The following is a 57,043-nucleotide window of genomic DNA, read 5'->3' on the forward strand; positions in this document are numbered from 1 at the left end:
TGTCCAGGGACAGGCGCGGGTCGGCGAGGGCCTCGCGGACGTCGGCGTGGCGGGTGACGAGCCAGGCGGCGTTGCCGTCGGTGCCGGTGACGCGGCGCACGGGCGCGCTCTCGCGCAGCAGGGCGTACGTGGTGTACGGGTCGTCGATGAGGCCGTCGAGCGCTTCGGGTGTCGCGGGTGTCGCCATAGGGTTCACCCTAAGGAGTGCGACCCTGCGGGTGCGCGGCGGGCCGTCAGGCGTCGTACTCCTGGATGCGCCTGCCGTGGCCGCGGGCGACCAGCGCGGGCAGCCGCTCCGCCAACTCCCGGATCACCGCGGGCACGTCGACGGTCAGCAGCTCCCGGTCGCGCATGAGGACGCGCCCGTCGACGATCGTCGTACGGACGTCGCCGCTGCGGGCGCTGTGCACCAGGGTCGCGGCGAGGTCGTGCACGGGCTGGGTGTGCGGCCCGGTGAGGTCGACGAGGACGACGTCGGCCCGGCGCCCCGGGGCGAGGCTGCCGATCCGCTCGCCGAGGCCGACGGCCCGCGCGCTCTGCAGCGTGGCGTGGTGCAGGGCCTGACGGGAGGTCAGCCAGCGGGGGTCGCCGGTGGCGGACTTCTGGACGAGCGCGGTGAGCGCCATGGACTCCCACACGTCCAGGGAGTTGTTGGAGGCCGCGCCGTCGGTGGCGAGCCCCACCGGGATGCCGAGGTCCGCGAGCAGCCGTACGGGCGTGGTGTCCCAGGCGAACTTCAGATAGCCGCGCGGCGCGCTGGCGACGGCGACCCGGCCGGTGGCGGCGCGCAGGGCGGCGGCGTCGGACTCCAGGATGCCGGTGCCGTGGGCGATGAGGACGTCGACGTCGAGCAGGCCCGCGCGGCGCAGGACCCCGATGGGCGTGACGCCGTGCCGGGCGACGCTGTGCTCGGTCTGGGCGCGGCTCTCGGCGGCGTGCAGATGCACCGGGAGACCGTGCTCCCGCGCGAGTTCCGCGGTCGCGGCGAGGTCGGCGTCGTCGACGGTGTACGGGGCGTGCGGGGCGAGGCAGGTGGTGACGCGGCCGTCGGCGTCGCCCGCCCTGCGCAGCGCGAAGTCCAGGGACGCCGCCCGGCCCGCGGGCCCCTGCGAGGAGAAGTACGCCTGCCCGAGCAGGGCGCGCAGGCCGGTCTCGGCGACGACGTCGGCGACGGTGTCCATGGCGAAGTAGTGGTCGGCGAAGGTGGTGACGCCGCCGCGGATCAGCTCGGCGCAGGCGAGCCGCGCGCCCAGCTCCACGTCCCGCGCTTCGAGGTTGGACTCGATGGGCCACACGTGGTCGTTGAACCACTCCTTCACCGGCACGTCCTCGGCGATGCCGCGCAGGGCCACCATCGGGGCGTGCGTATGGCAGTTGATCAGGCCGGGCAGGGCGGCCTGGCCACGGGCGTCGAGGCGTTCGGCGGCGGGCAGGTCCCGGGCGGCGGCCGCGGTGGTCACCTCGGCGATCGCTCCGTCGCGTACGACGATCGCGGCGTCCTCGGCGAAGCCGACCTGCCCGGCGGCGTCGTGGACGAGGGCGGTGCAACCGCTGATGACGAGGTCGGCGGGGCCGGGTGCGGCAGGCGCTGTCATGCGTTCACGGTACGTTCGCCCACGCATCCGCGCGGGGGCTCTGCCGACGCGGGAATTCCGGGAGCACCCTGGCGTGAACCGAACGCTTGGCGTGAACTGATCGCTCGGTAACCGACCGCTCGGCGTGAACCGATCGCCGCCCGAACCGCGGAGGGAGCCCGGCATGCTCCTCGGCACCTGGAACCTGGAGAACCTCTACCGCCCCGGCACGCCGTTCGGTCCCAAGGACAAGGCGGCGTACGAGGCGAAGCTGTCCTCGCTGGCGGCGACGGTCCGCGCGCTCGACCCGAGCCTGCTCGGGGTGCAGGAGGTCGGCGACCCGGCGGCCCTTGAGGACCTGGCCGGGCTGCTCGACGGCACCTGGCACACGGCCGTGTCGCGGCACGCGGACGACCGGGGCATCCGGGTGGGGTTCCTCAGCCGCCTGGAGCCGGAGGTCCTCGCCGACGAGGAGGCGTTCCCGGCGCGGCTGCTGCCGGTGCAGAAGGACGACGCGGGGGCGCGGGTCGCGGCGGCGGGGCGCGGTCTGTTCGCGGTGCGGATCGTGAGCCGGGCCATGGCCGTGGACGCAGCCGTGTGCCACCTCAAGTCGAAGCTCCTCTCGTACCCGGGCGGGCGGTTCACCCCCCGGGACGAGGGCGAGCGGGCGCGCGTCGGCGCCTACGCGCTGTTCCGCCGCACGGCGGAGGCGACGACGCTGCGGGCGCTCGCCGACCGCCTCCTCGCGGGCGACGGCCGGAGCCGGGACGTCGTGGTGCTCGGCGACCTCAACGACGAGGTGGCCGCCGCGACGACCCAGCTCCTGCTCGGCCCGCCCGGCTCCGAACTGGGCACGCCGGGTCACGCGACGCCGGACCGGGGCGACGCGGCGCGGCTGTGGAACGTGGCGCCGCTGATCCCGCCCGAGCGCCGCTGCTCGCGCGTCACCTCCGGCCGCCGCGAGCTGATCGACCACGTGCTCCTGAGCCACCGCCTGCTGCGCCGCGTGACCGCCGGCGGCACCGCGGGCACGGGCCTGCCCGACGCGTCCGGCGCGCCGGAGCTGCCCTCGGTGGGGGCGGACCCCGGCGACCGGAAGGGCGCGGCGGGCTCGGACCACGCCCCGGTGTGGGTGCGGTTCCAGCCGTGACACGCGCCGCGGCGCCGCCGGACGGGCCCTAGCCGCGCGGCAGCACCGTCGACAGGACCTGCGGCAGCGGGTACCAGTCCGCCGATACGACGCTGGCGTGCCGCCCCGCGAGCAGCGCGGCCCGGTCGCGGGCCTGGGCCTCGGTGGGCCGGGTGCCGTCGATGGCGGGCGCCACCTTGTGGGCGTCGGTCATGACGAGCAGATAGCCGCGGTCGGCGTACCACTTGGTGTCGACGGAGCCGCCCGCGTAGACCGAGGCGTCGCCGTCGAAGAGCACGAACCACGGCCGGATCGAGGCGTCCGCGTACCGCGTGCGCGGGTCGCCGGGCGCGGCGCCGAGCACGGCGGGGAAGGCGGCGGCGTCGCCGATCCTGCCCGCGGCGGCCAGGTCGCGCAGGTGCGTCGCGTACTCGCGGTCGGTCCACAGGGTGTCGACGGGGTTGTTCTGCTCGACGGTGCCGGGGATCAGCTCGACGACGAACTTCCCGGCGAGCGCGGCCCTGGAGGGCCAGCCCTTCGCGCGGACGGCCTCGTCGAGCGTGGCCCCGCCGCTCGCGAGGTCACCGGGCCGGTACAGGGAGCTGCCGAGCTCGGCCGTGAGGAGGGCGTCGAGGTCGGCGGGGCCGCGTCCGGCGCGCGCCTGGAAGCCGTCCTTCAGCTCGACCTTGAGGAGCACGGGCCGGTGTCCGGGGTGGGCGTCGTGCCAGGCCTTCAGGTCGGCGAGGCAGCCGTCGAGGCGCTGGTCGCGCGCCTTGGTGCGCAGCTCCTGCGGGCGCTGGGCGTTCTCGCAGTTGTTGTCGTTGCCGATCGGGTTGCTGTGCGAGACGCGCCAGCCGCCGCCGAAGACGTTCGTCCACACGTCGAGTTCGAGCATGGCCGCGCCGGAGTCAAGCGCGTCGGCGAAGTAGGGGTACTTCGTCTTCTCGTACGCGTTGTGGACGCCGACGCCGGTGGTGGCGCCGTACGAGGCGTCGCTCCGGGTGGCCGCGGGCTCCGTGGCCGCCGCCGTCCCCGCGAGCGAGGCCGCGACGACGACGCTCCCCGTCACCATCCCGCGTATCGCCTTGCGCACCGCCACCACGCGCACCGCTGTCCCCTTCCACCGCACTGGTCAAGTCCGGTGAAACGTACGGGATTCATGTGACATCGCGGAAGACGGCGACTTACGGCCACACCTCGTGGCGCTGCCGCGCGTGGGCCTTCGGCCCCCTACTCTTGTCGACCGTCGAAGATCGGGCCCGACGGTCACGTCCGGCCCCGCCCTGCCACGAAAGGCACCCTCACATGGCGCTCACCCTCACGCTCACCGGCCCCCGCCTGGCCGTGGCCGCGGCGGCCGCGGTCCTCGCGATCGGCACGCCGACGGCGTACGCGGCCCTGGACGGCGACCCGGCGCAGAAGGCGGCCGCCCCGACGGCGGCGGAGCGCGGCAAGCCCTTCGTCGAGACCCGTCTGTTCTTCGGCACCGAACGCCCCGACGGCGGCCCGGACGTGACGGACAAGCAGTTCATGAAGTTCATCGACACCGAGGTGACGCCCGGCTTCCCCGACGGCCTGACCGTCCAGCAGGGCCGCGGCCAGTGGAAGGACAGCAACGGCAAGATCGAGCGCGAGCGCAGCTACGAGCTGATCCTGCTGTACCCGACGGCCGACGCGAAGAAGAACGACAAGCTGATCGAGGAGATCCGCTCCGACTACGAGAAGAAGTTCGCGCAGGACTCGGTGGGCCGCCTCGACGACCGGGCGCGGGTGGACTTCTGAGCGAGACCGACGTCCCCGGTGCCGGGGGCGCGGGCGGCCGGGTGCCGGGAGTCTCCTCCGGCACCTTCGTCGTGTCCGCGGCCGCTACCCGAGGTGCACGTCCCCCACGGTGTGGGCCTGGATGACGTTCCCGCGCTGCACGCCGCCGCTGATGGTGTTGTGCACGACGCCGCCGCGGTCGTCGCCGCCGCGGCCCAACTCGTCGAGGAGCAGGCGCAGCTCCGCCGCCGCCTGTGGGTCCGCGCGCAGGGCCCGGCGCATCCGGTTGCGCCACTCGGCCCGCGCGTCGGCCTCGGCCTCGGCGTCGCCCGCGGCCCGCGCGGCCAGCAGGTCGTCGCGGGTCTCGTCGAGCGCGCCGCCCGCCTGGTCCTCGTCCGCCCCGCGCCGCCGCCCGAGGAAGGCCACGACCCGCGCCCGCGCCGCGGCCCACCCGTCCCCCACCATCGCCTGCACGAGCGCGGTGGCCCCGGCCCCGGCGAGGGCGGCCAGCTCTGCGTCCATCGGGTCTCCTTCGTGACGGTCCGGAGGCGTGCCCCTTGGCTCGGGCGTCAACGGTAGCCCAGAGCGCGGGAGTTGGTCATCGCCAGGCCGTCGCCTTCAGTAGGAAAGTTTCCTAACAATTCCCTGTCCGGATATTGACGCGCACATGTCCACGTCGCCACCATTCCTGGCACGGCCCCTCCCACCCCCCCCCACCCCCCAGGAGACGGACATGCCGCAGACACCCCCTGCCGAAAACCGGAACGACAACAACCGGGACGCCAACCGCCGCACCGGACGAGCCCGTTGGCTCGTGCCCGCGGCCGCCACCACCGCCCTCGCCGCCACCGGCGGGCTGCTCCTGTGGTCGCCCGCCGGGGCGGCCGAGAACGACGGCATCGGGCGCGCCGCGTTCTCCGCCGTCGCCGTGGGCGACATCGCCGAGCAGTGCACCAAGAGCGACAGCAAGTGCGCGCACCCGAAGACCGCCGCCCTGGTGCAGCAGCTCGACCCGAGCTTCGTGATGACCATGGGCGACAACCAGTACGACGACGCCCGCCTGAAGGACTTCCAGAAGTACTACGCGACCACCTGGGGCGCCTTCAAGAACAAGACGAAGCCGGTGCCGGGCAACCACGAGACGTACGACCCGGCGGGCGCGCTCAAGGGCTACAAGTCCTACTTCGGATCCGTCGCCTACCCCGACGGCAAGAGCTACTACAGCTTCGACCAGGGCAACTGGCACTTCGTCGCCCTGGACTCCAACAGCTTCGACGACCGCGCGCAGATCGACTGGCTCAAGCGCGACCTGGCCGCCAACGGCAAGAAGTGCGTGGCGGCCTACTTCCACCACCCGCTGTTCTCCTCCGGCGAGCACGGCAACAACCCGGTCAGCAAGCCCGTCTGGAAGATCCTCCAGGGCGCGAAGACCGAGCTGGTGCTCGGCGGGCACGACCACCACTACGAGCGGTTCGCGCCGCAGAACGCGGACGGGGACGCCGACGCGTCGAACGGGATCGTCGAGGTCATCGCCGGGACCGGCGGCGCCAACCCGTACAAGATCGAGGAGGTGCAGCCGCACAGCCAGAAGCGGATCACCAACACCTACGGCGTGGTGAAGATCGACTTCGCCGACGACGGGTTCTCGTGGAAGCTCATCGGGACCGACGGGTCCACGAAGGACACCAGCCCCGCCTACTCCTGCCGCTGACGCCGGACCTGGTGCCACGCCCATGTATCTGGCCACCACCGACGCGGTCGCCACGGCCGCGGACGGCCGCCGCGCCCGCGGTCGCGTCACCGGTCCCGTGCTCGCGCTCGGTGCCGTCAGCCTCGTCACCGACATCTCGTCGGAGATGGTCGCGGCCGTGCTGCCCCTGTACTTCGTCCTGGGTCTGGGGCTCTCACCGCTCCAGTTCGGCTTCCTCGACGGGCTCTACAACGGCGTCACCGCCGTGGTCCGCCTCGTGGGCGGGTACGTCGCCGACCGGCGCGAGCGGCACAAGCTCGTCGCCGGCTCCGGCTACCTCCTGTCGGCCCTGTCCCGGCTCGGCCTGCTGCTCGCGGGCGGGGCCACCGCCGGGATCGGTGCCGCCATCGCGGCGGACCGGCTCGGCAAGGGCGTGCGCACCGCCCCGCGCGACGCGCTGATCTCCCTGCACAGCCCACCGGACCAGCTCGGCCGCGCCTTCGGCGTGCACCGGGCGATGGACACCACGGGCGCCCTGCTCGGCCCGCTCGCGGCGTTCGCGCTGCTGTGGGTCACGGCGGACGCCTACGACGCCGTGTTCATGGTCAGCTTCTGCTGCGGGCTCCTCGGGGTGCTGCTGCTCGTCGCGTTCGTACCGGGGCGGGAGGAACCACCACCGGCCCGGCGGCGGGCGCGCGGGCCCTCGGCGCCCCGCCTCGCCCTCGCGCTCCTTCGCCACGCGGCGTTCCGGCGGGTCTGCGGCGCCGCCGCGCTGCTGGGGGCCGCGACGGTCGGCGACGCCTTCCTGTATCTGCTGCTCCAGCGGCGGCTCGACTTCGCGGAGAGCTGGTTCCCGCTGCTCCCGCTCGGCACCGCCGCCGTCTATCTGCTGCTCGCCGTGCCCGTGGGGCGGCTCGCCGACCGGTTCGGGCGGCGCGGGCCCTTCCTCGCGGGCCACGGCGCGCTCCTCGCCGCGTACGCCCTGCTGCTCCTGCCGACCGGCGGACGGCCGCTGCTCGTGGGCGTACTGCTCGCCCTCGGCGTGTTCTACGCCGCCACCGACGGCGTGCTCATGGCGCTCGTGACCCCCTTCGTGGAGCCGGACCAGCGGGCCAGCGGCATGGCCGTGGTGCAGACCGGCCAGGCGCTCAGCAGGCTCGTCGCCGCCGCGGGCTTCGGCGCCGCGTGGACGCTGTGGGGCATCGGCACCGCGCTGGCCTGCGCGGCGCTCGCGCTCACCGCGGCGATCGCCGGCGCGGCCGCGCTGCTGCCCCGCGCCGACGACCCCCACGGCACGCCCCGACGGAGGACGACCTGACCATGACCCGCCCGCGCCCGATGACCCTGTACACCCGGCCCCGCGTCCTCGCCGTCGCCCTGGCCGCCGCCGTCCTCGCCACCGTGGCCGTCACCTACACCGTACGGGCCGCGCACGAGGCCCAGCCCACCGTCACCACCTCCGAGTTCGCCCTGGACCAGGGCCAGTTGTACTTCCGCTCCAGCGCGGCGGGAGCGGGCCGCGTCGCCCGGCTCCCGCTCGCGGGCCGGGACCCGCGCACCACCGGCGGGCCGACGTGCGAGCGCTTCTACGCGGCCGGGGGCACCGCCCTGTGCCTCCAGCGCCGCCCGGGCATCCCGCCCAAGGCGTACGCCGTCGTCCTCGACGGGGAGCTGCACGAGAAGCGGCGCATCGCCCTGCCCGGCATCCCGAACCGGGCACGCGTCTCGGCGTCGGGGCGGATGCTGTCGTGGACCATGTTCGCCACCGGGGACTCGTACTCGGGCGGGGGCGGCTCCTTCTCCACGCGCACCTCGATCCTGGACACCCGCACCGGCTATCTGATCAAGAACATGGAGGAGATCCCGCTCACCCTCGACGGCCGCCGCCACCACTCCCCCGACGTCAACTACTGGGGCGTCACGTTCGCCCGCGACGACAACCGCTTCTACGCCACCGTCTCGACGAAGGGCAAGACGTACCTCGTCCGCGGCGACATGCGGAAGTGGACGGCGAAGGCCCTGCGCGAGAACGTCGAGTGCCCGTCCCTGTCCCCCGACAACACGCGCCTGGCCTTCAAGAAGCGGGTGCGCGGGGGCACCTCGGACCCGTGGCGCCTGTACGTCCTGGACCTGCGCACCATGCGCGAGCACCCGGTCGCCGAGAGCCGCTCCGTCGACGACCAGGCGGCGTGGCTCGACGACGGCACCCTGGCCTACGCCCTGCCGGGCCGCGAGGGGCGGAAACAGGACATCTGGACCGTCCCCGCCGACGGCTCGGGCCGCCCCGAGCTGCGCGTACCGGGCGGCAGTTCCCCCGCGGCGGTGCGCTGACGCCGCGTACACGACAGACCGAACCCGCCGGGGCCCCGCGGAAATTGAGGTGCGCCCGCCCCGGCGCACCTCGCACGATGCCCCCATGACCCCACACCGCACCGTCGTCCCGACCCTCTTCCCGCCTCCCGGATACGCCCACTCCGTCATCGTCGAAGCCGGTACGCGGCTCGCCTTCATGGCGGGCTCCGTGCCCCTGGACGCCGAGGGCACCCTGATCGGCGAGGGCGACGTCGGGGCGCAGACGCGGCAGGTCGTCGCCAACCTCGACGAGGCCCTGCGCGCCGTTGGCAGCGACCTGTCGCAGGTCGTCGCGAGCACCGTGTACGTCGTCGGGCACGAGCCCGGCGTGCTGACCGAGGCCTGGGAGGTCGTCCGCGCCTCGGGCCTGCTCAGCACCGAGCCGCACACGTCCACGCTCCTCGGCGTGACCGTGCTCGGCTATCCGGGCCAGCTCGTGGAGATCACCGCCACGGCCGTCGTGCCCGGGGAGGGCGGCGCGTGACCGTCGTCCTGCGGGCCGCCACCGCCGGGGACGGCGCCGCCGTGGCGGAGGTCTATCTGCGCTCGTACGACACCGCCCTGCCGGACGTGCGCCGCCCCCACACCGACGACGAGGTGCGGGAGTACATCCGGCACGTGGTCATCCCGCGCGGCACCACGTGGGTGGCCCGGGCGGCGGGCTCGGTCGTCGGGATGATGGTCCTGGACGGCGAGCGGCTCGGCCAGCTCTACCTCGACCCCGCCTGGCGCGGCCGCGGCATCGGCGACCGCTTCGTCGCCCTCGCCAAGGAGCGCAGCCCGGACGGCCTGACCCTGTGGACCTTCCAGGTCAACGCGCCCGCCCGGCGGTTCTACGAACGCCACGGCTTCACCCCCACCCAGTGGACGGACGGCGACAACGAGGAGGGCGAGCCGGACGTGCGCTACGACTGGCGGCCCTGACCCCCCGCCCGCCCGTGCCGCGCCGCCCCGCGCCGCGCCGTCAGATGCGGGAGTTCCGCGCGAGCTCCAGCGCGTACCGCGGCCACCAGCCGCCGGCCACGGGCCCGCCCCGGCAGGTCCCGTCGGACTCGCCGGGGCGCTTCACCCACAGATAGGCGTCGACGGCGGGGACGCCGGTGCGGGTGGTGGGGGCGGTGCCGAGGGCGCGCCCCGGCGGGTTGCACCACGGCTCGACGCCCGCGTACGGGCCGTTGCCGTTGCGGCTGGAGTCGATCACGAAGTGCGGATCGCCGCCGAGCGCCCGCGCGAGCCGGTGCCCGTACTCCGCGCTCACCGCGTCGGTGTGGAAGTTGGACACGTTCAGGGCGAAGCCGTCGGCACGGTCCACGCCCGCCTGCCGCAGCGGGGCGACGAGCCGCTTCACCTGCGGGATCCAGGTGGCGTTGCCCGCGTCGACGTACACCTTGGTGCCCGGCTGCCGCTTGAGCCGGTCCACCGCGTAGGCGAGCAGTCCGTACCGCTCGTCGGTGTCGGCGCCCGCGCAGCCCGCCACCGCGAGGGCCACCGCGTCGGGTTCGACGACCACGTACGCGCCGTGCGCCCCGAGCCCGGCCGCGAAGCGGTCGATCCACGCCCGGTAGTGGGCCGCGTCGCGCGCGCCGCCCGCCGAGTAGGCGCCGCAGTCGCGGTCCGGGATGAAGTACGTGACGAGCACGGCGGTGCGCCCCGCCGCGGCCGCCCGCCGCACGAGCGACCGCACCACCGGCTCCGGCCCGTCCTTGCTCAGCCACTCGGCCTGCGGCCGCACCGCGATGCGGGCCACCGCCCAGGCGTCGGAGAACCGCCCCTGCCGCAGCCACGCGGAGGCCTGCCGGGCGGCGCTGGTGTCCGGGTTCACCCAGAAGGAGACGTCGTCGCGCGGTGCCCTGGAGTCGGGCGAGGGGGCGGCGGCCAGTGCGCACAGACCGAGCACGGCGACGAGGACACTGCGGACGATGGCCTGGGACGGCATCCGGGCTCCCGGGAGAAATTCAGCCCGTCCGGCGTGTGAGGACGAGGCCGAAGGCCGATGGACGGGGGTCCAGGGGGCAGAGCCCCCCGGTTTCGGGAAGGGGCGGGTTCGGGGACGAGCCCCTCGTCACGTCACCGCCGCCCCCAATGCCACGAACCCGCAGATCAGCACGAGCAGGATCGCCAGCAGCGGCCACACGAACCGCAGGTACCGGTCGTAGCCCACCTTCGCCAGGGCGACGCCGCCGATGGTCACGGCGGTGGTCGGTACCCAGAGGTTCATCCACCCGCTGGCCGCCGCCCAGGCGGTGACGACGACCGACCGCGACACCCCGGCGAAGTCCGCGAGCGGCGCGAGGATCGGCATGGCGAGCGTGGCGTGCCCGGACGTGGACGGGATCAGGAACGCGAGCGGCAGGTTCACCACGAACACGATCACCGCGAACACCCCGGACGACGTCCCCTTGACCACGCCCTCGATCGAGTGCAGGACCGTGTCCGTGACCCGCGAGTTGTTCATGATCACGGTGACGCCCCGGGCCAGGACGATCACCAGGGCGGGCGAGATGAAGTCGGCCGCGCCCTGGATGACGGTCGCGCTCAGCTTCTGCTCCCCCATCCGCGCGACCAGGCCCACGAGCACCGCCGCGCACAGGAACAGGGCGGCGAGCTGCGGGAAGGACCAGTCGAGTTCGAAGCCGTACGGCTTCGCGTCCGCGTCCCCGGTGAGCGCGCTCGACCACGGCACCACGGAGAAGATCATGAAGGCGAAGACCAGGGCGACGACGACGAGGATCGCCTTGTGCAGCCCGGTCAGCTCGGGCACCTCGGCGTCCGTGCGCCCCGCGCCCGCCGTCTGCTCGCGATCGCCCGGCAGGAATCCGCTGAGCGAGCGCCCGGGATCGCGCCGCACGCGCCGCGCGTACCAGACGACGTACGCGACCGTCACCCCCGTGAGCACCAGCCACATCGCGAACCGCAGCACGATGCCGTCGCCGAGGGAGATGTCCGCCGCCGAGGAGGCCACGCCGGTCGCGAAGGGGTTGACCGTCGAGCACAGCACGCCGACGCCCGCGCCCAGGATGATCGCGCCGACAGCCGTCATGCGGTCGTAGCCGAGGGCCAGCATCAGCGGCACGATCAGGCCGTAGAAGCCGAGCGTCTCCTCGGCGAAGCCCTCGACGGTGCCGAGGACGGAGAAGACGACCATGACGCCCGCGATGAGCAGCGCGCCGCGCTCGCGCAGCCGGTGGGCGAGCCGGCCGATGCCCCGGTCCAGGGCGCCGGTGGCGAAGACGACGGTGATGAACGCGCCGATCGCGAGCACGAAGAGGAACACGCCCGCGCTGCCGTACAGATCGCCGGTCAGATCCGGGCCGACCTGTCCCGACTCGGCGTCCTGGATGCCGTACAGGCCGTTGACGGGCGCGAGGAACAGGTCGTTGAGGCGGTCCACGAAGGACTGGTCGCCCGCGACGCGGTGGTAACTGCCCTGGACGGGAGCGCCCTTGGCGTTGCGGTCGTACTCCCCCGACGGGATCAGGAAGGCGAGCAGCCACACCGCCACGGTGACGACGGCGAGCACGGTCAGGGCGCTCGGGAAGGTGAACTTCCGCTTCGCGGCGGGCTCTTCGGGCGCGGGCGCGGGAGGGGGTGCGGGCGGGGACGCGGTCATGCCGTGCCTCCCGTCCGGTCACCGGCGCGGAAGCCGTCCGCGTACTCGCGCACGAAGGCGCCCATGGCCACGACGGTGTTGCGCAGCTCGGAGAAGAGGACGCGCTCGTTCGGGGCGTGCAGATTGCACATGCTGTCCTGGGCGCCGAAGAGCAGCACCTCCGCGCCGGGCGCCGCCGCGGCGAGCCCGTTGACCAGCGGGATCGAGCCGCCCGTCGCCACGTACGAGGCGTCCGCGCCCCAGGCCTCCTTGAGGGCGGCGAGCGCCGCGCGGTAGGCGGGGCCGCCGGTCGTGGCCTCGTAGCCGGGCCCGGTGTCGCCGGGCGTGACGGTCAGCGGGACGCCGAAGGGCCTGAGGGACCGCAGGTGCTCGACGAGCGCGTCCCGTGCCTCGCGCGGGTCCTGACGGGGATGGAAGCGCAGGTTCAGCTTCGCCCTCGCGTGCGGCACGACCGCCGAGGCGGCGTGTTCCACACCGGGCGCGTCCAGGCCGATCACGGTGATCGCGGGCCCGCTCCACAGCCGCTCGCCGAGGCTGCCGCCGCCGATCAGCGGCACGCCGTCACGCACGCCCGCGAGGTCGCGGAACTCCTCCTCGGTGTACGAGGTCCCGGTCCACTCCTCGCGGCGCAGGCCCGCCACGGCCACGTCGCCGTGGACGTCGTGGAGGGTGGCCAGGGCCTTGAGCAGGACGAGCAGCGCGTCGGGCGCGGCGCCGCCGAACTCGCCGCTGTGGCGCGGCTCGTCGAGGGTGCGCACCTCGACGACGACCTCGGCGGCCCCGCGCAGGCCCGTGGTGAGGGTGGGGGTGCCGGGACGGAGGTTGCCGAGGTCGGCGATGACCATGGCGTCGCAGGCGAAGCGCCCCGGGTCGGTGGGCGGATAGCCGTCGAAGGCGCTGCCGTACTCCTCCTGGCCCTCGACGACGATCTTCACCCCGACGGGCGGGCGGCCCCCGTACGCACGCAGCATCCCGAGGTGCGCGATGACGTTGGACTTGTCGTCGGCGATGCCCCGGGCGCGCAGGCCCCCTTCGACGGGCGTCGGCTCGAAGGGCGGCGACCGCCACAGCGTCTCGTCGCCGGGCGGCTGCACGTCGTAGTGGCCGTACAGCAGGACGGTCGGGGCGCCGGGGTCGGGCGGCGGGATCTCGCCGTAGACGACCGGGGCGGTGTCGGGCAGGTCGATGCGCTCGACGGCGGGCACACCGGCGTCCCGCAGCAGCGCGGCGACCAGGTCGTGGGCCTCCTCCACGGGCCCGCTCGGAAATCCGGGGAAGGCGATCGAGGGGATCGACGACAGCCGTACGAGGTCGGCGTGCAAGCCGTCCATCAGGCCGTCGACCGTGGTGGCGAGCTCTTCGGGCGTCATGGGCAGCACCTCGGGATCAGCTGTCATGTGCGTTTTGCCGTGATGATCCCGAATTATCGGGTGCGGTGGCTCGCGGATTCCGGACGGCTCGCCGTGCGCGCGGGCCGCCCGCACCGATGCCGCACTAAGGTCGACGCATGGCTTCGGAGACTTCGGGAGGCGACGCGACGGGCAACGCCGTGCGCGTCGACAGCTGGATCTGGTCGGTACGCCTGGTCAAGAGCCGCTCGATGGGCGCGGCCGCCTGCAAGGGCGGGCACGTGCGGGTCAACGGCGAGCGCGTGAAGCCCGCGTACGGCGTGAAGCCCGGCGACGAGGTCCGGCTGCGCCAGGCCGGGGGCCGAGAGCGGATCGTGATCGTCAAGCGCGTGATCCGCAAGCGGGTGGGCGCCCCCGTGGCCGTCGAGTGCTACGTGGACAACAGCCCGCCCCCGCCGCCGCGCGAGGCGGTGGCCCCGGCGGGCATCCGCGACCGCGGCACGGGGCGCCCCACGAAGCGGGACCGCCGCGAACTGGAGCGCCTCCGCGGCGCCCCGGGTCTGCCCCCGGCCCCCTGACCCGATCGGCGCGCCGACGCGATGAAGGGGCGGCCGGGCCCCGGAGCTACAGCCGGAACCAGCCGTGGCCGCCGTACCAGTGGCCGCCCGCCCGCAGGTGGTCGCCGACGGCCCGCTCCACGCGGGTGCGGCGCGGCAGCCCGGCCACCGGCAGGTCCCGGTCGCCGAAGACGAAGCCGATCGGCACGGTGTCGTCGGGCTCCTCGTCGCCGTACGTCGTGGCGAGCCGGAAGCGGTCCTGGAAGCGCACGATGTTCGCCTCGGCGGGCAGATACCGCTTCAACTGCGGGTCGAGCAGCCACGAGTGGCACACCGCGACCTCGTAGCGCTCCTGGGGGAAGTGGCGCGGGAAGAACTCCCGGGCGAGCGCCACCGAGCGGTCACAGGCCTCGGGCGACAGCGGACCGTGGAAGTCCGGTATGTGCACGCTCAGACACAGGTCCCGGGGCCCGAGGCCGAGACCGGCCCGCGCGACGGCCTCGCCCATGCGCGCGCCGAGCCGCGCCCGCTGGAACTGCAGCCGCCCCAGCTGGTAGAGCTCGCCCCGGAAGTGCAGCGCGTTCCAGGAGGGCACCGGCACGCCGCGGCCCCCGTGCCCCCTGCGGTGCACGGCCATGTGCCGCCCGAGGTCGGCCAGGGTGCGGCGGGCCACGCCCTCGGGTATGCCGCGACGGCGGTGGTACGCGCGCACGTACGGCAGCGCGGCGAGGAACACGAACACGTAGAAGCAGCTGCCCAACTCGCCCAGCTCCTCGGGCAGCACCGGCATCCGGGGCTGCGCCCCGGGCTCGCCCAGGTCCCGCACGAGGGCGTCGACGCACCGCTCCAGGAGCCACCGGGTGTCGTCGTGCCCGAGCACGTGCGCGCGCAGGGCCACGATCTCGTTGACGTCCTCGTGGGGCACGGCCAGGTCGAACAGGACCTCCGTCAGCTCCTCGGCCTCCGGCAGGACGGTGGCGATCCGCGGCTCCCCCGCGTCCGCCAGCTCCTTCAGCCACGCGGCGAGCCCCTCGTCACTCTCCGCCGCGGCCCGCAGCACGTCCAGCACAGCCCCACCTACCCCTCGGTCGCCCCTTCCGCTCCGCCCGCGCCGGGAGGACCCTGGAAGGAGGAGATGACGTCCGATGCGCACAGGCAGTGAACCGGTCACGGCACGCAGCCCCTTGCGCATGCGCTTCTGGTTCAGCGTATGGGGCTTGATCTGGGCGACCGCGGGCACGGTGGCCTTCGCGCTCGCCGGGCGCCCCGGCTGGGCCGCGGCGTGCGGCGTGCTGTGGGTGGTGATCACCGTGGACATGGCGCTCGTCCTGCGCCACATCCGGCAGGGGCCGCACTTCCAGCCCGGGCGCGACGTGCCGCCGTACGAGCCGCCGCGGGCCTGAGCGCACCCGGTGCCGCCGTACGAGCCGCCGCGGACCTGGGCGCACCCGGTGCCGCCGTACGAGCCGCCGCGGACCTGGGCGCACCCGGTGCCCCACGCGGCGTGCCGGGTCCTTCACGCGCCGCGGCCGGGGCCGTTCGTGTCGTCGAACCGCGCCGCCGCCAGATAGTCCGGCTGCGGATCGAGCGCCGCCGCGAGCCGGAAGTGGCGGCGGGCCTGGTCGGGCCGCAGGGCGCGCTCGTAGGTGCGGGCGAGCGCGAAGTGCGCGAACGCGTTGTCCGGCTCGCGCTCCAGGACGATGCTGAACTCCAGCTCGGCCGCCCGCAGTTGGGCGGAGGCGAAGAAGGCGCGGGCGCGCAGCAGACGCGCCGCCGTGTTCTCCGGATGGGCGGCGATGACCGTGTCGAGGAGCTTCACCGCGCCCCGGGGATCCCGGGCGGCGAGGAGCTGCTCCGCCGCGCGGAAGTCGATGACATGACTCTCCGGGCTGCTTTCGGGCACGCCGGACTCCTTCCCTCGCCTCTGCGCGTTAACGCCCCGGGGGCGTGCGCATATTCCCCTACGGTCGTCCGCGGCGATCGCGCGGGCGGCCCCACGCCCCGAGCCGCCTCCGTCGCGGGGCCTACACCACGACGACGAGGACGAGCCCAGCGAGCACCAGGCCCGCGCCCGCCCCCACGAACGTCCAGTCGAGGCCGCGCCGTTCGCGGCCAAGGAGCACCACCTCGCGGGGGTCGTCGGCGTCGTAGGCGATCGGCACCCGCTGCCCCGCCCGCAGCGGCCGTCTGCGGCTCACCGGCACCGGCGAGGGGACCTCCACGACCTGCCCGTCCGCCGTCTCGAACTGGAGCGCCGGCCGGTCGGCGCCCTGCCGCACCGCCTTGACGAGCGCCTCCGCCCACACCCCGGCCTCGGTGACGCGCCGAGTCCGGTCGAGGCCGTAGGCGCCCGCGAGCAGCGCCACGAGTCCGCCCACTACGGTGAACGCCGCCCATACGGCCACGGCCCCGCCCTTCCTGCGCTTCGGCGCTTCGCTGGTATTGCCGCCCTGGACACGTCGATCGGCTGCGGGAGCGCTGTGGCTGGTCGCGCCCGCGCGGCGGAGCCGCATATCGACACGGCCCCGCGCCCCTACGGGCGCTGCCCGCTCAGCCCGCGTCATGCCTCTACGGGGCGTTCCGCGCCCGTTCCTGGAGGTCCTGCCACACGGCTGCCACGCGCGGGGCGAGGTCGTCGAGGGGGCCGTCGTTGTCGATCACGATGTCGGCGATCTCCAGGCGCTTCTCGCGCGTGGCCTGGGCGGCCATCCGGGCACGGGCGTCGTCCTCGGTCATGCCGCGCAGCCGTACCAGGCGGTCGAGTTGGGTCGCGGGAGCCGCGTCGACGACGATCACCAGGTCGTACAGCGGCGCGAGCCCGTTCTCGGTGAGCAGCGGCACGTCGTGCACGACCACCGCGTCCGGGGCCGCCGCCCGCTCCAGCTCGGCCGAGCGCGCGCCCACGCGGGGGTGCACGATGCCGTTGAGCGCGGCCAGCTTCGCGGCGTCGGAGAAGACGATCGCCCCGAGCTTCGGCCGGTCCAGGGAGCCGTCCGCGGCGAGGACGTCCGCGCCGAAGGCCTCGACGACCTCGGCGAGCCCATCCGTGCCGGGCGCCACCACCTCGCGCGCGATGCGGTCGGCGTCGATCAGGACGGCCCCGGACGCGACGAGCAGCCGCGACACCTCGCTCTTGCCGGCGCCGATACCGCCGGTCAAACCCACCTTCAGCATGACCGGCAGCTTAGGCCCTGCCGTCAGCCGTCGCCCTCCCGCTCCGCGAGGAAGCGCTCGAACTCGCGGCCGATCTCGTCCGCCGACGGGATGTCCACGGGCTCGGCGAGCATGTTGCCCCGCGACTCCGCGCCCGCGGCGGCGTCGTACTGGTGCTCAAGTCCCTGGACGAGCGCGACCAGTTCCTCGTCGCCCTCCTGGATCTGGCGGTCGATCTCGGTCTGCGTGCGGTGGGCCTCGGTGCGCAGCGCGTGCGCGGCCGAGGGCAGCACGAGGCCGGTGGCGGCGGTGATCGCCTCCAGGACGGTCAGGGCCGCGTCGGGGTACGCCGACCGGGCCACGTAGTGCGGCACGTGCGCGGCGACGCCGAGCACGTCGTGCCCCGCCTGCATCAGGCGGTACTCCACGAGCGCCTCCGCGCTGCCGGGCACCTGCGCCTCGTCGAAGGGGCTGGCGTGGCCCGGCACCAGGTCGGTGCGGTTGCCGTGCGGGGTGAGGCCGACGGGACGGGTGTGCGGGACGCCCATCGGGATGCCGTGGAAGTTCACCGAGAGGCGCACGCCGAGCCGTTCGACGATCTCCTTGACGGCGGCGGCGAAGCGCTCCCACTCGATGTCCGGCTCGGGGCCGGAGAGCAGCAGGAAGGGCGCGCCGGTGGCGTCCTGGAGCAGCCGCACGTCGAGGGTGGGCTCCTCGTAGTCGCTCCACTTGTCGCGCTGGAAGGTCAACAGGGGGCGCCGTGCGCGGTAGTCGACGAGCCGGTCGTGGTCGAAGCGGGCCACGACCTGTCCGGGCAGGTTGTCCACGAGCCGCTCGACGATCTGGTCGCCGGTCTCGCCCGCGTCGATGTATCCGTCGAAGTGGTAGAGCATGACAAGACCGGCCGACTCCTGGGCAAGCGCCATGTCGACGACCGCGAGCCCCTTGGGCTCCCACGCGTACAAACCCTGCGGATCAAGCACAGTGACCGCTCCTCCTCGTGTTCATAGAGCAGAACGCGCCGTGGAAGGCGGGCATTCCCGCCGTCGGCGATCCCGTGAGCACCTGAGCAGTTAGGGTCCGGGTACGACGCAGCGAAGGGGGCAGCCGTGGCCAAGGTCAGCATCAGTCTCGACGCGGAACTGGTGGTGGAGGTGATGGTCCTGGCCGGAGTGGGCTCCCCGCAGGATGCCGTCGAGGCGGTCGTACGCGACTACATCGCGCGGGGCCACCGCACGGAAGCGCGCACCGGGCGCACGGAGCAGGGCCTGCGCGACGCGGAGCCGAGGGCGCGCGAAGAGCAGGGCTGACGCGCCCCCGCCGGAGCGCCGGAACCGGCACCCCGCGACGTTCTTATCCGTGAACTAGGCCCAAAAGGCGCCGAGTTCACGGTTTTCGCCTGCCCTGGCACGCCAGCTCGCCCGCCCCGGACCCAGGCCTTGACGCGCACATGCCCCACCTCTACCGTCTCGAAGCAGTTCAGCGTTCAGCATCCCGCCCATCATTCACGTACACGAACCTGCTTCGTCCGTTCACGGGAAGGGACCCCCCATGCGCACGCGCTCCCTGCTCGCCTCCGTCCTGGCCGCCGTCACCGCCACGGGCGGCCTCGCCCTCACCGCGCACGCGCGGCCCGGGGCGCCCGCCGGAACCATCGAGGTCTCCACGGCCGCCCAGCTCAAGGCGGCCCTCGCCGCCGCGGCACCCGGCGACACGATCCACCTCGCCGACGGCGCGTACTCCGGGAACTTCACGACCACGACCGCCGCGCGTTCCGGCGCCCGCATCACCCTGACCGGCTCCCCCAAGGCGGTCCTGACCGCGGGCGGCGGCTACGGCCTGCACCTGGACGGGGCCTCGTACTGGACGGTCAAGGGCGTCACCGTCACCGGCGGCCAGAAGGGCATCATGATCGATTCCGCGCGCGGTGTCGTGGTGGACGGCGTGACGGTCCACGGCCTGGACATGGAGGGCGTGCACTTCCGCAGATCGAGCCCCGACGGCGTCATCAAGAACTCCCGCGTCTACGACACCGGCAACGACGACCGGGGCATGGGCGAGGGCGTGTACGTGGGCTCCGCGAACACCCTCTCCGACAGGAGCGACAACGTGTCGATCCTGGACAACGTCATCGGCCCGGACGTGGGCGGCGAGGCCGTCGACCTCAAGGAGGGCACGCGGGGCGGCCGCGTCGCGGGCAACACGTTCGACGGCAGGGGCCTGACGGGCAACAACTACGACGACTCGTGGATCGACGTGAAGGGCAACGACTACGTCATCGAGGGCAACACCGGCAAGAACACCACGAACAACGGCTTCGAGACGCACACCCAACAGTCCGGCTGGGGATGCGGCACGGTGTTCCGCGCCAACAAGTCCGACCTGACCGGCGCGACGGGCGACAAACAGCTGGCGATCAACGTGACCAACCAGAGCGGGTCCTGTCGGACGACGGTCTACGCGAGCAACACGGTCAAGGGCGGCAAGGGCCTGACGAACGTCCCGGTCACGCCGTAACAGCCCTGCCGGAGAGCAGCGCCCCTCAGGGAAGCGCCCCGAAGGGGCGCGGGGCTGTGACAACCTGCGGCTCCGCCGCGTGGGCGCGACCAGCCCAGAACAACCCGCAGCCGGAGAAGAAGTACAGGGCAGAACGCCTGTGGGCCCGCACTCCGAAGAGTGCGGGCCCACAGGGCGTTCAGCTACCGCTCAGTGAACGGCGTGCGGTCAGCTCTGACCGCCGGCGAGCTTCTCGCGAAGCGCGGCGAGCGCCTCGTCCGAAGCCAGCGCGCCGGAGGTGTCCGCACCCTCGGAGGAGTACGAACCGCCGCCGCCACCGGAAGCGGCCGGAGCCGCAGCCGCGGCGTCGCCGCCCTCGGCCGCCGCCTGGGCGTCGGCCTCGCGGGACTTGATGACCTGAGCCTGGTGCTGCTCGAAGCGCTGCTGCGCCTCGGCGTACTGGGTCTCCCACGCCTCGCGCTGGGCGTCGAAGCCCTCCAGCCAGTCGTTGGTCTCCGGGTCGAAGCCCTCGGGGTAGATGTAGTTGCCCTGGTCGTCGTAGGACGCGGCCATGCCGTACAGGGTCGGGTCGAACTCGACCGACGCCGGGTCGGCACCGAAGGACTCGTTGGCCTGCTTCAGGGACAGCGAGATCCGGCGACGCTCGAGGTCGATGTCGATGACCTTGACGAAGATCTCGTCGTTGACCTGGACGACCTGCTCCGGGATCTCCACGTGGCGCTCGGCCAGCTCGGAGATGTGGACCAGACCCTCGATGCCCTCGTCCACGCGGACGAACGCACCGAACGGAACCAGCTTCGTGACCTTACCGGGCACGACCTGGCCGATCTGGTGGGTGCGGGCGAACTGCTGCCACGGGTCTTCCTGGGTCGCCTTGAGCGACAGGGAGACGCGCTCGCGGTCCATGTCGACGTCCAGGACCTCGACCGTGACCTCCTGGCCGACCTCGACGACCTCGGAGGGGTGGTCGATGTGCTTCCAGGACAGCTCGGAGACGTGGACGAGACCGTCGACGCCACCCAGGTCCACGAAGGCACCGAAGTTGACGATGGAGGAGACGACGCCGGAGCGCACCTGACCCTTCTGGAGGGTGGTGAGGAAGGTCTGACGGACCTCGCTCTGGGTCTGCTCCAGCCAGGCGCGGCGGGACAGGACCACGTTGTTGCGGTTCTTGTCCAGCTCGATGATCTTCGCCTCGAGCTCCTTGCCCACGTAGGGCTGGAGGTCGCGAACACGGCGCATCTCGACCAGGGAGGCCGGGAGGAAGCCGCGGAGGCCGATGTCGAGGATGAGACCACCCTTGACGACCTCGATGACGGTACCGGTGACGATGCCGTCTTCTTCCTTGATCTTCTCGATGGTGCCCCAGGCACGCTCGTACTGGGCGCGCTTCTTCGAGAGGATCAGGCGACCTTCCTTGTCCTCCTTCTGGAGAACCAGGGCCTCGATCTCGTCACCAACCGCGACGACCTCGTTCGGGTCGACGTCGTGCTTGATGGAGAGCTCGCGGCTCGGGATGACGCCTTCGGTCTTGTAACCGATGTCGAGCAGGACCTCGTCCCGGTCGACCTTCACGATGACGCCGTCGACGATGTCGCCGTCGTTGAAGTACTTGATCGTCTCGTCGATCGCGGCGAGGAAGGCTTCCTCGTTACCGATGTCGTTGACCGCAACCTGCGGGGTGGTGGCGGTGGTCTCGGTGCTGCTCGTCATGTGGGAAAGGGCTCCGGTACGGACATTGAAGTCGTAGGTACTGCATACGCCGGAGCCCGTTTCGCTCTGCAGAAGCCGGACAGCTTAGGAGACGCCGGCTTCCGTGATCCCGAAGGACACGGAAAGCGCCTCGACAACCGAGGGGACATACATACAGACGCGAGCGCAGCCTGCTATGTCTGAGGAACGCAAGCTCGCAGCGCAACTTGTAGCATACGGGGGCCGCCCGACAGGGTCAATGCGCGAAGGCGCACACCCGGGGCGGAACGCCGCATACCCGGCACAAATCCAGTTCCATGAGGCCACACCGGCCGCAGCGCGCTCTGCCGCGTCGCCCTCCGGACGGCGGCGCCCGCAGCGTACCGACGAGGGAGCAGATCATCCAAGAGCCCGACACGTCCGAGCCCGAGGCCACCCGCCGTGACTCCGACGTCACCGAGAGTGTGCGCGCCAATCGGGGCTGGTGGGACCGGAACGCCGACGAGTACCAGATCGAGCACGGCACGTTCCTCGGCGACGACCGTTTCGTCTGGGGCCCCGAGGGGCTCGACGAGGTCGAGGCCGAGCTGCTCGGCCCGGCGGAGGCCCTGAAGGGCAAGGACGTCCTGGAGATCGGCGCGGGCGCCGCCCAGTGCTCGCGCTGGCTGGCCGGCCAGGGCGCGCGGCCCGTGGCGCTCGACCTCTCGCACCGCCAGCTCCAGCACGCCCTGCGGATCGACGGCGGCCGGGTGCCGCTGGTGGAGGCGGACGCGGGCGTGCTGCCCTTCGCGGACGGCTCCTTCGACCTCGCCTGCTCCGCGTACGGGGCGCTGCCGTTCGTCGCGGAGCCGGTGCGGGTGCTGCGGGAGGTGCGGCGGGTGCTGCGGCCCGGCGGCCGCTTCGTGTTCTCCGTGACGCACCCGATCCGCTGGGCGTTCCCCGACGAGCCGGGCCCCGAGGGCCTGTCGGTGGCCGCCTCGTACTTCGACCGCACGCCGTACGTCGAGCAGGACGACAGCGGCAGCGCGGTCTACGTCGAGCACCACAGGACGCTCGGCGACCGGGTCCGTGACGTGGTCGCGGGCGGTTTCCGCCTGGTGGACCTGGTGGAGCCCGAGTGGCCCGCGTGGAACACCCAGGAGTGGGGCGGCTGGTCCCCGCTGCGCGGGAACCTGATCCCGGGGACCGCGATCTTCGTGTGCGAGCGGGACTGACGTTCCCCGGGGGCCCGGCGGCCGTCCGCCGGGTCCGTACGACACTGGGGGCGTGATCCGTGACGCCGCCCTGAACCTGCCCGTGCGCGAGGCGCTGCCCGCGCTGCGCGCCGCCCTCGACGGGCCCGGAGCCGCCGTGCTGTGCGCGCCGCCCGGCACGGGCAAGACCACCCTGGTGCCGCTGGCCCTCGCGGGCCTCACGGAGAGTGAGGGACCGGTGCGGCGCGTGGTCGTCGCCGAGCCCCGGCGTATCGCGGCGCGCGCCGCCGCCCGCCGCATGGCGTGGCTCCTCGGCGAGAAGGTCGGCCGGACCGTCGGCTACACGGTGCGCGGCGAGCGCGTGGTCGGCCCCCACACGCGCGTGGAGGTCGTCACGACCGGCGTCCTGCTCCAGCGGCTGCAACGCGACCAGGAGCTGGCGGGCGTGGACGTCGTCGTCCTGGACGAGTGCCACGAGCGGCACCTGGACGCGGACACCGCGGCGGCCTTCCTGATCGACGTGCGCGAGGCGCTGCGCCCGGAGCTGAAGCTGGTGGCGGCGTCCGCGACGACGGACGCGGACGGCTGGGCGCGCGTCCTCGGGGGCGCACCGGTGGTGGAGGCGGCGGGCGTCGCCCACCCCGTGGAGGTCGTGTGGGCGCCCCCGGCCGCCCCGGTGCGGCCGCCGCACGGCCTGCGCGTGGACCCCGCGCTGCTCTCCCACGTCGCCGCGGTGGTGCGGCGGGCGCTGCGGGAGCGCGCGGGCGACGTGCTGTGCTTCCTGCCGGGGGTCGGCGAGATCGGCCGCGTCACCGGGCAGCTGGCCGGCCTGCCCGACGTGGAGGTCCTCCAGGTGCACGGGCGCGCCCCGGCCGAGGTGCAGGACGCGGTGCTCGCCGGGGGCGAGCGGCGGCGCGTGGTGCTCGCGACGTCGGTGGCCGAGTCGTCCCTGACGGTGCCGGGGGTGCGGGTGGTGGTCGACTCGGGCCTGGCCCGGGAGCCGCGCGTGGACCATGCGCGCGGCCTCAGCGCCCTGACGACGGTACGGGCCTCGCAGGCCGCGGGGCGCCAGCGGGCGGGGCGTGCCGGGCGCGAGGCGCCGGGCGCGGTGTACCGCTGCTGGACCCCGGCGGAGGACGGTCGCCTGCCGCGCTTCCCCGCCCCCGAGATCAAGGTCGCGGACCTGACGGCGTTCGCCCTCCAGGCGGCGTGCTGGGGCGACCCCGGCGCGAGCGGGCTCGCCCTGCTCGACCCGCCGCCCCGAGGCGCCATGGCGGCCGCCCGCGAGGTCCTGACCGCCGTCGGGGCGGTCGACGCGGAAACGGGCCGGGCCACGGAGCGGGGCCTGCGCCTTTCCCGGATGGGGGTGCACCCCCGGCTGGCGCGCGCCCTCCTGGACGCCGCGCCGCGGGTGGGCGCCCGCCGGGCCGCGGAGGCGGTGGCGCTGCTGAGCGAGGAGCCTCCGCGGGAGTACGGCGACGACCTCGCGGCGGCCCTGCGCGGCGCCCGGCGCGGGGGCGACGGATACGCGGGGCGGTGGCGCGCGGAGGTGTCCCGGCTCACGGCGGCCGTGGGCGCCGCCACGGACGGCTCCCCCGCGCCCGCCCCCGACGCGGCGCCGCGCGCGCCCGGCTCGCGCGACGACGCCGTCGTCGGGCTCGTGGCCGCCCTCGCCTTCCCCGAGCGCGTCGCCCGGCGCGCGGCGGACGGGACGTATCTGATGGCGGGCGGCACCCGGGCCGAGGCGGGCCCCGGGTCCGGGCTCGGCGGGGCGCCCTGGGTGGCCGTGGCGGTGGCCGACCGGCCCGTCGGCGCCGGGCACGCGCGCGTACGGCTCGGCGCGGTCGTCGACGAGGACGTCGCACGGGCCGCCGCCTCCTCCCTGTACGGGGAGGGCGACGAGGTCGCCTGGGCGGCGGGGGACGTGGTCGCCCGGCACGTGGCGCGGCTCGGCGCGGTGGAGCTCGCGGCGCGGCCGCTGCGGGACCCCGACCCCCGGCGCGTGCGCGAGGCGCTGCTGGAGGGCCTGCGGCGGGAGGGCGTGGCGCTGCTGCGCTGGAGCAAGGACGCCGCCGCGCTGCGGGACCGGCTGCGGTTCCTGCGGCTGCACCTGGGCGAGCCCTGGCCCGACGTGTCCGACGCGGCGCTGCTCGCCGCGCCCGACGCCTGGCTCGAACCGGAGCTCGGCCGGGCCCGGCGCCGCGCGGACCTGGCCCGGATCGAGGCCGGGCAGGCACTGACGCGGCTCCTTCCGTGGGCGGGCGGCGAGGCGGTGCGCCTGGACGAGCTGGCGCCGGAGCGCGTGGAGGTGCCGAGCGGCTCCCGGATCCGGGTGGACTACACGGATCCGGAGCAGCCGGTGCTGGCGGTGAAGCTCCAGGAGCTGTTCGGGCTCGACGACACGCCCCGGGTGGCCGGGGTGCCGCTCCTCGTGCACCTCCTGTCGCCCGCGGGGCGCCCGGCGGCGGTCACCGCGGACCTGGCCTCGTTCTGGCGGGACGGCTACCGCTCGGTGCGGGCGGAGCTGCGCGGCCGCTATCCGAAGCACCCGTGGCCCGAGGACCCGGCGCGGGCCACGCCCACGCGGTACACCAAGGCCCGCCAGGAGCGCGCCGAACGGGCCTGACGGTCAGGCGTTCACCGGCTGCGGCCTGGGTTCCGGCTCCCCCGTCGGCTCCGGGTCGCCGGGCGTGCGGCCGCGCGCCTCCAGCCACAGGGCGAGGGCCAGCAGGAGCACGCCGAGGCCCAGGAAGCCCCACGGCAGGTACGAGGTCATGAGCAGGACGAGGACGCGCTGGGACTTGACCAGGTCCACGGTGTGGCGGATGTAGTCCTCGCGCATCTTCACGTGCCCGGAGAACGCGGTGACCTTGTCGCGGTCGCCGAGCAGGGTGCCGCCGCGCAGCTCCTCCTTGTGGATCTCCTCGCCGTACACGGGCGCCCCGGTGGTCGGCTCGACCCAGAACTTGCGGACCGTGGTGTACCAGCGCGTCGTGCCCGTCTTGGCGATGGCCTCGGCCGTGAGGCCCTTGACCGGGAGCGCCTTGGGCATGGGGACCTTGGTCCAGGGGATGGTCTGCTCGAAGTAGTAGACCTCGACGCCCCGGAAGGTGCGGGTGCCCCCGTAGTGGATGGGCTTGGTGACGCGGGCCTGCGCGTCGAAGTACTCGTAGTCCCGCTTCTTGGTCAGGAAGGGCCATTTGAACTCGATGCCCTCGCGCCGCACCCGGTCGCCGTCGACCATCTCGCCGGTGGCGTGGACGGGTTCCTGGCTGTGGGCGTCGAAGATGTACCGCTCGGGGATCTTGGAGACCATCTTGCCGTCGGGTCCCTGGACGTACGACAGCGCGTCCCAGACCACGACGTCGCGGTCGGCGCTCTCCTCGATCTTCTCGGAGGCCTCCACGTTCCCCTTGAGGGTCTGCACGATGGTGACCTCGGGGACCTTCTTGGCCTTCATCGTGCCGTAGTCGATGAGGGTCGCGGGCTTCGCCTCCAGGACCATCGTCTCGTACCGGCCGGGCGGGATCTTGACCAGGCGCGGGAAGGCGTACCAGCGCAGCAGTGGGGCCGTGGTCGCGAAGAACACGGCGAGGGCGAGCAGGACCAGACCGGCCTTGCGGCGCATCGCGGCCCTCCCTAGGGGTGCTCGGGGACGGTGGTGAGCAGCGGTTTCGGCGAGGTCTCGCCGGACGGGGCGCCGATGGCCGTGACGGTCAGGACCAGGGCGAAGGCGACGGCCAGACCGGTGGCGGCGGCGATGAGGGCACGCATGGGGGCCTCCCGGGCGGGCTCGGGGCCGGACGCGACTGACCGCCCGTCCGTAACTGACTATTCGTCAGATCGGGGGCACCGTAGCAACGCCCGGACGAGATGAGAACAGGTCGCGCGGAGCCGGGCCGCGGTGAACGCGGACCGCCCCCGCGCCGTACGGGGTGCGGGGGCGGTCTCGGTGGTGCGGGTGCCGGGCGGGCCTGTCAGGTGCTCGGCGACGCCGATGCCGACGTGGACGCGGACGGCGACGCGGTCCCCGACGGGGTCGACGACGGCTCGCCCGGCTCCTCCGGCTCCTCGGTGACGGGTGCCGTCACCTCCAGCTCGACGAGGAGCGTGCCGCCACCCTGGGTGACGATGCGCAGCAGATACGTGCCCGCCGCTTCGTCGGCGTACATCTTCGGCAGCAGCAGCTTGCCGTCGGCGTCCGTGGTGAGGCCCTTGAGGGTGCGGACCGGCTTGCCGTCGGCGTCCTTGAAGTAGGGGCCCTTGTCGGCGACGACCGGGCTCTCCTTGGACTTGATCAACGTGGCGGTGGCGGCGACACCGGCCGCGGGCTTGTTCTTGTACGTCGCCTTGACCTCGACCCGCTCGGCGAAGGCCTGCCCCGCCACGCACGTCAGCGGCTTGTCGCTGGTGCGCACGACCTTGTCGGCCTTGCGGGCGGTGACGGTGCCGGACACCTTGACCGGGTCGATGGTGCGGCCCACCACCAGCGCGCGGACGGTGAAGCCGCCCGTCGTCTCGCCCGCCCGCAGCTTCGGCGAGACGGCGTCGCCCCGGGAGTCCGTGGCGACGGTGACGCTGCGGTCGCCGCCCTCGAAGCGCGTGTCCGTCTTGCCGCTGATCGTGAACCGGATCTTCACCTTGGGCACCCCGCGGCCCGAGCCGGTCTGGGCGTACACCCGCACGCGCTCGGCGAAGGCGTCGCCCGCCGTCGCGGTGAGCTCGGCCGGGCCGAGGTTCTTCAGCTCGTAGACCTGCTCCTGCGGGGACGGCGGCTTGGGCCTGGGCTTGGGCGGCCGCGGCTTGTGCGAGCCGTCGCCGCCGTCGCCCGGCTTGCCGCCGCTGGGCGGCGGGGTGTACGTGCCCTCGCGCTCCACCGGGGTGGTGCCGGGGCGCGGGGAGGACGGCGTGGTCGGGCCGGGCCGCCGCGGCTGGTCGTTGTCGCTGCGGTCGCCCGGCAGCTGACCGGTGCCGTCGGGGATCTCGTGGGTGCCCTTGCGGTAGTACTCCAGCCACGACAGGACCGTGTTCAGATACTCCGTGGACCGGTTGTAGCTGAGGATCGCGGCGTGCAGGTCGTCCTTGACGGCGAGGTCGCGGTCGTTCCCGCACAGGTAGTGCGCGGCGGCGAGCGCGGCGTCGTAGATGTTGTTCGGGTCCTTCTTGCCGTCGCCGTTGCCGTCCTTGCCGGAGGACGCCCAGGTCGAGGGGATGAACTGCATGGGGCCGACGGCACGGTCGTGCGTGGTGTCGCCGTCGAAGGCGCCGCCGTCGGTGTCCGTGATCTTCGCGAAGCCGTTGCCGTCGAGGACCGGGCCGAGGATCGGCGTGAGGGTCGTGCCGTCGCCGTCGACGCGGCCGCCGCGGGCCTGGCCCGACTCGACCTTGCCGATCGCGGCGAGCAGCTGCCAGGGGAGGTTGCAGCCGGGCTTCGCCGTGCGCACGGCCGACTCGGCCTTCTTGTACGCGTCAAGGACCGTGGCGGGCAGGCCGGCCTCCGCGTCGCCCTTGGCGCCGCCGCCGGGCTTGCCGCTGGGCGGCACCGGGCTTTCGAGGGGCGGCAGGTCCGTGTAGTACGGCGAGTTACCGGTCGCGGAGTCGCCGTCCGGCGGCGGCGCGGAGTCGGCGGCCCATTCGTCACGCGGCTGGTCCGTCGTCGCCACGCCCGGGGCCTGCGAGGCGGCCAGGGCCGCCACCGCCGCGGCGGCGACCGCGGTGGTCACCGTCGCCTTGCGCAGCCGCTTGCCGAATACCGGCGCCATGTCCGTGAATCCCTCCCCTTGACGACGTGCCCGTGCCGTCCCGTCGCCCGCGTGCGTGCCCTCAGGGGACGGCTCAGGCGACACTACGACAACTCTCGGAGCCGAGACACCTGTTCGCGTCCGTTTTTGTCTGATTGGCCAGTCACAGCCCTGTGCCGGTTTGCCTGCCCGCCGTGCACCGTTCACCTCTGTCGGGCGTCAGCAGGTCGGCTGTGGCTGGTCGCGCAGTTCCCCGCGCCCCTTCGCGGCGCCGGGGGGCCGGGCATCTCGGCCCCCCGGCCCGGAGGCTAGTGCGCGGCCGACTCCCAGTCGGGGCCCACGCCCACCGACACGTCGAGCGGCGCGCGCAGCGACACCGCACCGGCCATCTCGCGGCGCACGAGCTCCTCGACGGCCTCCCGCTCGCCCGGGGCGATCTCCAGGACGATTTCGTCATGGACCTGGAGCAGCATCCGCGAGGTCAGCTCCGCCTGGGTCAGCGCCCGGTCCACGTTCAGCATCGCGACCTTGACGATGTCCGCCGCGGTGCCCTGGATCGGCGCGTTCAACGCCATCCGCTCGGCCATCTCGCGGCGCTGGCGGTTGTCGCTGTTGAGGTCCGGCAGATAGCGGCGGCGGCCCAGCATCGTCTCCGTGTACCCCGTGGCGCGGGCGTCGTCGACGACCCGGCGCAGATAGTCGCGCACCCCGCCGAACCGCTCGAAGTACGTGTCCATCAGGGCGCGGGCCTCCGCCGCCTCGATGTTCAGCTGCTGGGAGAGGCCGAACGCCGACAGGCCGTACGCCAGGCCGTACGACATCGCCTTGATCTTGCGGCGCATCTCCGCGTCCACGTCCGCGCCCGCCACGCCGAACACCTGCGAGGCGACCGTCGTGTGCAGGTCCTCGCCGGACGTGAACGCCTCGATGAGGCCCTCGTCCTCCGACAGGTGCGCCATCACGCGCAGCTCGATCTGGCTGTAGTCCGCCGTCATCAGGGACTCGAAGCCCTCGCCGACGACGAAGCCGCGGCGGATCGCCCGGCCCTCGTCCGTGCGCACCGGGATGTTCTGCAGATTGGGCTCCGTCGACGAAAGACGGCCGGTGGCGGCCACCGTCTGGTTGTACGTCGTGTGGATGCGGCCGTCCGCGGCGATCGTCTTGACCAGGCCCTCGACGGTGACGCGCAGCTTCGCCTGCTCGCGGTGGCGGAGCATGATCACCGGCAGCTCGTTGTCCGTCTGGGCGGCGAGCCAGGCGAGCGCGTCGGCGTCCGTGGTGTACCCGGTCTTCGTCTTCTTCGTCTTGGGCAGGCCCAGCTCGCCGAAGAGGACCTCCTGGAGCTGCTTGGGCGAGCCCAGGTTGAACTCGTGGCCCGCCGCCGCGTGCGCCTCCTTCACCGCCTGCTGCACGGCGCCCGCGAACTGCTGCTCCATGGACTCCAGATGCGCGCGGTCCGCCGCGATGCCGTGCCGCTCCAGGCGGGCCAGGAGCGCGGACGTCGGCAGCTCCACATCGGTGAGCAGCCCGGCCGCACCGACCTCCGGCAGCTTCTCGCCGAACGCCGTGCCCAGGTCCAGGATCGTGCGGGCCTGCACCATCAGGGCCTCGGCACCGGCCTGCTCGTCGTCCTCCGTACCGAAGGCAAGCTGCCCGTCGGACTCCGCGGCGGGCGCCAGCTCACGGCCCAGGTACTCCAGCGCGAGCGCCTCCAGGTCGAAGGAGCGGCGGCCCGGCTTCACCAGATACGCGGCGAGCGCGGTGTCCATGGTGACGCCCTCGACGGTCCAGCCGTGCTCGGCGAAGACGCGCATCACCCCCTTCGCGTTGTTCAGCACCTTCGGCTTGTCGGCGTCGGCCAGCCAGGACGCGAATGCCTTCTCGTCGGCCTCGTCCAGCTGCGCCGGGTCGAACCAGGCGGCAGCCCCCGCGGCCGCGGCCAGCGCGACCTCGGTGACCGAACCCGTACCGAGCGACCAGGAGTCGACCGTCGCCAGACCGAGGACCGCCCTGCCGTGCTCGGCGAGCCACGGCGCCACCTCGCCCGTGCCGAGCACCGCCCCGTCCACCGCCACGCCCTCGGCGACGGGGGCCTGCTCGGCCTCCTCCGCGCCCGGGTCCACCGCGAGCAGCCGCTCCCGCAGCGACGGATTGCGGATCTCCAGGGTGTCCAGGACCATCGCGACGGCCTTGCGGTCGTACGGAGCGCGCTCCAGCTCGGCGACCGTACGGGACAGCTCGACGTCCCGCACCATCTCCGTGAGCCGGCGGTTCAGCTGCACGGCCTCCAGGTGGTCGCGGAAGTTCTGCCCGGCCTTGCCCTTGACCTCGTCGGCGCGCTCCACGAGCTCCGCGAAGGAACCGAACTGGTTGATCCACTTCGCGGCCGTCTTCTCGCCGACGCCGGGGATGCCCGGGAGGTTGTCCGAGGGGTCGCCGCGCAGCGCCGCGAAGTCCGGGTACTGGCTCGGGGTGAGGCCGTACTTCTCCTGGACCTTGTCCGGGGTGAAGCGGGTCAGCTCCGAGACGCCCTTCGTCGGATACAGCACCGTCACGTGCTCGGTGATCAGCTGGAAGGAGTCCCGGTCGCCCGTGACGATGAGGACCTCGAAGCCCGCCGCCTCGGCCTGCGTGGCGAGCGTCGCGATGACGTCGTCCGCCTCGAAGCCGTCCACCGCGAAGCGCACCGCGCCCATCGCGTCGAGCAGCTCGCCGATCAGCTCGACCTGACCCTTGAACTCGTCCGGGGTCTTCGAGCGGTTCGCCTTGTACTCCGCGAACTCCTGCGAGCGCCACGTCTTGCGCGACACGTCGAACGCGACCGCGAAGTGCGTGGGCGCCTCGTCACGCAGGGTGTTCGCCAGCATCGACGCGAAGCCGTAGATCGCGTTCGTCGGCTGGCCCGTCGCCGTCGTGAAGTTCTCCGCGGGCAGCGCGAAGAACGCCCGGTAGGCCAGGGAGTGCCCGTCCATCAGGAGCAGGCGCGGCCGATCGCCGGCGGTCGTCTTCTCGGTCTTCTTCGATGCTTTCTCTGCCACGCCCCCGATCCTGCCACGCCCCACTGACACTCGGCCCCGCCCCGGCCGCCGGCCGCCCCCGGTGTCGGGCCCGCCCGGACCCGGGGACACCTCCCCAGGTCGCCCCCGCGCACCGGCGGCACCGGCGCCCCGTGGGAGGATCGGAGCCACACCGCACGCACATGCGCTCGAAGAGGAGCAGGCCATGGCGACGAAGCCGCCCCAAGGTGACCCGGTCCAGGACGCCCCGCAGGTCGCGGACGCGCAACACGCCGCGGCCGGCCTGCCCGCCATCGGCCACACCCTGCGGATCGCACAGCAGCAGATGGGCGTGCGGCGCACCGCCCTCACCCTGCTGCGCGTCAACCAGAAGAACGGCTTCGACTGCCCCGGCTGCGCCTGGCCCGAGCCGGACCACCGCCACAAGGCCGAATTCTGCGAGAACGGTGCGAAGGCGGTCGCCGAGGAAGCCACCCTGCGCCGCGTCACCCCCGACTTCTTCGCCGCGCACCCCGTCGCCGGCCTCGCCACCCGCAGCGGGTACTGGCTGGGCCAGCAGGGCCGCCTCACCCACCCCATGTACCTGGCCGACGGCGCGGACCGCTACGAAGCCGTGTCGTGGGAGCGCGCCTTCGACATCATCGCCGAGGAACTCACCGCGCTCGACTCCCCCGACGAGGCGGTCTTCTACACCTCCGGCCGCACCAGCAACGAAGCGGCGTTCCTCTACCAGCTGTTCGCCCGCGAACTCGGCACGAACAACCTCCCCGACTGCTCGAACATGTGCCACGAGTCGTCGGGCTCCGCGCTGACCGAGACGATCGGCATCGGCAAGGGCAGCGTCCTCCTGGAAGACCTCTACAAGGCGGACCTGATCATCGTCGCCGGGCAGAACCCCGGCACCAACCACCCCCGCATGCTCTCCGCCCTGGAGAAGGCCAAGCAGGGCGGCGCGAAGATCATCACGGTGAACCCGCTGCCCGAAGCGGGCCTGGAACGCTTCAAGAACCCCCAGACCCCCCAGGGCATGCTCAAGGGCACCGCCCTCACCGACCTGTTCCTGCAGATCCGCCTCGGCGGCGACCAGGCCCTCTTCCGTCTCCTCAACAAGCTCGTCCTGGAGACCGACGGCGCCGTCGACGAGGCCTTCGTCCGCGAACACACCCACGGCTACGAGGACTTCGCCGCCGCCGCGCGCGCCGCCGACTGGGACGAGACGCTCGCCGCCACCGGCCTGGAGCGCGCCGACATCGAGCGGGCGCTGCGCATGGTCCTCGCCTCCGAGCGGACCGTCGTGTGCTGGGCGATGGGCCTGACCCAGCACAAGCACGCCGTGCCCACCATCCGCGAGGTCGTCAACTTCCTGCTCCTGCGCGGCAACATCGGCCGCCCCGGCGCCGGCGTCTGCCCCGTCCGCGGCCACTCCAACGTGCAGGGCGACCGCACGATGGGCATCTTCGAACGCCCCGCGCCCGCCTTCCTGGATGCCCTGGAGAAGGAGTTCGGCTTCGCGCCGCCGCGCCACCACGGCCTGGACGTCGTCCGCGCCATCCGCGCGCTGCGCGACGGCGACGCGAAGGTGTTCTTCGCCATGGGCGGCAACTTCGTCTCCGCGTCCCCCGACACCGACGTCACCGAAGCGGCCATGCGGCGCGCCCGCCTGACCGTGCACGTCTCCACCAAGCTCAACCGCTCGCACGTCGTCACCGGCGCACGCGCCCTGATCCTGCCGACGCTCGGCCGCACCGAACGCGACCTCCAGGGCAGCGGCGAACAGTTCGTGACCGTCGAGGACTCCATGGGCATGGTCCACGCCTCCCGCGGCCGCCTCAAGCCCGCGGGCCCCGACCTCCTCTCGGAGCCCGCCATCGTGTGCCGCCTGGCACGCCGCACCCTCGGCCCCGCGTCGGCCACGCCCTGGGAGGAGTTCGAGAAGGACTACGCCGCCGTCCGCGACCGCATCGCGCGCGTGATCCCCGGCTTCGAGGACTTCAACGCGCGCGTGGCCCGCCCCGGCGGCTTCACCCTGCCGCACGCCCCGCGCGACGAGCGCCGCTTCCCCACCGCCACCGGCAAGGCCAACTTCACCGCCGCGCCCGTCGAGTACCCGGCCCTGCCCGAGGGCCGTCTGCTGCTCCAGACGCTGCGCTCCCACGACCAGTACAACACCACGATCTACGGCCTCGACGACCGCTACCGCGGCATCAAGAACGGCCGCCGCGTCGTCCTCGTCAACGCCGCCGACGCCCGGACGCTCGGCGTCGCCGACGGCGCGTACGTGGACCTCGTCAGCGAGTGGCAGGACGGCGTGGAGCGGCGCGCGCCCGGCTTCCGCGTCGTGCACTACCCCACGGCCCGCGGCTGCGCGGCGGCGTACTACCCGGAGACCAACGTCCTCGTACCGCTGGACGCCACGGCCGACACCAGCAACACCCCCGCCAGCAAGTCCGTCGTCGTACGCCTGGAACAATCGATCACCGACTGAGCGTTCGCTCAGCCGTAGCTGTCCTTCAGACGTCGACGACGAACGGAGCCCGGCCCCATGGGCGAGCAGCAGCCAACGAAGTTCCCGCAAGAGGTCATCGACGAGTACGCCGGACTCGGCGTCGACCTGCGCGCCCTGTTCTCCGCCGGGAACCTCGGCAACCGCATGGGCGTACAGATCCTGGAGGCCTCCGCCGAGCGCGTGGTCGGCACGATGCCCGTGGAGGGCAACACCCAGCCGTACGGGCTGCTGCACGGCGGCGCGTCCGCGGTGCTCGCGGAGACGCTCGGGTCCATCGGCGCGATGCTGCACGGCGGCAGCCGGAAGATCGCCGTGGGCGTCGACCTGAACTGCACGCACCACCGGGGCGTGCGCTCCGGGCTCGTCACGGGGGTGGCCACGCCGGTGCATCTGGGGCGGTCCACGGCCACGTTCGAGATCGTCGTCAGCGAGGAGAGCGGGAAGCGGGTGTGCAGCGCGCGGCTCACCTGCCTCCTCCGTGACGCCCCCGAGGCCGAGCCCACGGCCTGACCCCGGCCGGGGTCTTCTCTCCCCGCCCGCCCCTGCACCGGCCTCCGGCCCCGCCGTCGGTCGGCGTACGCGCCTTCCTCTCCCGTCCGTCACCGCATCGGCCTCCGGCCTCGTCCTCAAACGCCGGGCGGGCTGAAATACCGTGCCCCGCCCCGCCGTTCGCGGCTCTCCGTCACGGAGGGATCGATCGTCTCGGCCGCCCGCTCCCGCTGGGGGCGGGCGGCCGCGGCGCAGCGGGCTCAGCCACGCCTTGCGAGGGCTTCGGCCTTCACCGGAAAAACAGGTGTGCTCCGCGAAAACACTCCTGACCGCGCACATTCGCGTATGCGGAAACATGCCACGGAATGCCCGCCTCCTTTTCTTCCGCGTAACACTCCGCAATCCGGACACGATCATGAAATCAAGATCGAATGGCGCCGCCGCCCGCGTAAGAGATCATTCCGCGGCACTCGGCCCCCACACTCCCCCGAACACCGGCGTCATGAGTAAAACCGGAAAACAGTCCTGCCCATCGCCGCGCGCCGGATGCGCCGAAGCGTGCAGATTCCGCCACAACCACCCCCTGCGTTCCAGCGCGGAATACTCCGTGTCATAACAAGAGCGTCACAGCCTAGGTCCGACCACTCCTCCAGGATCAAATGCGCCCTTAGAGTCACGGCCAGTCACCGCGCCGCCGGGCGCGAACTGAATTGCACGGCCCTGTACCACCACCAGTACGGCCCGGCGATCTTCACGGCACCTCAGCAGAGGGCCGCGCCTGGGGAAAGGACCACTCGTGCGAAACCGTTCCGCGCTCATCCTCACCACGGTGTTGACCACCGGGGCCCTCACCCTCACCGCCTGCGGGTCGCGCGACAAGGACAAGGACGACGACAGCAGCAGCGGAGGCAAGAAGACCGTCGTCATCGGCTTCGACGCGCCCCTCACCGGCGACCTCTCCGCCCTCGGCATCGGCATGCGCAACTCCGCCGAACTGGCCGTCAAGACGGCCAACAAGGAGAACACCGTCGACGGCGTCGAGTTCAAGCTCCAGCCCCTCGACGACCAGGCCCAGCCCTCCGTCGGCGGCCAGAACGCCCAGAAGTTCATCAGCGACAAGAGCGTCCTCGGCGTCGTCGGCCCGCTGAACTCCAGCGTCTCCCAGTCGATGCAGAAGCCCTTCAACGACGCCGACCTCACCCAGATCTCGCCCGCCAACACCGGCACCGAGCTCACCCAGGGCGACGGCTGGAAGAAGGGCGACCGCAAGCGCCAGTTCAAGACCTTCTTCCGCACCGCCACCACCGACCAGGTCCAGGGCCAGTTCGCCGCCCAGTACCTGTTCCAGAAGGCGAAGATCAAGAAGGTCTACCTGCTCGACGACCAGAAGACCTACGGAGCCGGCCTCGCCGCCTCCTTCAAGGACACCTTCACCGACCTCGGCGGCAAGATCGTCGGCCAGGACCACGTCAACCCCGAGGACCGCGACTTCAAGTCCGTCGTCTCCCAGGTCAAGGGCAAGGGCGCCGAAGCCGTCTACTACGGCGGCGAATACCCCGCAGCCGCCCCCCTCAGCCAGCAGCTCAAGGAATCCGGCGCCAAGATCCCCCTCATGGGCGGCGACGGCATGAAGAGCGAAGAGTTCCCCAAGCTCAACAAGAAGGCCATCGGCGACCTCGGCACCTCCGTCGGCAAGCCCGTCGAGGAACTGGACTCCGCCAAGAAGTTCATCGAGGAATACAACAAGAACTACAAAGAGAACATGGAAACCTACGGCGGCGGCACCTACGACGCCACCTGGTCCATCATCGAAGCAGTAAAGCTCGCCGTCGACGGAAACGGCGGAAAGCTCCCCTCCGACGGCCGCGTCAAGGTCCTCGAAGCGATGAGCAAGGTCAAGTTCCAAGGCGTCACCGGCGACGTCTCCTTCGACCAGTACGGCGACACCACGAACACCATGATGACCGCCTACCAGGTCAGCAAGGACAACAAGTGGGAGTCCAAGTTCAGCGCGGCCTACAAGCCCCGCTAAACACCTCTCCGCTGGACACGCTGTGCCAAACCTGCGGGCCGTCCGCGGCCGGTCGCGCAGCTCCCGCGCCCCTTCGGGGCGCCACCCCGCCGCAGCGGACTCCAGCGCGCCTGCCTAACAGCGCCCACACCCACTGACACAAGACCGCGCGGGACGCGCTACCAGCGCTCCCGCGCGGTGCCATATCCGAACCATCCAACGGAGGCCCTGCGGTGAACGAACTGCCGCAACAGCTGGCCAATGGACTCATCCTCGGCGCGATGTACGGTCTCATCGCGATCGGCTACACGATGGTCTACGGAATCGTCCAGCTCATCAACTTCGCCCACGGCGAGATCTTCATGGTCGGCGGCTTCGGCGCCCTCACCGTCTCCCTGTGGCTCCCCGACGGATTCTCGCTGCTCGCCTCGATCCCCATCATGATCATCGGCGGCATCATCTGCTCCGTCGCCGTCGGCACCGCAGCCGAACGCTTCGCCTACCGCCCCCTGCGCGGAGCACCACGACTCGCCCCCCTCATCACCGCCATCGGCCTGTCCATCCTGCTCCAGCAAGCCGTATGGAAGTGGTACCCCGAAGCCAAGAAGGACCGTTCCTTCCCACAGTTCAGCGGCGACCCCGTCCACGTCTTCGGCGCCGACATCCAACGCGGCGACTTCTTCCTCATCATCGCCGCCCCCGCCTGCATGCTCATCCTCGGCTGGTACGTCAACAAAACCCGCTCCGGACGCGGCATGCAGGCCACCGCACAAGACCCCGACACCGCCAAGCTCATGGGCATCAACACCGACCGCATCATCGTCATGGCCTTCGCCATCGGCGCCGCGTTCGCCGCCATCGCCGCCGTCGGATACGGCCTCCACAACGGCCAAGTCGGCTTCAAAATGGGCTTCATCATGGGCCTCAAAGCCTTCACCGCAGCCGTACTCGGCGGCATCGGCAACATCTACGGCGCCATGCTCGGCGGCATCGTCCTCGGCGTCGCCGAAGCCCTCGCCACCGGCTACATGGGCGACGTACCCGGCATGGAACAGTTCGGCGGCGGCGCCTGGAAGGACGTATGGGCCTTCGCCCTCCTCATCCTCGTCCTCCTCCTCAGGCCCCAAGGGCTCCTAGGCGAACGCGTCGCGGATCGGGCGTGATACCCATGACCACCAAAACCCCCAGCACCCCGGACGCCCCCCAGCTCGCCACCACCCACACCGGCGCCCCCATCTCCACCCTCCCCCTCCCCGAACCCCTCGCCCGCCTCCTCGTCCTCATCGGCTCCGCCACCGCCCTCATCGGCACCTTCCTCGCCTGGACCTGGACCGACGACTTCCCCGGCGACCTCACCGTCACCGGCTACCCCGGCGGCCTCCAACTCATCACCCTCACCGGCGCCGCCCTCACCCTCCTCTTCACCCTCGCCGCCTACCGCATCCGCGGACTCAACTGGCTCCTCCCCGGCGGCACCAACAGCCCCACCCTCCTCCTCACCCTCGGCGTCCTCGGCTCCACCGGCTACACCATGGGCGCCATCTCCGACCACCTCGGCGGCATCGTCAACCTCGAACCCGGCGCCTGGGTCTCCGGCATCGGCGCCCTCATCGCCACCATCGGCGCCCTCGGCCTGCCCTCCGACACCCCCGACACCGACAACACCACCAACCCCTGGCACCGCCTGCGCCACAGCCTCAAAGCGCCCGCACCCCCACGCGCCAAACCCCTCCCCGACGCCGTCGAAATCCTCATCATCGCCGCCGCCTTCGGCATCGGCCTCTACGTCCTCGCCTACGGCATCGAGGCCTACACCGAACTCTTCATCGGCTTCCTCATCACCGCCGGATTCGGCGCCACCGCACTCCACCGCGCCGGACTCATCCCCCGCCTCAACACCCTCACCACCAAACACCGCAACGTCACCCTCACCGCCGCCATCATCGCCGCCGCACTCTTCCCCTTCACCCAGAGCGACGCCAGCTACGCCCTCATCGGCGTCAACATCCTCATCTTCGCCACCGTCGCCCTCGGCCTGAACGTCGTCGTCGGCCTCGCCGGACTCCTCGACCTCGGCTACGTCGCCTTCCTCGGCGTCGGCGCCTACACCGCCGCCCTCGTCTCCGGCTCCCCCGCCTCCACCTTCGACGTCCACTTCCCCTTCTGGGCCGCCGTCCTCACCGGCGCCGCCGTCTCCCTCGCCTTCGGCGTCATCATCGGCGCCCCCACCCTGCGCCTCCGCGGCGACTACCTCGCCATCGTCACCCTCGGCTTCGGCGAGATCTTCCGCATCACCATGAACAACCTCAACGGAAGCGCGGGCCCCGACCTCACCAACGGCGCCCAAGGCATCCCCAACATCCCCGACCTCAAAATCCTCGGCTGGGACCTCGGCACCGAACACGACATCCTCGGCTTCACCCTCAGCAGACCCGCCAACTACTACCTGCTGATGCTCTTCTTCACCGCCGTCGTCGTCCTCGTCTTCCGCCGCAGCGGCGAATCCCGCATCGGCCGCGCCTGGGTCGCCATCCGCGAAGACGAAACCGCCGCCACCGCCATGGGCATCAACGGCTTCCGCGTCAAACTCATCGCCTTCGCCCTCGGCGCCACCCTCGCCGGATTCGCCGGCACCGTCCAAGCCCACGTCTCCTACAGCATCACCCCCGAGCAATACCTCTTCGCCAACACCGTCCCACCCAACTCCGCCTTCCTCCTCGCCGCCGTCATCCTCGGCGGCATGGGCACCATCAGCGGACCCCTCATCGGCGCCGCCCTGCTCTACCTCATCCCCGCCAAACTCCAATTCCTCGAGGACTACCAACTCCTCCTCTTCGGCCTCGCCCTCATCCTGCTCATGCGCTTCCGCCCCGAAGGCCTCGTCGCCAACAAGCGCGCCCAGCTCGAATACCACGAGACCGACCAACTCGACGTACCCGACCAGCAGAAACTCCCCGAAGGCACCGTCGGCGTCAGCAAGGCGGGGGCGTGACCACCATGACCACCACCACGACCACCGTCCTCCAAGCCACCGGCGTCACCATGCGCTTCGGCGGCCTCACCGCCGTACGCTCCGTCGACCTCACCGTCAACAGCGGCGAAATCGTCGGCCTCATCGGACCCAACGGCGCCGGAAAAACCACCTTCTTCAACTGCCTCACCGGCCTCTACGTCCCCACCGAAGGCACCGTCGCCTACAAAGGCACCGTCCTCCCCTCCAAACCCCACCTCGTCACCGACGCAGGCATCGCCCGCACCTTCCAGAACATCCGGCTCTTCGCCAACATGACCGTCCTGGAAAACGTCCTCGTCGGACGCCACACCAGGACCAAGGAAGGCCTCTGGAGCGCACTCCTCAGAGGACCGGGCTTCAAACGAGCCGAAGCGGCCTCCCACGCCCGCGCCATGGAGCTCCTGGAATTCGTCGGCCTCGCCCACAAAGCCGACCACCTCTCCAGAAACCTCCCGTACGGCGAACAGCGGAAACTGGAGATCGCCCGCGCTCTCGCCAGCGAACCCGGACTCCTCCTCCTCGACGAACCCACCGCGGGCATGAACCCCCAGGAAACCCGCGCCGCCGAAGAACTCGTCTTCGCCATCCGCGACCAAGGCATCGCCGTCCTCGTCATCGAGCACGACATGCGGTTCATCTTCAACCTCTGCGACCGCGTCGCCGTCCTCGTCCAGGGCGAAAAACTCGTCGAAGGCAGCTCCGAAACCGTCCAGGCCGACGAACGCGTCATCGCCGCCTACCTCGGCACCCCCTTCGAAGGCGCACCCGGCGCCGCCGAAGTCGCCGAAGTCGAAGCCGCCGAAGCCCACCAGGAAGCCACCGCCACCCCCCTCAGCGACACCCCGCCGGAACCACCCCACCACGAGGAAGACGGCGCCCCCCGCGCCACCGGCCCGGAAGGAACAGCCAAGTGACCGCACTACTGGAGGTCGAAGACCTCAGGGTCGCCTACGGCAAGATCGAAGCCGTCAAAGGCATCTCCTTCACCGTCGAAGCCGGCCAAGTCGTCACCCTCATCGGCACCAACGGCGCAGGCAAGACCACCACCCTGCGCACCCTCTCCGGCCTCCTCAAACCCTCCGCCGGAAAAATCAACTTCGACGGACAGCCCCTCCACGGCGTCCCCGCACACAAAATCGTCGCCCTCGGACTCGCCCACTCCCCCGAAGGCCGACACATCTTCCCCCGCCTCACCATCGTCGAAAACCTCCTCCTCGGCGCCTACCTCCGCGACGACAAAGAAGGAATCGACAAAGACATCCAACGCGCCTACGAACTCTTCCCCATCCTCGGCGAACGCCGCAAACAAGCCGCCGGCACCCTCTCCGGCGGCGAACAGCAAATGCTCGCCATGGGCCGCGCCCTCATGTCACGCCCCAAACTGCTCATGCTCGACGAACCCTCCATGGGCCTCTCCCCGATCATGATGCAGAAGATCATGCAGACCATCAGCGAACTCAAGGCCCAAGGCACCACCATCCTGCTCGTCGAACAGAACGCCCAAGCCGCGCTCTCCCTCGCCGACCACGGACACGTCATGGAAGTCGGCCGCATCGCCCTCTCCGGCACCGGCCGCGACCTCCTCCACGACGAATCCGTCCGCAAGGCCTACCTCGGCGAGGACTAGGCCTGGCCCCTGGGCCCTGAGCAGCGAGGCCCGGCCCCGGCCGTACGCAGCGAGGGCGGTCACCCCGGTGTGGGGTGACCGCCCTCGCTGCGGTCTTCTCTCCGGCCTCCCGCCGACGGGGGCCGGTCGCGCCGCTCAGCCCTTCGACGCCTTCTTCTCCTCGGCGTCCTCGATGACCGCCTCCGCCACCTGCTGCATCGACAGACGACGATCCATCGACGTCTTCTGGATCCACCGGAACGCCGCCGGCTCCGTCAGGCCGTACTCCGTCTGCAGAATCGACTTCGCCCGGTCCACCAGCTTCCGCGTCTCCAGGCGCTGCGTGAGGTCCGCGACCTCCTTCTCCAGCGTCTTCAGCTCCGTGAACCGCGACACCGCCATCTCGATCGCCGGTACGACGTCACTCTTGCTGAACGGCTTCACCAGGTACGCCATCGCCCCCGCGTCCCGGGCGCGCTCCACCAGGTCCCGCTGCGAGAACGCCGTCAGCATCAGCACCGGGGCGATCGACTCCTCCGCGATCTTCTCCGCCGCGGAGATCCCGTCCAGGACGGGCATCTTCACGTCCAGGATCACCAGGTCCGGCTTGTGCTCCCGGGCCAGCTCGATCGCGGTCTCACCGTCACCGGCCTCACCGACGACCGTGTAGCCCTCCTCCTCCAGCATCTCCTTGAGGTCGAGACGGATCAGTGCCTCGTCCTCAGCGATGACGACGCGGGTCGTCAGGGGCGGGACGTGCGACTTGTCGTCGGACGCGTCTACGGCCTTGGGCGACTCGGGCGGGGTCACGGGGGCTCCTCGTTCATGGCAGGTGCGCTGCCTCGTCAGGGTACCTAGCTGCGACGCCGGGAGGTGAACCGGTATGCTTCCCGGGAGCGCGCCGCGCTCTGGCCGGGTTGGCGGAATAGGCTTACGCGGATGTCTCAAACACATCTGTCCGAAAGGACATACGGGTTCGAATCCCGTACCCGGCACGCTCAATAGCGGAGGATCACGTTCTCGTGAACCTCCGCTTTTTGCTGCACACGAATGCGATCCGTCGCACAGAGTAGCCGCATGAACCTTTACGGCACAGAGGTGCGGCAGAAGGCATTGGCCCTGCTGCACGGCGGAGTGCGGAATGCTGACGTCGCACGTCAGCTAGGTCTCCCGCCAAGCACCGTCGGGGTATGGCTCCACCGAGACCGGGCCCGGCGAGGCGAGCTGCCGCTCGCGCGACCCCATGAATGCCCACGGTGTGACAAACGGAAGCTCGACACCAAGGCGTACTCCTACCTTCTGGGCTGGTACCTGGGAGACGGCTATATTTCCCAGCACTCGGACCACAGAGCCCCCAGCCTCAGAATCACCTGTGACGATTCTTGGCCGGGTCTCATGGACGAATGCGAACGGGTAGTGAGAGCGGTCTTCCCGGACGGCTCGACATGCAGAGCCCGCAAGGTTGGCTGCCACGACATCAAGATTTACTCGACTCACCTTCCGTGCCTATTCCCACAGCACGGCCCCGGCAAGAAGCACGAGCGAACCATCGCTCTCGAATCCTGGCAACAGGACATCGTCGACGCGTACCCCTGGGAATTCATCCGGGGGCTCATCCACTCCGACGGGTGTCGGGTCACGAACTGGACCACCCGGGTCGTCGCGGGCGAGCGGAAGCGCTATGAGTACCCCCGGTACTTCTTCACCAACAAGTCCGACGACATCAGGAAGCTCTTCACCGACACCTTGGACAAGGTCGGAGTCGGGTGGACGAGCCTGGCGCGGGGCAGCGACCCGTTCAACATATCCATCGCCCGCAGGGCCTCCGTAGCCCTCATGGACGCGTACGTCGGGCCGAAGTACTGAACCCGCCCCGGGGTCAGCGGGAGGCCTCGCCGATGTGGTGGACGCGGACCAGGTTCGTGGAGCCGGAGACTCCGGGCGGGGAGCCCGCCGTGATGATGACCGTGTCGCCCGGCCGGCAGCGGCCGATCTTGAGGAGGTGCTCGTCGACCTGGGCGACCATCGCGTCGGTGGAGTCGACGTGCGGGCCGAGGAAGGTCTCCACGCCCCAGGTGAGGTTGAGCTGGGAGCGGGTGGCCCGGTCGGGGGTGAAGGCCAGGAGGGGGATCGGGGAGCGGTAGCGGGAGAGGCGCTTGACGGTGTCGCCGGACTGGGTGAAGGCGACGAGGAACTTGGCGCCGAGGAAGTCGCCCATTTCGGCGGCGGCGCGGGCGACGGCGCCGCCCTGGGTGCGGGGCTTGTTGCGTTCGGTGAGGGGCGGGAGGCCCTTGGCGAGGATGTCTTCCTCGGCGGCTTCGACGATGCGGGCCATGGTGCGGACGGTCTCGATGGGGTATTTGCCGACGCTGGTCTCGCCGGAGAGCATGACGGCGTCGGTGCCGTCGATGACGGCGTTGGCGACGTCGCTGGCTTCGGCGCGGGTGGGCCGGGAGTTGTCGATCATCGAGTCGAGCATCTGGGTGGCGACGATGACGGGCTTGGCGTTGCGCTTGGCGAGTTTGACGGCGCGCTTCTGGACGATGGGGACCTGTTCCAGGGGCATTTCGACGCCGAGGTCGCCGCGGGCGACCATGATGCCGTCGAAGGCGGCGACGATGTCGTCGATGGCGTCGACGGCCTGGGGCTTTTCGACCTTGGCGATGACGGGGAGGCGGCGGTTCTCCTCGTCCATGATGCGGTGGACGTCGTCGATGTCGCGGCCGCTGCGGACGAAGGAGAGGGCGATGACGTCGAAGCCGGTGCGCAGCGCCCAGCGGAGGTCGGCTTCGTCCTTGTCGGAGAGGGCGGGGACGGAGACGGCGACGCCGGGGAGGTTGAGGCCCTTGTTGTCGGAGACCATGCCGCCTTCGATGACGGTGGTGGTGACGCGGGGGCCGTCGACGGCGGTGACTTCGAGGGTGACTTTGCCGTCGTCGACGAGGATGCGTTCGCCGGTGGTGACGTCGTCGGCGAGGCCGGTGTAGGTGGTGCCGCAGATGTGGCGGTCGCCGGGGACGTCGGGTTCGACGGTGATGGTGAACTCGTCGCCGCGTTCGAGGAGTACGGGGCCTTCGGTGAAGCGGCCGAGGCGGATCTTCGGGCCTTGAAGGTCGGCGAGGATGCCGACGCTGCGGCCGGTCTCGTCGGCGGCCTTGCGCACGCGCTGGTAGCGGTCCTCGTGGTCGGCGTAGCTGCCGTGGCTGAGGTTGAAGCGTGCCACGTCCATTCCGGCTTCGACCAGGGCCTTGATCTGGTCGTAGGTGTCGGTGGCGGGTCCCAGGGTGCAAACGATTTTCGCTCGGCGCATGTCTTCGACAGTAGGCCTTACTGGTCGGTAGAGGATTGGTTGGGCGTGACTACTCAACAACCGTTGGGTGAAAGGCTCTTGACAACTGTTGAAGTGTGCGCGGGCACGCTCTGATGAGCATGTTCAAGGGTCGATGGGGTGGTGTGTGATGACGGGGGCGGGTGGTGCGGTGGCTCACAGTCGTGGGGGGTTCATGGTGAAGCGTGCGTTGACTTGGGCGTAGACGGACTGGCGTTGGGGTTCGAGGTCGAGTGCGGGGGCGGCTTCGGGGCCGCCGGCGAAGGCGGCGCGGGCCATTCCGGGGGGTGCGGGGTAGGCGTAGTCGGGGGTGTGGTCGGCGCCGATGTCGGCGAGTTCGACGAGGGCGTCGAGGGTGGTGCCGAGGGCTTCGGCGTATTCGCGGGCGCGTTGGACGGCTTCTTTGACGGCTTGTTGGCGGGCGGTGCGGTGGGCGGGTGAGGTGGGGCGCAGGGACCAGTAGGGGCCGTCGACGTGGGTGAGGTCGAGGTCGGCGATGCGGGTGGTGAGTTCGCCGAGTGCGGTGAAGTCGGTGAGTTCGGCGCTGATGTGGACGCGGCCGTGGTAGGTGCGGACGCGTTCTCCTTTGCCGCGTTTGGTGAGTTCGGGGGTGATGGAGAAGGCGCCTGTTTCGATGCGCTCGACGGCTTCGCCGTAGGTTTTGATGAGGGTGATGACGTCGGTGTTGCGGCGGGTGAGGTGGGTGAGGGCGTCGCGGCGGTCGGTGCCTCGGGCGTTGACGGTGATGCCGATGCGGGCGATTTCGGGGTCGACTTCGAGGCGGGCTTCGCCGCGGACCGCTACGCGGGGGGCGTCGGGGGTGCCGTAGGGGGTGGTGGGTGTCTGTTCGTGGGTGGTCATGGGTTCCACTGTGGCACCGGGGCGGGGTTCGGGGTGGTCATCGGATCGAAACCTCGTGGGGGTGTTGTCGTGGGGGGCTTCTGGGCCAGAATCTACGCGCGTCGTCAGGGCGTGTGGATCATGAGGGTTCGTGAGGGAGTTTCGATGCCGCTCGACAGAAGGTCGTTCCTGGGTAGTTCCGCCGCCGCGGGTGCGGGGGTGGCGCTCGTGGGTCCTGCGGCGTCCGCCGGGGCGGCGCCCGCGGCGCGGCCGGGCAAGGGGCCGGGGCGGTATTCGTTCACGGTGATGGGGACGACGGATCTGCACGGGAACGTCTTCAACTGGGATTACTTCACGGACCGGGAGTTCGACGACAAGAACCACAACGATGTGGGTCTGGCGAAGGTCTCGACGTTGGTGTCGCGGGTGCGTGCGGAGAAGGGGCGTCGCAATACGCTGCTGATCGACGCGGGTGACACGATTCAGGGTACGCAGTTGGCGTACTACTACGCGAAGGTGGATCCGATCACCGCGGCGCGGGGTCCGGTGCATCCGATGGCGCGGGCGATGAACGCGATCGGGTATAACGCGGCGGCGCTCGGGAACCATGAGTTCAATTACGGGATTCCGGTGTTGCGGAAGTTCCAGGAGCAGTGTGATTTCCCGTTGCTCGGGGCGAACGCGTTGGATGCGAAGTCACAGCGGCCTGCTTTTCCGCCGTACAGCATGCATCGGTTGCGTACGCCGCACGGGCGGGATGTGCGGGTCGCGGTGCTCGGTCTGACGAATCCGGGGATCGCGATCTGGGACAAGGCTCATGTTCAGGGCAAGATGACGTTTCCGGGGCTTGAGGAGCAGGCGGCGAAGTGGGTGCCGCGGCTGCGTTCGATGGGTGCGGACGTGGTGATCGTGTCGGCGCATTCGGGGTCGAGCGGTACGTCGTCGTACGGGGATCAGTTGCCGTATGTGGAGAACGCGGCGGCGTTGGTGGCGCGGCAGGTGCCGGGGATCGACGCGATTCTGGTGGGGCACGCGCATACGGAGATTCCGGAGTATGTGGTCGAGAACGAGGCGACGGGCCGGAAGGTGGTGCTTTCGGAGCCGTTGAAGTGGGGGCAGCGGCTGACGTTGTTCGACTTCGACGTGGTGTGGTCGAAGGGCCGTTGGCGGGTGGAGAAGGTGGGGGCGAAGGTCCTGAACTCCAACGCGGTGGCGGAGGACGAGCGCATTACGCGGCTGCTCGCGGGTGAGCACCGGAAGGTCGTGGCTTATGTCAATCAGGTGATCGGTACGTCGAAGGCGGCGATGAGTACGGCGGAGGGGCCGTACAAGGATGTGCCGATCATTGATCTGATCAGTCATGTGCAGGCGGAGACGGTGCGGGTGGCGCTGGCGGGGGGTGCGTACGGGAAGCTTCCGGTGGTGTCGCAGGCGTCGTGCTTCTCGCGGACGGCAGGCATTCCGGCGGGTGAGGTGACGATCCGGGACGCGGCGGGTCTGTATCCGTTCGAGAACACGCTGGAGGCGCGTGTGCTGACGGGTGCGCAGTTGAAGGACTATCTGGAGTTCTCGGCGCGCTACTACGTGCGGACGGCTCCGGACGCGCCGGTGGATCCGGCGGGGCTGACGAACGCGGACGGGGTGCCGGACTACAACTACGACGCGTTGTACGGGGTCGCGTACGACGTGGACATCGCGCAGCCGGTGGGTTCGCGGATCGTGGGGTTGCGGTTCGAGGGGAAGCCGGTGGATCCGGCGGCGGAGTTCGTGTTGGCGGTGAACAACTACCGGGCGAGCGGGGGTGGCAATTTCCCGCATGTGGCGAGGGCCCGGCAGGTGTGGGCGCATTCGGACGAGATCCGTAACACGATCATCGCGTGGGTGAAGGCGAAGGGCACGGTGGATCCGGCGGAATTCGCGCGGGTGGACTGGCGGTTGACGCGTGCGGGGATTCCGGTGTTCTGAGGCGGGGGTTGTCGCGATGCATGAGGATCTTGCTGCCGCGCTGGCGGTGGTGCGGCGTGATCTGTCGGCCACGTGTGCGGTGCAGCCGATCGTCCGTGAGGAGGTGGACTTCGACGGGGATCCGCTGGTGATGCTGTACGAGGCGGACGGTTCGGGGGTGGGGGTTTCGGTGCCTGCGGGGGTGGGTCCGGCGGAGCAGGTGGCGGAGTTGGCGGAGCAGGTGAAGGACTGGGCGGTGGAGGCGTTGGCGGCGTTGTTGTTGCCGGCGACGTGGCCGGAGTGTCCCGACCATCCGCTGGGTCATCCGTTGGGTGCGCGGGTGGTCGGGAGTGTGGCGGTGTGGTCGTGTCCGCGGTCGGGGCGGGTGGTGGCGCCGGTGGGGGCGCTGGCCGAGGTGGCCGGGGGCTGAGGGCCCGGGGGGGGTGGGGCCTGGGTCCGGGCCTGGGGTCCGGGCCTGGGGGTCAGTTCTTCAGGTGGACGAGGGTGCCGCGGTGTTCTCCGCCGGGGCGGGGGGTGGTGCGGTGCGTCGGCTGGTGGAGGCCGAAGTGGGTGAAGGCGGTGCGCTGGGGCTGGGGGTAGGGCTCTGTGCCGGTGAGGGAGTTGAGGATGCCTGCGCTGCGCCAGGCGGCGAGGCCGAGGTCGGGGGCGCCGACGCCGTGGGTGTGGCGTTCGGCGTTCTGTACGTAGACGGTGCCGGTGATGGAGGGGTCGAGGGCGAGGCGGTGGTGTTCGTCGATGCGGGGGCGTTCGGCGGAGTCGCGGCGGAGGTAGGGGTCGAGTCCGGCGAGGAGGCGGTCGAGGGGGCGTTCGCGGTAGCCGGTGGCGAGGATGACGGCGTCGGTGGTGAGGCGGGAGCGGGTGCCTTGTTCGACGTGTTCGAGGTGGAGTTCGACGCGGGTGGTGGCGACGCGTCCGGCGGTGCGGACGTTGACGCCGGGGGTGAGGACGGCGTCGGGCCAGCCGCCGTGGAGGGTGCGTCGGTAGAGCTCGTCGTGGATGGCGGCGATGGTGTCGGCGTCGATGCCCTTGTGGAGTTGCCACTGGCCGGGGACGAGTTGGTCGCGGACGGTTTCGGGCAGGGCGTGGAAGTAGCGGGTGTAGTCGGGGGTGAAGTGTTCCAGGCCGAGCTTGGAGTACTCCATGGGGGCGAAGGCGGGGGTGCGGGCGAGCCAGTGGAGTTTTTCGGCGCCCGGGGGGCGGTGGCGGAGGAGGTCGAGGAAGACTTCGGCGCCGGACTGTCCCGAGCCGATGACGGTGATGTGGTCGGCGGTGAGGAAGCGGTCGCGGTGCAGGAGGTAGTCGGCGGCGTGGATGACGGGGACGGTGGGGGCGTCGGCGAGGGGCTTGAGGGGTTCGGGGACGTGGGGGGCGGTGCCGATGCCGAGGACGATGTTCTTGGCGTGGGTGCGGCCGAGGGCTTCGGCTTCGCCGTCGGCGTCGAGTTGGGTGAAGTCGACGTCGAACAGGTCGCGTTCGGGGTTCCAGCGGACGGCGTCGATCTGGTGGCCGTAGTGGAGCTGGGGGAGGTTGTCGCTGACCCAGCGGCAGTAGGCGTCGTATTCGGCGCGCTGGATGTGGAAGCGCTCGGCGAAGTAGAAGGGGTAGAGGCGTTCGCGGGTCTTGAGGTAGTTGAGGAACGACCAGGGGCTCGCGGGGTCGGCGAGGGTCACGAGGTCGGCGAGGAAGGGGACTTGGAGGGTGGCGCCGTCGATGAGGAGGCCGGGGTGCCAGTGGAAGGCGGGGCGCTGTTCGTAGAAGGCGGTGTCGAGGCCGAGGGGCTGGGCGAGGGCGGCGAGGGAGAGGTTGAAGGGGCCGATGCCGATGCCGACCAGGTCGCGGGGGTTGTCGGGGGTGGTGGGTGCCGGGGTGGCCTGGTCGGGGGCGCCTGGTGGGCGGGTCGGGGTCATCGGGGGGTGGTTCCTTCCACGAGCTTGAGCAGGGTGGTGAGGTCGTCGGGGGTGGTGTGGGGGTTGAGGAGGGTGGCTTTGAGCCAGCGGCGGCCGTCGAGTTGGGCGCGGCCGAGGACGGCGGTGCCGTCGGTGAGGAGGGTGCGGCGGATGTGGGCGATGTGGTCGTCGTCGGCGTGGGTGGGCCGGAAGAGGACGGTGCTGATGGTGGGGGCGGCGTAGAGGTCGAAGCGGGGGTGGGCGGCGATGTCGTCGGCGAGGCGGCGGGCCTGGTCGCAGACGTGGTCGACGAGGGCGCCGAGTCCGGTGCGGCCGAGGGCCTTGAGGGTGATGGCGATCTTGAGTGCGTCGGGGCGGCGGGTGGTGCGCAGGGAGCGGCCGAGGAGGTCGGGGAGGCCTGCTTCGGTGTCGTCGTCGGCGTTGAGGTAGTCGGCGCGGTGGGTGAGGGCGTGGGTGTCGGTGGGGTCGCGGACGGTGAGGATGCCGGCTGCGGCGGGCTGCCAGCCGAGTTTGTGCAGGTCGAGGGTGACGGTGTCGGCGCGGTCGAGGCCGTGGAGCTTGGCGCGGTGGGTGTCGCTGAAGAGGAGTCCGGCGCCGTAGGCGGCGTCGGTGTGGAGGCGGGCGCCGTGGGTGGCGCACAGGTCGGCGATGGTGGTGAGGGGGTCGATGAGGCCGGCGTCGGTGGTGCCGGCGGTGGCGGTGACGAGGAGGTCGGTGTCGTCGGCGGTGTGGGTGGCGAGGGCGGTGGCGAGGGCGGCGGGGTCGAGGACGCCGGTGGGGGCGGGCACGGTGACGGGGGCGGGCAGGCCGAGGAGCCAGGCGGCGCGGTGCAGGGAGTGGTGGGCGTTGGCGCCGGTGAGGATGCGCAGGGTGCGGCCGTGGGCGGTGGCGCGTTCGCGGGCGAGGAGCAGGGCGAGTTGGTTGGACTCGGTGCCGCCGGTGGTGATGAGGGCGTCGCCGCGGCCGTGGACTTCGGTGGCGAGGGTGGTGGTGAGGAGGGCTTCGAGGGCGGAGGCGGCGGGGGCCTGGTCCCAGGAGTCGAGGGAGGGGTTGAGCGCGGAGGCGGCGAGGTCGGCGGCTGCGGCGAGGGCGAGCGGGGGGCAGTGCAGATGGGCCGCGCAGAGGGGTTCGGCGGGGTCGGCCGCGCCGTGGGCGGTGGCGTGGACGAGGGTGCGCAGGGCGGTGTGGGCGCCGGTGCCGTGGCTGGGCAGCAGGGGGTGGGCGGCGGCGTGGACGCGGGCGGCGACGGTGGTGGGGCCGCCGGGCGGGAGGGGGCCGCCGCGGGCCGCCGCGCCTTCGCGGAGGGCGTCCAGGGTGACGGTGAGCAGGGGCCCGAGGGCGTCGGGGCCTTGGGCGCCCCCGGCGAGGGGCGGCGGGGTGCGCATGGGCGGTGACCTCCGGTGGGCGGACGGGGGCACCAGCCTGGTGGGTGGGGGTGGGGCGTGCGGTGGGGTGGGGGTTTCGGAACCCGAAAGGGGTACGGCTGTGCGGGGAAATCGTGTCTGCGCGGGGTGGAGGTGCTAGGGGCTGCGCCGGGCCTTGCGGGGGGGGGCTGCCCCGGCCCGCTCCTTCCAGAGGCCGGGGGCCTCGGCCCGCTCCTCCAGGGGCCGGACGGGCGCCTCGGCCCCTTCCTTCCAGACGGCGCACGCGCTGCCCCGGCCCGCTCCTTCTGGGGGCCGGGGCACCGTGGCGGCGCCGCGCGCCTCGTCCTTGAGCGTCGGACGGGCTCGGTGGTTGCTGGTGCGGGCGCTCAGTTCGTCGTACGGAAGTCGTCCGCGTGGTCCTGGGCCCACTGGGCGTAGGTGCGGGCCGGGCGGCCCGTGATGGTCTGGACCGTGGTGGTCAGGGGCGGGGCCGTGTCGAGGGTGGCGGCGAGGGAGGCGACGAAGCCGGGGACCAGGTCGGCGGGGATGAGGGGGAACATGTCGGGGACGACGTCCTGGGGCGGTATCTCGGTGTAGGTGAGGGGGCGGCCGATGGCGTGGGCGATGGCGGCGATCTGTTCCTCGGTGGTGATGGCTTCGGGGCCGGTGAGGACGTGGGCGGCGCCGGTGTGGCGCTCCAGGAGGCTGTGGCGGGCGACGGCGGCGATGTCGGCTTCGTGGATGGGTGAGTTGAGGCCTCGGGCGTAGGGGCCGCGTACGGTGTCGCCCGCGTGGATCTGCCGGACCCACTGGAGGGTGTTGGTGGCGAAGACGCCGGGGCGCAGGAAGGTCCAGTCGAGGCCGCTGTCGCGGACGTCCTGTTCGAGGGCGCGGTGCCAGGTGTGGATGAACGACTCGTGTTCGGGGTCGGGTGCGTCCTCGACGGCGATGCTGGACAGGACGGTGACGTGCTGGACGCCTGCGGTGCGGGCGGCGGCGAGGAACGCGGCGGTGTGGTCGCCGGTGACGGAGGCGTGCAGGAAGAGGGCGTCGGCGCCGTCGAACTGGGCGGTCATGTCGGCGGGGTCGGCGCTGACGGTGAGGCTGGTGACCTCGGCGGTGGCGGGCAGGTGGGCGCGGCCGGGGTCGCGGACGAGGGCGCGTACGGGGGTGTCGGTGGCGGTGAGTTGGTCGATGAGGGCGCTGCCGACGTTTCCGGTGGCTCCGCTGACGACGATCATGGTGGGCTCCTCGGGTGTGCGGGTGGGGCCGGGCCGTCGGGTGTGGTCCGTCGGTCCGGTCCGCTGTGTGCACGACCCTAGGCAACCGGAGGGGTTCTCCGGATCGTCGTGAGGGCGGAGCTCGGCCTAGGGCATCGGTCCTAGGCCGAGCGGCCGGGTCAGCCCTGTTCGGCCTTGCGGCGCACGCGCAGGGCCCGGGCCAGGTCGTCGAGCTGGTCGGTGAGGCGGCGGCGCAGCGCCGGGGTGAGGTCGGTGCGGGCGAGGCAGGCCTCGCCGAGGCGCAGGGTCTCGTCGTCGACGGCGGACGGGAAGGCGTGGCGGCCCGTGGCGTCGGCGATGGCGGGGCCGCGCCGGGCGGCGAGGTCCACGGCGTCGTCGAAGTAGCGGGCCAGGTAGGGGCGTACGAGGTCGTCCTGTTCGGGCTGCCAGAAGCCCTGGGCGGTGGCGATGAACAGGGAGTTGGACAGGTCGTCGGTGGTGAACATGGCGTCCCAGGCGCGGCGTTTGGCGTCGGGGTCGGGCAGGGCGGCGCGGCAGCGGGCGGCGCCTTCCTGGCCGGTGGCGCTGGGGTCGCGGCGCAGTTCGGCGGCGATGGTGTCCTCGTCGGCCTCGCCGAGGACGGCGAGGCGGGCGAGGGCGCGCCAGCGCAGTTCGGGGTCGAGTTCGGGTCCGCCGGGTACGGCGCCCTGGGCGAGCCAGGTGTTGAGGGGCTCGGCCTGGGTGGCGGCGTCGATGAGGCCGCGTACGGCGATGAGGCGCAGGCCGGGGTCGGAGCCGTCCTCGGTGTGGCGGACGATGTCGTGGCAGAGGGCGTCGAGGGTGGCGCGGGCGGCGGGCCTGCGGGCGCGGGGGGTGTAGTGGTCGGCGATGACGGTGCCCGCGAAGGTGAGGACGCCGGAGACGAGGGCGAGGTCGGTCTCGGCGGGCAGGTGGGTGCGGGCGGTGTCGAGGTAGACGGCGGGTTCGAGGTCGCCGTCGCGGACCATGTCGCGCAGCGCGTTCCACAGGACGGCGCGGGTGAGCGGGTCGGGCACGCTGGACAGCGAGCGCAGGGCGGTGTCCTGGGAGACCGGGTCGAGGCGGATCTTGGCGTACGTGAGGTCGTGGTCGTTGGGGACGACGAGGGCGGGGCAGCCGCCGTCGCGCGGGGTGGGCGGGGACTGTTCGGGCAGGTCCGTCTCGTAGCGTTCGCGCAGGACGAGCTGGCGGCCGTCGGAGAGGTCGCGGTCGTAGACGCCGACGGCGACGCGGTGGGGGCGGCTGCCGTCGCGGTCGAGGCGCAGGGTCCAGGAGCGGCCGCTGTGGCTGACGGTGGGGGTGAAGGTGTCGACGCCGGTGGTGCGCAGCCAGGCCTCGGCCCAGGCGTGGACGTCGCGGTCGGTGGCGGAGGCGAGGTTGTCGATGAAGTCGGCGAGGGTGGCGTTGGCGAACTTGTGGCGGGCGAAGTGGGCGTTGATGCCCGCGAGGAAGTCCTTCTCGCCGAGCCAGGCGACGAGCTGGCGCAGGGCGCTGGCGCCCTTGGCGTAGGAGATGCCGTCGAAGTTGAGCAGGGCGGACGCGGTGTCGGGCACGGCGTCGGGGGCGGGGGCGACGGGGTGGGTGGAGGGGCGCTGGTCGGCGTCGTAGCCCCAGGACTTGCGGGCGACGCCGAAGTCGACCCAGGTGTCCGTGAAGCGACTGGCTTCGGTGAGGGTCTGGTAGCCCATGTACTCGGCGAAGGACTCGTTGAGCCAGATGTCGTCCCACCACTTGAGGGTCACCAGGTCGCCGAACCACATGTGGGCCATCTCGTGGGCGACGACCATGGCGCGGGTCTGGCGCTGGGTGTCGGTGACGGCGGAGCGGTAGACGAATTCGTCGCGGAAGGTGACGAGGCCGGGGTTCTCCATGGCGCCGGCGTTGAACTCGGGGACGAACGCCTGGTCGTAGGAGTCGAAGGGGTAGGGCTCGGCGAACTTCTCGTGGTAGCGGTCGAAGCAGGCGCGGGTGACGTCGAGCAGTTCGTCGGCGTCGGCGTCGAGGTGGGGGGCGAGGGAGCGGCGGCAGTGGAGGCCGAAGGGCAGGCCGCGGTGTTCGGTGCGCACGGAGTGCCAGGGGCCCGCGGCGACGGCCACGAGGTAGGTGGGCAGCGGGGGTGTGGGGGCGGCCTTCCAGGTGCCGCCGCCGGTGTGCTCGGTGACGCTGTTGGCGAGGACGGTCCAGCTCTGGGGCGCGGTGACGTCCAGCTGGAAGACGGCCTTCAGGTCGGGCTGGTCGAAGGCGGCGAAGACGCGCTGGATGTCGTCGAGGAAGAGCTGGGTGTAGACGTACGTCTCGCCGTCGCTGGGGTCGGTGAAGCGGTGCAGGCCCTCGCCGGTGCGGGAGTAGCGCATGGCGGCCTCGACGGTGAGCCGGTGCTCCCCCGCGGTGAGGCCGGTCAGGGGGAGCCTGTTGTCCGTCAGGGTGCCCGGGTCGAGGGGGGTGCCGTCGAGCGTGACGGAGCGCAGGTGCGCGGGCTTCAACTCGACGAACGTGTCGCCGTCCGCGGCGGCGGTGAAGGTGATCGCCGTGCGGGAGTCGAAGGTCTCCTCGCCGGTGGTGAGATCGAGGGCGATCTCGTACCGCCGGACGTCGAGGAGCTGGGCTCGGGTCTGCGCTTCGTCGCGCGTCAGTGCGGGCATCTGGCCATGGTGCCTGATGCGGCGGGGCGCCTGGCAGGGGGTGGCCCGGCCGGGGAGGGGCTTGTTCGCGGGGGTGCGCGCCGCTCAGGCCTTCTCGTTGGCGATGGTCTCGTGGTGGCGGATGACCTCGGCGATGATGAAGTTCAGGAACTTCTCCGCGAAGGCGGGGTCCAGTTTGGCGTTCTCGGCCAGTTCGCGCAGCCGGGCGATCTGGCGGGACTCGCGGGCCGGGTCGGCGGGGGGCAGCTGGTGGTTGGCCTTGAGGTGGCCGACCTGCTGGGTGCACTTGAACCGTTCGGCGAGCATGTGGACGACCGCGGCGTCGATGTTGTCGATGCTGTCGCGCAGTCGGCCCAGCTCGGCGAGCACGGCGGGGTCGGCAGGAGCGGCGGGAGCGGCGGCGTCGGCGGGAGCGGTGGGGTCGGCAGGGGCGGCGGGGTCGGCGGGGTGGTTCGTGGTCATGGCATGGGAGCCTACGTTGCCGCGCCGGGGCCGCCGGAGGTGAGCATGGGCGGGTCGTCGGGGTCGGGGACCTGCCGTGACCAGCCGCCGGGCACGGTGCGGCCCTGCTGGGCGCGGAAGCGCACCGGGGCCGTGCCGACGCGGCGGGTGAAGAGCCGGGAGAAGTAGGCGGGGTCGTCGTAGCCGACGCGGCGGGCGACGGCGGCGACGGGCAGTTCCGTGGCGGCGAGGAGTTCCTTGGCGCGGCCGAGGCGGATGCCGAGGAGGTAGTCCTTGGGGCTGCACCCGGCGCCGCGGCGTACGGCGGTGCGCAGCTCGGCGGGGGTCATGCCGTGCCGGGCGGCGTGTTCGGCGATGGACAGCGGCTGGAAGGCGTCGCGGGCCAGGGCCTGGAGGACGGGGTCGCCGTCGGGGGCGAGGTCGGCGCGGGCGCGGCGCAGGGCGACGAGGAGTTCGTGGACGGCGGCGGCGGTCTCGACCTCCAGGAGGGGGTTGCCGCGGCGGGCGGCGCGGGCGACGCGGGCGACGACGGCGCGGGCGGCGGCGGGGTCGGCGAGGGCGACGACGGGCCGCTCGGGTTCGATGTAGCCGAGTTCGGTGTAGGTGGCGGTGGCGGGCCCGGCGAAGTCGACGAAGCACTCGTCCCAGCCGGTGTGCGGGTCGGCGCCGTAGTGGTGGGGCACGCCGGGCACGAGCCAGATCAGGGCGGGCGCGGTGACGGGTGTGCGGCGGCCGTCGGGGGTGGCGTACCAGCCGCTGCCCGCGCTGACGACGAGGGCGACGTGGTGGTCGAGGGTGCGCGGGCCGACGGCGGGCAGGGTGCCGTGCTGGAGGCCGACGCCGAGGCACACCAGGCCGAGGCGGTGGTGGACGGGGCTCGGGGTGAAGTACCGCATCCAGGTGTGGTACATCCGCTGCGGCCCTCCCGGTCCGTCGTGTCCGGCCGCGTCCGGAGGGGTCCGTTCGCGTCCGGCCGCGCCTAGTCCAATCGGGCTCGATCTTTGTCCATGGACCGGGCCGCCCGCCAGAGGCAATCGTGGCGGCTGTCAGCGGACCGGGAGGGGACAGGATGAACGGCTTCAGGGTGGGCGAGGACGGCTTCGAGGTGGGCGGGCGGCCGGTGCGGCTGCTGTCCGGGGCGCTGCACTACTTCCGGGTGCACGAGGCGCAGTGGGGGCACCGGCTCGCGATGCTGCGGGCGATGGGCCTCAACTGCGTGGAGACGTACGTGCCGTGGAACGTGCACGAGCCGCGTCCCGGGGAGTTCCACGACGTGGAGGCGCTCGGCCGGTTCCTGGACGCCGCGCACCGCGAGGGCTTGTGGGCGATCGTGCGGCCGGGCCCGTACATCTGTGCCGAGTGGGACAACGGGGGGCTTCCGGCGTGGCTGACCGGGGAGCCGGGGGCGCGGGTGCGCACCCGGGACGCGCGCTATCTGGAGCGGGTGGAGCGCTGGTTCGCGCGGCTGCTTCCGCAGGTCGTGGCGCGGCAGCACGACCGGGGCGGCCCGGTGGTCCTGGTGCAGGTCGAGAACGAGTACGGCAGCTACGGCTCGGACGGGGTGTACTTGCGCGCGCTCACGGAGCTGCTGCGCGGCCTCGGGGTCACGGCGGAGCTGTGCACGTCGGACGGGCCGGAGGACCACATGCTGACGGGCGGGAGCGTGCCGGGTGTCCTGGCGACGGTGAACTTCGGCTCGCGGGCGCGGGAGGGCTTCGACGGCTTGCGGCGGCACCGGCCCGTGGGGCCGCTGATGTGCATGGAGTTCTGGTGCGGCTGGTTCGACCACTGGGGTGCGGAGCACATCGTGCGCGAGCCGCGGGACGCGGCCGGGGCGCTGCGGGAGATCCTGGAGTGCGGGGCGTCAGTGAACCTGTACATGGCGCACGGCGGGACGAGCTTCGCCGGGTGGGCGGGGGCGAACCGGGACGGCGGGGCGCTGCACGACGGCGCCCTGCAGCCGGACGTGACGTCCTACGACTACGACGCGCCGGTCGACGAGCGCGGGCGGCCCACGGAGAAGTTCTGGCTGTTCCGTGAGGTCCTCGCCGGGTACGCGGAGGGGCCGCTGCCGGAGCCGCCGCCCGCTCCCGCGGCCCTGGGCGCGCCCGTCGTGGCGCGGCTCGGCGAGTGGGCTCCGCTGGACGCGGTGGCCGCACGCCTGGGCGGGCCCGAGGCCGAGCACGCGGTGCCGCCCACGTTCGAGGAGCTGGGGGTCGACCGTGGCCTGGTGCGCTACTCCTTCACGCTGCCCGCGCCGCGCGGGCCGTATCCGCTGAGCGTGCCGGGTCTTCGGGACCGGGCCGTGGTGTACGT

Annotated in this window: 50 protein-coding genes and 1 tRNA gene (2 of these 51 running past the window's edge); 25 read left to right on the forward strand and 26 right to left on the reverse strand. The window is 72.0% G+C overall.

Annotated elements, in window-relative coordinates:
* Together C9F11_RS11160 and C9F11_RS11165 are read right to left on the reverse strand one after the other, a co-directional pair.
* Window positions 1-187: the beginning of a cytochrome P450 gene (locus C9F11_RS11160; protein WP_138959121.1), read on the reverse strand. The gene continues 1,016 nt to the left of window position 1, outside the view; only the first 187 of its 1,203 coding nucleotides appear in the window; its start codon is at window positions 185-187; its stop codon lies off the left edge, out of view.
* Window positions 188-233: 46 nt separating this feature from the next.
* Window positions 234-1,595 carry an amidohydrolase gene (locus C9F11_RS11165; RefSeq protein ID WP_171075700.1) on the reverse strand — a complete coding sequence of 454 codons (1,362 nt, stop codon included), beginning with the start codon at window positions 1,593-1,595 and terminating at the stop codon, window positions 234-236.
* Window positions 1,596-1,758: 163 nt separating this feature from the next.
* Between C9F11_RS11165 and C9F11_RS11170 the strand changes: the two genes are divergently transcribed.
* On the forward strand, window positions 1,759-2,724 hold the full coding sequence (locus tag C9F11_RS11170) for an endonuclease/exonuclease/phosphatase family protein (protein WP_138959123.1): 966 nt from the start codon (window positions 1,759-1,761) through the stop codon (window positions 2,722-2,724).
* A gap of 28 nt (window positions 2,725-2,752) precedes the next feature.
* On the opposite strand, the gene C9F11_RS11175 is transcribed toward C9F11_RS11170, so the two are convergent.
* Window positions 2,753-3,811 (reverse strand): phosphatidylinositol-specific phospholipase C domain-containing protein, encoded by a 1,059-nt coding sequence (locus C9F11_RS11175; RefSeq protein WP_249401685.1) that lies wholly within the window; start codon window positions 3,809-3,811, stop codon window positions 2,753-2,755.
* A 197-nt stretch (window positions 3,812-4,008) separates the two neighbouring features.
* On the opposite strand from C9F11_RS11175, the gene C9F11_RS11180 reads away from it, so the two are divergent.
* Complete coding sequence (locus tag C9F11_RS11180) at window positions 4,009-4,485, forward strand: DUF3574 domain-containing protein (RefSeq protein WP_138959124.1); 477 nt, start codon at window positions 4,009-4,011, stop codon at window positions 4,483-4,485.
* 84 nt (window positions 4,486-4,569) lie between these two features.
* Here C9F11_RS11180 and C9F11_RS11185 read toward each other — a convergent pair whose 3' ends face one another.
* Complete coding sequence (locus C9F11_RS11185; protein ID WP_138959125.1) at window positions 4,570-4,986, reverse strand: hypothetical protein; 417 nt, start codon at window positions 4,984-4,986, stop codon at window positions 4,570-4,572.
* 211 nt (window positions 4,987-5,197) lie between these two features.
* Between C9F11_RS11185 and C9F11_RS11190 the strand changes: the two genes are divergently transcribed.
* The 5 genes from C9F11_RS11190 (at window position 5,198) to C9F11_RS11210 (ending at window position 9,430) form a co-directional block, all read left to right on the forward strand.
* Entirely contained in the window at window positions 5,198-6,175 is a 978-nt protein-coding gene (locus C9F11_RS11190) for a metallophosphoesterase (protein ID WP_138959126.1), read from the forward strand.
* Window positions 6,176-6,197: 22 nt separating this feature from the next.
* Window positions 6,198-7,472 (forward strand): MFS transporter, encoded by a 1,275-nt coding sequence (locus C9F11_RS11195; RefSeq protein WP_138959127.1) that lies wholly within the window; start codon window positions 6,198-6,200, stop codon window positions 7,470-7,472.
* Window positions 7,473-7,474: 2 nt separating this feature from the next.
* Window positions 7,475-8,485 carry a hypothetical protein gene (locus C9F11_RS11200; RefSeq protein ID WP_249401686.1) on the forward strand — a complete coding sequence of 337 codons (1,011 nt, stop codon included), beginning with the start codon at window positions 7,475-7,477 and terminating at the stop codon, window positions 8,483-8,485.
* Between the two features lie 85 nt (window positions 8,486-8,570).
* Window positions 8,571-8,990, forward strand: a complete 420-nt coding sequence (locus C9F11_RS11205) for a RidA family protein (RefSeq protein WP_138959128.1) — start codon at window positions 8,571-8,573, stop codon at window positions 8,988-8,990.
* Window positions 8,987-9,430 (forward strand): GNAT family N-acetyltransferase, encoded by a 444-nt coding sequence (locus C9F11_RS11210; RefSeq protein WP_138959129.1) that lies wholly within the window; start codon window positions 8,987-8,989, stop codon window positions 9,428-9,430. The genes C9F11_RS11205 and C9F11_RS11210 overlap by 4 nt, the downstream gene beginning before the upstream one ends.
* 40 nt (window positions 9,431-9,470) lie before the next feature.
* Here C9F11_RS11210 and C9F11_RS11215 read toward each other — a convergent pair whose 3' ends face one another.
* The 3 genes from C9F11_RS11215 to C9F11_RS11225 form a co-directional block, all read right to left on the reverse strand.
* On the reverse strand, window positions 9,471-10,442 hold the full coding sequence (locus C9F11_RS11215) for a glycoside hydrolase family 6 protein (protein WP_138959130.1): 972 nt from the start codon (window positions 10,440-10,442) through the stop codon (window positions 9,471-9,473).
* A gap of 126 nt (window positions 10,443-10,568) precedes the next feature.
* Window positions 10,569-12,116: a YfcC family protein gene (locus C9F11_RS11220; protein ID WP_138959131.1), complete on the reverse strand. Its 1,548-nt coding sequence runs from the start codon at window positions 12,114-12,116 to the stop codon at window positions 10,569-10,571.
* Entirely contained in the window at window positions 12,113-13,486 is a 1,374-nt protein-coding gene (locus tag C9F11_RS11225; RefSeq protein WP_138959132.1) for a M20/M25/M40 family metallo-hydrolase, read from the reverse strand. The genes C9F11_RS11220 and C9F11_RS11225 overlap by 4 nt, the downstream gene beginning before the upstream one ends.
* Window positions 13,487-13,623: 137 nt before the next feature.
* On the opposite strand from C9F11_RS11225, the gene C9F11_RS11230 reads away from it, so the two are divergent.
* On the forward strand, window positions 13,624-14,043 hold the full coding sequence (locus C9F11_RS11230) for an RNA-binding S4 domain-containing protein (protein ID WP_138959133.1): 420 nt from the start codon (window positions 13,624-13,626) through the stop codon (window positions 14,041-14,043).
* Between the two features lie 46 nt (window positions 14,044-14,089).
* On the opposite strand, the gene C9F11_RS11235 is transcribed toward C9F11_RS11230, so the two are convergent.
* Window positions 14,090-15,037 (reverse strand): acyltransferase domain-containing protein, encoded by a 948-nt coding sequence (locus C9F11_RS11235; RefSeq protein WP_138966350.1) that lies wholly within the window; start codon window positions 15,035-15,037, stop codon window positions 14,090-14,092.
* Window positions 15,038-15,167: 130 nt separating this feature from the next.
* Between C9F11_RS11235 and C9F11_RS11240 the strand changes: the two genes are divergently transcribed.
* Window positions 15,168-15,425 (forward strand): DUF6343 family protein, encoded by a 258-nt coding sequence (locus C9F11_RS11240; RefSeq protein ID WP_138959134.1) that lies wholly within the window; start codon window positions 15,168-15,170, stop codon window positions 15,423-15,425.
* Window positions 15,426-15,538: 113 nt separating this feature from the next.
* Here C9F11_RS11240 and C9F11_RS11245 read toward each other — a convergent pair whose 3' ends face one another.
* The 4 genes from C9F11_RS11245 to C9F11_RS11260 form a co-directional block, all read right to left on the reverse strand.
* On the reverse strand, window positions 15,539-15,925 hold the full coding sequence (locus C9F11_RS11245; protein ID WP_138959135.1) for a tetratricopeptide repeat protein: 387 nt from the start codon (window positions 15,923-15,925) through the stop codon (window positions 15,539-15,541).
* 121 nt (window positions 15,926-16,046) lie between these two features.
* Entirely contained in the window at window positions 16,047-16,427 is a 381-nt protein-coding gene (locus C9F11_RS11250) for a DUF3592 domain-containing protein (RefSeq protein WP_171075702.1), read from the reverse strand.
* Window positions 16,428-16,590: 163 nt separating this feature from the next.
* Complete coding sequence (gene coaE / locus C9F11_RS11255) at window positions 16,591-17,196, reverse strand: dephospho-CoA kinase (protein WP_138959137.1); 606 nt, start codon at window positions 17,194-17,196, stop codon at window positions 16,591-16,593.
* A 23-nt stretch (window positions 17,197-17,219) separates the two neighbouring features.
* Entirely contained in the window at window positions 17,220-18,158 is a 939-nt protein-coding gene (locus C9F11_RS11260; RefSeq protein WP_138959138.1) for a PAC2 family protein, read from the reverse strand.
* A 126-nt stretch (window positions 18,159-18,284) separates the two neighbouring features.
* Between C9F11_RS11260 and C9F11_RS11265 the strand changes: the two genes are divergently transcribed.
* Window positions 18,285-18,485, forward strand: coding sequence for a DUF2191 domain-containing protein (locus C9F11_RS11265; protein ID WP_138959139.1), 201 nt, complete (start codon window positions 18,285-18,287; stop codon window positions 18,483-18,485).
* Between the two features lie 241 nt (window positions 18,486-18,726).
* Complete coding sequence (locus C9F11_RS11270; protein WP_138959140.1) at window positions 18,727-19,692, forward strand: right-handed parallel beta-helix repeat-containing protein; 966 nt, start codon at window positions 18,727-18,729, stop codon at window positions 19,690-19,692.
* Window positions 19,693-19,899: 207 nt separating this feature from the next.
* Here the strand turns inward: C9F11_RS11270 and rpsA are convergent, their stop codons facing one another.
* A complete protein-coding gene (gene rpsA, locus C9F11_RS11275) occupies window positions 19,900-21,405 on the reverse strand; it encodes a 30S ribosomal protein S1 (protein WP_138959141.1) in 1,506 nt (501 codons plus the stop codon).
* A 296-nt stretch (window positions 21,406-21,701) separates the two neighbouring features.
* Between rpsA and C9F11_RS11280 the strand changes: the two genes are divergently transcribed.
* Together C9F11_RS11280 and hrpB are read left to right on the forward strand one after the other, a co-directional pair.
* Window positions 21,702-22,598, forward strand: a complete 897-nt coding sequence (locus C9F11_RS11280) for a class I SAM-dependent methyltransferase (protein ID WP_249401687.1) — start codon at window positions 21,702-21,704, stop codon at window positions 22,596-22,598.
* Window positions 22,599-22,650: 52 nt separating this feature from the next.
* The gene (gene hrpB / locus C9F11_RS11285) at window positions 22,651-25,203 is read left to right on the forward strand and encodes an ATP-dependent helicase HrpB (protein ID WP_138959142.1); all 2,553 of its coding nucleotides are present in this window, start codon (window positions 22,651-22,653) and stop codon (window positions 25,201-25,203) included.
* A 3-nt stretch (window positions 25,204-25,206) separates the two neighbouring features.
* Here the strand turns inward: hrpB and C9F11_RS11290 are convergent, their stop codons facing one another.
* The 4 genes from C9F11_RS11290 to polA form a co-directional block, all read right to left on the reverse strand.
* On the reverse strand, window positions 25,207-26,205 hold the full coding sequence (locus C9F11_RS11290; protein ID WP_138959143.1) for a DUF3068 domain-containing protein: 999 nt from the start codon (window positions 26,203-26,205) through the stop codon (window positions 25,207-25,209).
* An 11-nt stretch (window positions 26,206-26,216) separates the two neighbouring features.
* Window positions 26,217-26,351: an SPW_0924 family protein gene (locus tag C9F11_RS11295; protein ID WP_138959144.1), complete on the reverse strand. Its 135-nt coding sequence runs from the start codon at window positions 26,349-26,351 to the stop codon at window positions 26,217-26,219.
* A gap of 203 nt (window positions 26,352-26,554) precedes the next feature.
* Complete coding sequence (locus tag C9F11_RS11300; protein WP_138959145.1) at window positions 26,555-28,339, reverse strand: lytic murein transglycosylase; 1,785 nt, start codon at window positions 28,337-28,339, stop codon at window positions 26,555-26,557.
* A gap of 287 nt (window positions 28,340-28,626) precedes the next feature.
* A complete protein-coding gene (gene polA / locus C9F11_RS11305; protein ID WP_138959146.1) occupies window positions 28,627-31,356 on the reverse strand; it encodes a DNA polymerase I in 2,730 nt (909 codons plus the stop codon).
* Window positions 31,357-31,540: 184 nt separating this feature from the next.
* Between polA and C9F11_RS11310 the strand changes: the two genes are divergently transcribed.
* The 7 genes from C9F11_RS11310 (at window position 31,541) to C9F11_RS11340 (ending at window position 40,981) form a co-directional block, all read left to right on the forward strand.
* On the forward strand, window positions 31,541-33,820 hold the full coding sequence (locus C9F11_RS11310; RefSeq protein WP_138959147.1) for an FdhF/YdeP family oxidoreductase: 2,280 nt from the start codon (window positions 31,541-31,543) through the stop codon (window positions 33,818-33,820).
* 57 nt (window positions 33,821-33,877) lie between these two features.
* Window positions 33,878-34,351, forward strand: coding sequence for a hotdog fold thioesterase (locus C9F11_RS11315; protein ID WP_138959148.1), 474 nt, complete (start codon window positions 33,878-33,880; stop codon window positions 34,349-34,351).
* Between the two features lie 775 nt (window positions 34,352-35,126).
* A complete protein-coding gene (locus tag C9F11_RS11320; protein ID WP_138959149.1) occupies window positions 35,127-36,362 on the forward strand; it encodes a branched-chain amino acid ABC transporter substrate-binding protein in 1,236 nt (411 codons plus the stop codon).
* A 212-nt stretch (window positions 36,363-36,574) separates the two neighbouring features.
* Window positions 36,575-37,504 carry a branched-chain amino acid ABC transporter permease gene (locus C9F11_RS11325; RefSeq protein ID WP_138959150.1) on the forward strand — a complete coding sequence of 310 codons (930 nt, stop codon included), beginning with the start codon at window positions 36,575-36,577 and terminating at the stop codon, window positions 37,502-37,504.
* 5 nt (window positions 37,505-37,509) lie between these two features.
* Window positions 37,510-39,333, forward strand: coding sequence for a branched-chain amino acid ABC transporter permease (locus tag C9F11_RS11330; RefSeq protein WP_249401688.1), 1,824 nt, complete (start codon window positions 37,510-37,512; stop codon window positions 39,331-39,333).
* A gap of 5 nt (window positions 39,334-39,338) precedes the next feature.
* The gene (locus C9F11_RS11335) at window positions 39,339-40,268 is read left to right on the forward strand and encodes an ABC transporter ATP-binding protein (protein WP_249402162.1); all 930 of its coding nucleotides are present in this window, start codon (window positions 39,339-39,341) and stop codon (window positions 40,266-40,268) included.
* Entirely contained in the window at window positions 40,265-40,981 is a 717-nt protein-coding gene (locus C9F11_RS11340) for an ABC transporter ATP-binding protein (RefSeq protein ID WP_138959152.1), read from the forward strand. The genes C9F11_RS11335 and C9F11_RS11340 overlap by 4 nt, the downstream gene beginning before the upstream one ends.
* A gap of 135 nt (window positions 40,982-41,116) precedes the next feature.
* Here the strand turns inward: C9F11_RS11340 and C9F11_RS11345 are convergent, their stop codons facing one another.
* Window positions 41,117-41,770: a response regulator gene (locus tag C9F11_RS11345; RefSeq protein WP_138959153.1), complete on the reverse strand. Its 654-nt coding sequence runs from the start codon at window positions 41,768-41,770 to the stop codon at window positions 41,117-41,119.
* 101 nt (window positions 41,771-41,871) lie between these two features.
* Here C9F11_RS11345 and C9F11_RS11350 point away from each other — a divergent pair.
* Window positions 41,872-41,955, forward strand: a tRNA-Leu gene (locus C9F11_RS11350).
* An 82-nt stretch (window positions 41,956-42,037) separates the two neighbouring features.
* Window positions 42,038-42,826, forward strand: a complete 789-nt coding sequence (locus C9F11_RS11355; protein WP_138959154.1) for a helix-turn-helix domain-containing protein — start codon at window positions 42,038-42,040, stop codon at window positions 42,824-42,826.
* Between the two features lie 13 nt (window positions 42,827-42,839).
* On the opposite strand, the gene pyk is transcribed toward C9F11_RS11355, so the two are convergent.
* Both pyk and C9F11_RS11365 read right to left on the reverse strand, forming a co-directional pair.
* Window positions 42,840-44,270 (reverse strand): pyruvate kinase, encoded by a 1,431-nt coding sequence (pyk, locus tag C9F11_RS11360; protein ID WP_138959155.1) that lies wholly within the window; start codon window positions 44,268-44,270, stop codon window positions 42,840-42,842.
* A gap of 174 nt (window positions 44,271-44,444) precedes the next feature.
* Window positions 44,445-45,149, reverse strand: a complete 705-nt coding sequence (locus tag C9F11_RS11365) for an SIMPL domain-containing protein (protein WP_138959156.1) — start codon at window positions 45,147-45,149, stop codon at window positions 44,445-44,447.
* 144 nt (window positions 45,150-45,293) lie between these two features.
* On the opposite strand from C9F11_RS11365, the gene C9F11_RS11370 reads away from it, so the two are divergent.
* A complete protein-coding gene (locus C9F11_RS11370) occupies window positions 45,294-47,093 on the forward strand; it encodes a 5'-nucleotidase C-terminal domain-containing protein (protein WP_138959157.1) in 1,800 nt (599 codons plus the stop codon).
* Between the two features lie 16 nt (window positions 47,094-47,109).
* Window positions 47,110-47,502 (forward strand): hypothetical protein, encoded by a 393-nt coding sequence (locus C9F11_RS11375; RefSeq protein ID WP_138959158.1) that lies wholly within the window; start codon window positions 47,110-47,112, stop codon window positions 47,500-47,502.
* A 52-nt stretch (window positions 47,503-47,554) separates the two neighbouring features.
* Here the strand turns inward: C9F11_RS11375 and C9F11_RS11380 are convergent, their stop codons facing one another.
* The 6 genes from C9F11_RS11380 to C9F11_RS11410 form a co-directional block, all read right to left on the reverse strand.
* Window positions 47,555-49,000: a SidA/IucD/PvdA family monooxygenase gene (locus C9F11_RS11380; protein ID WP_138959159.1), complete on the reverse strand. Its 1,446-nt coding sequence runs from the start codon at window positions 48,998-49,000 to the stop codon at window positions 47,555-47,557.
* Complete coding sequence (locus C9F11_RS11385) at window positions 48,997-50,385, reverse strand: aminotransferase class V-fold PLP-dependent enzyme (protein ID WP_138959160.1); 1,389 nt, start codon at window positions 50,383-50,385, stop codon at window positions 48,997-48,999. Before C9F11_RS11385 ends, C9F11_RS11380 begins: the two co-directional genes overlap by 4 nt.
* Window positions 50,386-50,750: 365 nt before the next feature.
* Complete coding sequence (locus tag C9F11_RS11390; RefSeq protein ID WP_138959161.1) at window positions 50,751-51,605, reverse strand: NAD(P)H-binding protein; 855 nt, start codon at window positions 51,603-51,605, stop codon at window positions 50,751-50,753.
* A gap of 158 nt (window positions 51,606-51,763) precedes the next feature.
* A complete protein-coding gene (gene pepN, locus C9F11_RS11395) occupies window positions 51,764-54,265 on the reverse strand; it encodes an aminopeptidase N (RefSeq protein WP_138959162.1) in 2,502 nt (833 codons plus the stop codon).
* A gap of 84 nt (window positions 54,266-54,349) precedes the next feature.
* On the reverse strand, window positions 54,350-54,727 hold the full coding sequence (locus tag C9F11_RS11400) for a chorismate mutase (protein ID WP_249401689.1): 378 nt from the start codon (window positions 54,725-54,727) through the stop codon (window positions 54,350-54,352).
* An 11-nt stretch (window positions 54,728-54,738) separates the two neighbouring features.
* Window positions 54,739-55,638, reverse strand: coding sequence for an AraC family transcriptional regulator (locus C9F11_RS11410; RefSeq protein WP_138959164.1), 900 nt, complete (start codon window positions 55,636-55,638; stop codon window positions 54,739-54,741).
* A 158-nt stretch (window positions 55,639-55,796) separates the two neighbouring features.
* Between C9F11_RS11410 and C9F11_RS11415 the strand changes: the two genes are divergently transcribed.
* Window positions 55,797-57,043, forward strand: partial view of a beta-galactosidase family protein gene (locus C9F11_RS11415; protein ID WP_138959165.1) — the 5' portion only. The gene runs 505 nt beyond the window's last position; the window shows 1,247 of its 1,752 coding nt (coding positions 1-1,247); it begins with the start codon at window positions 55,797-55,799; its stop codon lies beyond the right edge, outside the window.

It is taken from the genome of Streptomyces sp. YIM 121038 (genome assembly GCF_006088715.1).
In the GTDB taxonomy this organism is placed as follows: domain Bacteria; phylum Actinomycetota; class Actinomycetes; order Streptomycetales; family Streptomycetaceae; genus Streptomyces.

Coding starts and splice junctions, on each gene's coding strand:
- C9F11_RS11240 (WP_138959134.1), top strand. CDS start 15,168: ATGCGCACAGGCAGTGAACCGGTCACGGCACGCAGCCCCTTGCGCATG.
- C9F11_RS11295 (WP_138959144.1), bottom strand. CDS start 26,351: ATGCGTGCCCTCATCGCCGCCGCCACCGGTCTGGCCGTCGCCTTCGCC.
- pyk (WP_138959155.1), bottom strand. CDS start 44,270: ATGCGCCGAGCGAAAATCGTTTGCACCCTGGGACCCGCCACCGACACC.
- C9F11_RS11270 (WP_138959140.1), top strand. CDS start 18,727: ATGCGCACGCGCTCCCTGCTCGCCTCCGTCCTGGCCGCCGTCACCGCC.
- C9F11_RS11230 (WP_138959133.1), top strand. CDS start 13,624: ATGGCTTCGGAGACTTCGGGAGGCGACGCGACGGGCAACGCCGTGCGC.
- C9F11_RS11300 (WP_138959145.1), bottom strand. CDS start 28,339: ATGGCGCCGGTATTCGGCAAGCGGCTGCGCAAGGCGACGGTGACCACC.
- C9F11_RS11385 (WP_138959160.1), bottom strand. CDS start 50,385: ATGCGCACCCCGCCGCCCCTCGCCGGGGGCGCCCAAGGCCCCGACGCC.
- coaE (WP_138959137.1), bottom strand. CDS start 17,196: ATGCTGAAGGTGGGTTTGACCGGCGGTATCGGCGCCGGCAAGAGCGAG.
- C9F11_RS11410 (WP_138959164.1), bottom strand. CDS start 55,638: ATGTACCACACCTGGATGCGGTACTTCACCCCGAGCCCCGTCCACCAC.
- C9F11_RS11220 (WP_138959131.1), bottom strand. CDS start 12,116: ATGACCGCGTCCCCGCCCGCACCCCCTCCCGCGCCCGCGCCCGAAGAG.
- C9F11_RS11400 (WP_249401689.1), bottom strand. CDS start 54,727: ATGACCACGAACCACCCCGCCGACCCCGCCGCCCCTGCCGACCCCACC.
- C9F11_RS11375 (WP_138959158.1), top strand. CDS start 47,110: ATGCATGAGGATCTTGCTGCCGCGCTGGCGGTGGTGCGGCGTGATCTG.
- C9F11_RS11290 (WP_138959143.1), bottom strand. CDS start 26,205: ATGCGCCGCAAGGCCGGTCTGGTCCTGCTCGCCCTCGCCGTGTTCTTC.
- C9F11_RS11225 (WP_138959132.1), bottom strand. CDS start 13,486: ATGACGCCCGAAGAGCTCGCCACCACGGTCGACGGCCTGATGGACGGC.
- C9F11_RS11195 (WP_138959127.1), top strand. CDS start 6,198: ATGTATCTGGCCACCACCGACGCGGTCGCCACGGCCGCGGACGGCCGC.
- C9F11_RS11190 (WP_138959126.1), top strand. CDS start 5,198: ATGCCGCAGACACCCCCTGCCGAAAACCGGAACGACAACAACCGGGAC.
- pepN (WP_138959162.1), bottom strand. CDS start 54,265: ATGCCCGCACTGACGCGCGACGAAGCGCAGACCCGAGCCCAGCTCCTC.
- C9F11_RS11390 (WP_138959161.1), bottom strand. CDS start 51,605: ATGATCGTCGTCAGCGGAGCCACCGGAAACGTCGGCAGCGCCCTCATC.
- C9F11_RS11200 (WP_249401686.1), top strand. CDS start 7,475: ATGACCCGCCCGCGCCCGATGACCCTGTACACCCGGCCCCGCGTCCTC.
- C9F11_RS11280 (WP_249401687.1), top strand. CDS start 21,702: ATGAGGCCACACCGGCCGCAGCGCGCTCTGCCGCGTCGCCCTCCGGAC.
- C9F11_RS11215 (WP_138959130.1), bottom strand. CDS start 10,442: ATGCCGTCCCAGGCCATCGTCCGCAGTGTCCTCGTCGCCGTGCTCGGT.
- C9F11_RS11370 (WP_138959157.1), top strand. CDS start 45,294: ATGCCGCTCGACAGAAGGTCGTTCCTGGGTAGTTCCGCCGCCGCGGGT.
- C9F11_RS11165 (WP_171075700.1), bottom strand. CDS start 1,595: ATGACAGCGCCTGCCGCACCCGGCCCCGCCGACCTCGTCATCAGCGGT.
- rpsA (WP_138959141.1), bottom strand. CDS start 21,405: ATGACGAGCAGCACCGAGACCACCGCCACCACCCCGCAGGTTGCGGTC.
- C9F11_RS11365 (WP_138959156.1), bottom strand. CDS start 45,149: ATGACCACCCACGAACAGACACCCACCACCCCCTACGGCACCCCCGAC.
- C9F11_RS11355 (WP_138959154.1), top strand. CDS start 42,038: ATGAACCTTTACGGCACAGAGGTGCGGCAGAAGGCATTGGCCCTGCTG.
- C9F11_RS11380 (WP_138959159.1), bottom strand. CDS start 49,000: ATGACCCCGACCCGCCCACCAGGCGCCCCCGACCAGGCCACCCCGGCA.
- C9F11_RS11170 (WP_138959123.1), top strand. CDS start 1,759: ATGCTCCTCGGCACCTGGAACCTGGAGAACCTCTACCGCCCCGGCACG.
- C9F11_RS11335 (WP_249402162.1), top strand. CDS start 39,339: ATGACCACCACCACGACCACCGTCCTCCAAGCCACCGGCGTCACCATG.
- C9F11_RS11330 (WP_249401688.1), top strand. CDS start 37,510: ATGACCACCAAAACCCCCAGCACCCCGGACGCCCCCCAGCTCGCCACC.
- C9F11_RS11185 (WP_138959125.1), bottom strand. CDS start 4,986: ATGGACGCAGAGCTGGCCGCCCTCGCCGGGGCCGGGGCCACCGCGCTC.
- C9F11_RS11310 (WP_138959147.1), top strand. CDS start 31,541: ATGGCGACGAAGCCGCCCCAAGGTGACCCGGTCCAGGACGCCCCGCAG.
- C9F11_RS11315 (WP_138959148.1), top strand. CDS start 33,878: ATGGGCGAGCAGCAGCCAACGAAGTTCCCGCAAGAGGTCATCGACGAG.
- C9F11_RS11205 (WP_138959128.1), top strand. CDS start 8,571: ATGACCCCACACCGCACCGTCGTCCCGACCCTCTTCCCGCCTCCCGGA.
- C9F11_RS11180 (WP_138959124.1), top strand. CDS start 4,009: ATGGCGCTCACCCTCACGCTCACCGGCCCCCGCCTGGCCGTGGCCGCG.